General features: G+C 30.0%; 39 protein-coding genes and 1 tRNA gene. 15 read left to right on the top strand and 25 right to left on the bottom strand.

Annotated features, from left to right (window positions below; translation table 11 throughout):
- Positions 1–226 precede the first annotated feature (226 nt).
- The 9 genes from SY27_RS08390 to SY27_RS08350 all read right to left on the bottom strand — a co-directional run bounded on the left by SY27_RS08390 (position 227) and on the right by SY27_RS08350 (position 13,311).
- Positions 227–1,447, bottom strand: a complete 1,221-nt coding sequence (locus tag SY27_RS08390; RefSeq protein ID WP_045969107.1) for an NAD(P)/FAD-dependent oxidoreductase — start codon at positions 1,445–1,447, stop codon at positions 227–229.
- 35 nt (positions 1,448–1,482) lie between these two features.
- Positions 1,483–2,160 (bottom strand): glycerophosphodiester phosphodiesterase family protein, encoded by a 678-nt coding sequence (locus SY27_RS08385; protein ID WP_045969105.1) that lies wholly within the window; start codon positions 2,158–2,160, stop codon positions 1,483–1,485.
- A gap of 70 nt (positions 2,161–2,230) precedes the next feature.
- On the bottom strand, positions 2,231–3,655 hold the full coding sequence (locus tag SY27_RS08380; protein ID WP_045969103.1) for an alpha-amylase family glycosyl hydrolase: 1,425 nt from the start codon (positions 3,653–3,655) through the stop codon (positions 2,231–2,233).
- 11 nt (positions 3,656–3,666) lie between these two features.
- Positions 3,667–5,319, bottom strand: a complete 1,653-nt coding sequence (locus SY27_RS08375; protein WP_045969101.1) for an alpha-amylase family glycosyl hydrolase — start codon at positions 5,317–5,319, stop codon at positions 3,667–3,669.
- A 1-nt stretch (position 5,320) separates the two neighbouring features.
- The gene (locus tag SY27_RS08370) at positions 5,321–7,693 is read right to left on the bottom strand and encodes a TIM-barrel domain-containing protein (protein ID WP_045969099.1); all 2,373 of its coding nucleotides are present in this window, start codon (positions 7,691–7,693) and stop codon (positions 5,321–5,323) included.
- Between the two features lie 53 nt (positions 7,694–7,746).
- Complete coding sequence (locus SY27_RS08365) at positions 7,747–10,056, bottom strand: glycoside hydrolase family 65 protein (RefSeq protein WP_045969097.1); 2,310 nt, start codon at positions 10,054–10,056, stop codon at positions 7,747–7,749.
- Positions 10,057–10,058: 2 nt separating this feature from the next.
- A complete protein-coding gene (pgmB, locus tag SY27_RS08360; protein WP_045969095.1) occupies positions 10,059–10,715 on the bottom strand; it encodes a beta-phosphoglucomutase in 657 nt (218 codons plus the stop codon).
- Between the two features lie 5 nt (positions 10,716–10,720).
- The gene (locus tag SY27_RS08355; RefSeq protein ID WP_045969093.1) at positions 10,721–12,088 is read right to left on the bottom strand and encodes an MFS transporter; all 1,368 of its coding nucleotides are present in this window, start codon (positions 12,086–12,088) and stop codon (positions 10,721–10,723) included.
- Between the two features lie 203 nt (positions 12,089–12,291).
- Complete coding sequence (locus SY27_RS08350) at positions 12,292–13,311, bottom strand: LacI family DNA-binding transcriptional regulator (protein WP_045969091.1); 1,020 nt, start codon at positions 13,309–13,311, stop codon at positions 12,292–12,294.
- 226 nt (positions 13,312–13,537) lie between these two features.
- Here SY27_RS08350 and SY27_RS08345 point away from each other — a divergent pair, with 226 nt between their 5' ends.
- The 6 genes from SY27_RS08345 (at position 13,538) to SY27_RS08320 (ending at position 24,133) form a co-directional block, all read left to right on the top strand.
- Positions 13,538–16,480, top strand: a complete 2,943-nt coding sequence (locus SY27_RS08345) for a TonB-dependent receptor (RefSeq protein WP_045969089.1) — start codon at positions 13,538–13,540, stop codon at positions 16,478–16,480.
- A 10-nt stretch (positions 16,481–16,490) separates the two neighbouring features.
- Positions 16,491–18,086 (top strand): RagB/SusD family nutrient uptake outer membrane protein, encoded by a 1,596-nt coding sequence (locus tag SY27_RS08340; protein ID WP_045969325.1) that lies wholly within the window; start codon positions 16,491–16,493, stop codon positions 18,084–18,086.
- Positions 18,087–18,102: 16 nt separating this feature from the next.
- On the top strand, positions 18,103–19,188 hold the full coding sequence (locus SY27_RS08335) for a SusE domain-containing protein (protein WP_045969087.1): 1,086 nt from the start codon (positions 18,103–18,105) through the stop codon (positions 19,186–19,188).
- 20 nt (positions 19,189–19,208) lie between these two features.
- Positions 19,209–20,675, top strand: coding sequence for a SusE domain-containing protein (locus SY27_RS18190; protein ID WP_052705232.1), 1,467 nt, complete (start codon positions 19,209–19,211; stop codon positions 20,673–20,675).
- Positions 20,676–20,745: 70 nt separating this feature from the next.
- The gene (locus SY27_RS08325) at positions 20,746–23,616 is read left to right on the top strand and encodes an alpha-amylase family glycosyl hydrolase (RefSeq protein ID WP_045969085.1); all 2,871 of its coding nucleotides are present in this window, start codon (positions 20,746–20,748) and stop codon (positions 23,614–23,616) included.
- 73 nt (positions 23,617–23,689) lie between these two features.
- Positions 23,690–24,133 (top strand): hypothetical protein, encoded by a 444-nt coding sequence (locus SY27_RS08320; RefSeq protein ID WP_052705230.1) that lies wholly within the window; start codon positions 23,690–23,692, stop codon positions 24,131–24,133.
- Positions 24,134–24,363: 230 nt separating this feature from the next.
- On the opposite strand, the gene SY27_RS08315 is transcribed toward SY27_RS08320, so the two are convergent.
- The 4 genes from SY27_RS08315 to SY27_RS08300 all read right to left on the bottom strand — a co-directional run bounded on the left by SY27_RS08315 (position 24,364) and on the right by SY27_RS08300 (position 29,178).
- Positions 24,364–24,445, bottom strand: a tRNA-Leu gene (locus SY27_RS08315).
- Positions 24,446–24,587: 142 nt separating this feature from the next.
- Positions 24,588–25,442, bottom strand: a complete 855-nt coding sequence (gene accD, locus SY27_RS08310; RefSeq protein ID WP_045969083.1) for an acetyl-CoA carboxylase, carboxyltransferase subunit beta — start codon at positions 25,440–25,442, stop codon at positions 24,588–24,590.
- Between the two features lie 72 nt (positions 25,443–25,514).
- Positions 25,515–26,582 (bottom strand): class II fructose-bisphosphate aldolase, encoded by a 1,068-nt coding sequence (fbaA, locus tag SY27_RS08305; RefSeq protein WP_045969081.1) that lies wholly within the window; start codon positions 26,580–26,582, stop codon positions 25,515–25,517.
- A gap of 46 nt (positions 26,583–26,628) precedes the next feature.
- Positions 26,629–29,178 carry a BamA/TamA family outer membrane protein gene (locus tag SY27_RS08300; RefSeq protein WP_082084323.1) on the bottom strand — a complete coding sequence of 850 codons (2,550 nt, stop codon included), beginning with the start codon at positions 29,176–29,178 and terminating at the stop codon, positions 26,629–26,631.
- Between the two features lie 36 nt (positions 29,179–29,214).
- Here SY27_RS08300 and SY27_RS08295 point away from each other — a divergent pair, with 36 nt between their 5' ends.
- Positions 29,215–29,937, top strand: coding sequence for an RNA methyltransferase (locus tag SY27_RS08295; RefSeq protein WP_045969079.1), 723 nt, complete (start codon positions 29,215–29,217; stop codon positions 29,935–29,937).
- A 1-nt stretch (position 29,938) separates the two neighbouring features.
- Here SY27_RS08295 and SY27_RS08290 read toward each other — a convergent pair whose 3' ends face one another.
- From SY27_RS08290 to SY27_RS08235, 12 genes are all read right to left on the bottom strand, one after another.
- Positions 29,939–30,634 (bottom strand): porin family protein, encoded by a 696-nt coding sequence (locus SY27_RS08290; RefSeq protein WP_045969319.1) that lies wholly within the window; start codon positions 30,632–30,634, stop codon positions 29,939–29,941.
- 1 nt (position 30,635) lies between these two features.
- Entirely contained in the window at positions 30,636–31,367 is a 732-nt protein-coding gene (gene ubiE / locus SY27_RS08285) for a bifunctional demethylmenaquinone methyltransferase/2-methoxy-6-polyprenyl-1,4-benzoquinol methylase UbiE (RefSeq protein ID WP_045969077.1), read from the bottom strand.
- Between the two features lie 40 nt (positions 31,368–31,407).
- Positions 31,408–31,893 carry a dihydrofolate reductase gene (locus tag SY27_RS08280; RefSeq protein ID WP_045969075.1) on the bottom strand — a complete coding sequence of 162 codons (486 nt, stop codon included), beginning with the start codon at positions 31,891–31,893 and terminating at the stop codon, positions 31,408–31,410.
- Positions 31,894–32,105: 212 nt separating this feature from the next.
- A complete protein-coding gene (locus SY27_RS08275) occupies positions 32,106–32,804 on the bottom strand; it encodes a DUF547 domain-containing protein (protein WP_045969073.1) in 699 nt (232 codons plus the stop codon).
- Positions 32,805–33,268: 464 nt separating this feature from the next.
- The gene (locus SY27_RS08270; protein ID WP_045969071.1) at positions 33,269–35,710 is read right to left on the bottom strand and encodes a zinc-dependent metalloprotease; all 2,442 of its coding nucleotides are present in this window, start codon (positions 35,708–35,710) and stop codon (positions 33,269–33,271) included.
- Between the two features lie 104 nt (positions 35,711–35,814).
- Positions 35,815–36,579: an energy transducer TonB gene (locus SY27_RS18185; RefSeq protein WP_052705227.1), complete on the bottom strand. Its 765-nt coding sequence runs from the start codon at positions 36,577–36,579 to the stop codon at positions 35,815–35,817.
- Between the two features lie 9 nt (positions 36,580–36,588).
- Positions 36,589–37,413 carry a thymidylate synthase gene (locus tag SY27_RS08260; protein WP_045969069.1) on the bottom strand — a complete coding sequence of 275 codons (825 nt, stop codon included), beginning with the start codon at positions 37,411–37,413 and terminating at the stop codon, positions 36,589–36,591.
- Positions 37,414–37,448: 35 nt separating this feature from the next.
- The gene (locus SY27_RS08255; protein WP_045969067.1) at positions 37,449–37,793 is read right to left on the bottom strand and encodes a hypothetical protein; all 345 of its coding nucleotides are present in this window, start codon (positions 37,791–37,793) and stop codon (positions 37,449–37,451) included.
- An 18-nt stretch (positions 37,794–37,811) separates the two neighbouring features.
- The gene (locus SY27_RS08250; protein ID WP_045969065.1) at positions 37,812–39,476 is read right to left on the bottom strand and encodes a NupC/NupG family nucleoside CNT transporter; all 1,665 of its coding nucleotides are present in this window, start codon (positions 39,474–39,476) and stop codon (positions 37,812–37,814) included.
- A gap of 23 nt (positions 39,477–39,499) precedes the next feature.
- Complete coding sequence (locus SY27_RS08245; RefSeq protein WP_045969063.1) at positions 39,500–40,129, bottom strand: bifunctional nuclease family protein; 630 nt, start codon at positions 40,127–40,129, stop codon at positions 39,500–39,502.
- Positions 40,130–40,370: 241 nt separating this feature from the next.
- On the bottom strand, positions 40,371–41,339 hold the full coding sequence (locus SY27_RS08240; protein ID WP_045969061.1) for an electron transfer flavoprotein subunit alpha/FixB family protein: 969 nt from the start codon (positions 41,337–41,339) through the stop codon (positions 40,371–40,373).
- 32 nt (positions 41,340–41,371) lie between these two features.
- Positions 41,372–42,118: an electron transfer flavoprotein subunit beta/FixA family protein gene (locus tag SY27_RS08235; protein ID WP_045969059.1), complete on the bottom strand. Its 747-nt coding sequence runs from the start codon at positions 42,116–42,118 to the stop codon at positions 41,372–41,374.
- A 200-nt stretch (positions 42,119–42,318) separates the two neighbouring features.
- Here SY27_RS08235 and SY27_RS08230 point away from each other — a divergent pair, with 200 nt between their 5' ends.
- From SY27_RS08230 to SY27_RS08195, 8 genes are all read left to right on the top strand, one after another.
- The gene (locus SY27_RS08230; RefSeq protein ID WP_045969057.1) at positions 42,319–43,305 is read left to right on the top strand and encodes a PKD domain-containing protein; all 987 of its coding nucleotides are present in this window, start codon (positions 42,319–42,321) and stop codon (positions 43,303–43,305) included.
- A gap of 37 nt (positions 43,306–43,342) precedes the next feature.
- The gene (locus SY27_RS08225; protein WP_045969055.1) at positions 43,343–43,807 is read left to right on the top strand and encodes a hypothetical protein; all 465 of its coding nucleotides are present in this window, start codon (positions 43,343–43,345) and stop codon (positions 43,805–43,807) included.
- Positions 43,808–43,815: 8 nt separating this feature from the next.
- Positions 43,816–45,183, top strand: coding sequence for a DUF5458 family protein (locus SY27_RS08220; protein ID WP_045969053.1), 1,368 nt, complete (start codon positions 43,816–43,818; stop codon positions 45,181–45,183).
- Positions 45,184–45,300: 117 nt separating this feature from the next.
- The gene (gene tssD / locus SY27_RS08215; protein WP_045969051.1) at positions 45,301–45,687 is read left to right on the top strand and encodes a type VI secretion system tube protein TssD; all 387 of its coding nucleotides are present in this window, start codon (positions 45,301–45,303) and stop codon (positions 45,685–45,687) included.
- An 87-nt stretch (positions 45,688–45,774) separates the two neighbouring features.
- Positions 45,775–46,170 (top strand): type VI secretion system tube protein TssD, encoded by a 396-nt coding sequence (gene tssD, locus SY27_RS08210; protein WP_045969049.1) that lies wholly within the window; start codon positions 45,775–45,777, stop codon positions 46,168–46,170.
- A gap of 7 nt (positions 46,171–46,177) precedes the next feature.
- Positions 46,178–47,131, top strand: a complete 954-nt coding sequence (locus SY27_RS08205; RefSeq protein ID WP_045969047.1) for a polymorphic toxin type 23 domain-containing protein — start codon at positions 46,178–46,180, stop codon at positions 47,129–47,131.
- Complete coding sequence (locus SY27_RS08200; protein WP_045969045.1) at positions 47,132–47,698, top strand: hypothetical protein; 567 nt, start codon at positions 47,132–47,134, stop codon at positions 47,696–47,698.
- 109 nt (positions 47,699–47,807) lie between these two features.
- Complete coding sequence (locus tag SY27_RS08195) at positions 47,808–48,521, top strand: hypothetical protein (RefSeq protein ID WP_045969043.1); 714 nt, start codon at positions 47,808–47,810, stop codon at positions 48,519–48,521.
- Positions 48,522–48,686: the final 165 nt, after the last annotated feature.

Genomic DNA, 48,686 nt, shown 5'->3' with positions numbered 1-48,686 from the left:
GAAGAATCGTTGTATAGCTATATTAGGATTAATTTAATAACCTGTATAGTTATTTTAGTAAGGGACAAATACGGTGATACTCCCTATATACTCCCTATCAACCCCGTATATACCCCTTATCAAAGTCGTAGTTGTGGTACCCTATGGCTTATTTTCTTTTGCGGTTTTTAGTGAAAAATAAAAAAATCACAAAAATGAGATGAAAAGAATTTTACTTATGAAGAGGCTAATTTTTTTGTGAAATAGCATTGCTAACAATGAAACCACCAGTCCAAGCATTTTGAAAGTTGAAACCACCAGTAATGGCATCAATGTTTATAATTTCACCAGCAAAATAAAGATTAGGAAATAATTTGCTTTCCATTGATTTAAAATTAACTTCTTTTAAATCAATTCCTCCAGCAGTTACAAACTCTTCTTTAAAAGTACTTTTTCCATTTACTTGAAATTGACCATTAGTTAATTGCTCAGCTAAAGAGATTAATTGTTTTTTGGAAATATCAGCCCATTTTTGTTCGTTCATTATTCCAGAAGCATGGGTTAAACTATCCCACAATCGTTTTGGAAAGTCAAAAGGACAAAATTTTGAAATTAGTTTTTTATTATGGGTTTCTTTTAATCCTTTTAGATCTTCTAAACATTCTTCAAATGTTATATCGTTTAACCAATTTACCTGAAGTATAAATTGATACTTTTTATCAAATAATGTTCTGGCTCCCCATGCAGAAAGTCTTAAAATACCAGGACCACTCATGCCCCAATGTGTAATTAATAATGGGCCAGAGGATTTTAAATTAGTTCCTTTTACTTTTACAGAAGCTAGAGCAGAAACACCCATTAAATCCTTTATTCGTGAATCTTTAATGTTAAAAGTAAATAAAGAAGGTACAGGTGGAATAATAGTATGCCCCATTTGTTCTATTATGTCCCATATTTTAGGATTACTTCCAGTTGTCATCACAATTTTTTCACATAGAAATACATCATGATTCGTTTCAACGTTCCAATAATCATCATGCTTGAAAATAGATTGCATACTTTGATTTGTAAGTATATCAATGTTTAATGTTTTGGTTGCATTTAAAAAACAATCAATTATAGTCTGAGAAGAATCTGTAATAGGGAACATTCTTCCATCTTCTTCAATTTTTAATGACACTCCATGCTTTTCAAACCATTCTATTGTGTCGCCAGAACAAAATTGATGAAATGGTCCTTTTAATTCTCGCTCTCCTCTAGGGTAAAACTTTACTAACTCATTGGGAATAAAACAAGCATGGGTTACATTACATCGTCCTCCACCAGAAACGCGAACTTTAGAAAGAACCTCTTTTCCTCTTTCTAAAATGGCTATTTTTAAAAAGGGATTTTTCTCAGCAATGTTTATGGCTGTAAAGAATCCTGCTGCACCACCACCAACAATTATAATATCGTATTTTGTATTCATTTGAGCAAAAGTTATTTTGAAAAGGAAATGGTTCGTTATATTCTATCTGGAAAATCAGAAATGATACCGTCAATGTTGTATTTTTTAACATGTTCAATATCTTCAATTTCATTAACCGTCCAAGTATTAATTTTTAATCCTTTTTCTTTTGCAAAATTACAATTATCTAGGGTTAATAATGAAAAATGAGGATGAATATAATCAGCTTTAAATTCAATTGCCCAGTCTATTGCTTGCTCTACACTAGCTTGCGTTAAAATAGCAAGTGGTATATTTTTATTTTGAGTACTAAATTTTGAGAGTTCATCATATTGAAAACTTGAAATAATAAAATTCGAATAGTACCAATTTTTGTTTTTTGTATATAATTCAACTAAATTTAAAACAGCTTTAGCAGTATCGTGTCCTTTTAATTCAATATTGACATTGCATCGTCTATCTATAAAATCTAATGCCTCTATTAGCGTTGGAATTTTAAATTTTTCATTAATTCTTAGCTTTTTGAGTTCTTCTAGCGATGATTTAGAAATTTCACCTTTTCCATTTGTTAATCGTTCTAATGTAAAATCGTGAAAGACGATTAATTCTCCTGTTTTGCATACATGTACATCGAGCTCAATAGCATCAACATTTAAATCGATTGCTTTTTGAAATGATTCTAATGTGTTTTCAACAGTGTATCCTTTTGCACCTCTATGTCCTATTTTTTGCATATTCAAATGTATAAAAAAAAGCACGAAAACTATTAAATAGGATTCGTGCCTTATTAAAATAAAATAAGTTTTACTCTAAAATCAAGAATTGCCATGGCTCTAGCTTTATCTTTCCTCCCTTATTAATTGTTATTGTATTGTTGTGATATAGATCTTTAAAAGCACCATTAATATCTATTGTAAATTCCTGAATATTATTTGATAGATTACCAATAAATAGTATTTTTTCATTGTTTTTTTCGCGCTCAAAGGCTAAAATTTCTTCACTTAAAGAGGTGTTTGTTTTTTTATATGAAGCGCTCTTTTTTCCTCCATTGAGTGCTGTTTTTTCAGTTTTTATTTTCCCTAATTTCGTGAAAATGTCCCAATTTTTTCCTTTTATTTTTGGAATGGAATCTTTTTCAAAGAATTTTAAACGATGATTTAAATCATATTCGTCACCACTATAAATTAAAGGCATTCCTGGTGTTAGATAATAAAGCGCAATCATAAGTTCTGAAGCATCTCCTAATCGCTCATTTAGAGTTCCGTTCCAAGAATTTTCATCATGATTGTCTACAAAATTCATTAAAATGTCATCAGATTCATAGTCATTCACTCTTTTTTCAATATAAGCATCCCAATTTTTCACGTTGTTTTCTCCTTGCGCTATTTTATTCATAACATGATGTCCGTCCCAAGCATAACACATATCAAATAAATTGTCTTTTAATAATTCTGGTTCCCAAGCTTCGGCTAACATAAAAATTGACTTTTCTTTACGCAATTGAGGAATGGATTTTTGCCAAAAAGAGGTAGGAACCGAACCTGCAACATCGCAACGAAATCCATCTATGTTCTCATTTTTCAACCAATATTTCATGTCTTCTGTCATTGCTTTTTGTAGCCCTTCATTTGAATAATCTAAATCGGCAACATCAGTCCAATCTGTTCCTTCAGGATGTGTGATTTCACCTTTATTATTTTTGGTGTAAAATTCGGGATGCTCTTTTAACCAAATATGATCCCAACCAGTGTGATTAGGAACCCAGTCTAATATTACATAAATCCCGTTTTCATGTGCGGTTTTGACTAATTCTCTAAAATCTTCTATGGTTCCAAATTCAGGATTAATAGCTTTGAAATCGGATACGGCATAATAGCTCCCTAAATATTTTTTTTGTTCATTTTTTGGCATTTCTGATGCAAACTTGCTGTTTTCTCCACCTGTAGCTTTTCTTTTTGTTTCAGAAATTGGAAAAATAGGCATAAGCCAAATAATTTTTACACCTAATTCTTTTAATTGAGGGATGTCTTTTGTGAATTGCGTAAAAGTTCCTTCAGGAGAATATTGTCGAATATTTGCTTCATATATTATTGCATTTTCAGTTATTTCTGGCGAAAATTGAGCAAACTCTTTAACTTCTTCGATTATTGGTTTTTCAACTACTTTATTGTCTTTCTTGCAACTAAATAAAAAAGCAAGAAAGAATGTTGATACAATTATTTTTTTCATTTGGTTCTATTTTATGGTTCTATTTTTTCTAGTAATACGATATTGAAATCAGTGTTTAATAGTGCTTTTCCATTTTTTATTTTGGTAACCTTACCTGAATAGGCATCTTTTACTGTTTCTCCATTTTTAAATATTGATCCTACAGAAATTTCTTTTTCTCCTTTTGGGATATCTAAAACAATAATTACCTCATCTTTAAAATTTTCTTTAACGTAAATTCTGCTAAATGTATAAGGAATTACTGTTATTAGTTCATGTTTTCCTGCTCCAATTGATGGGTGATTCTTTCTAAATTGACCTAGTTTTTGATAATGTATTAGAATTTCTTTTGTTTTAAGATTAGTCTCAATATCATCCCAATTCATAAAAGAACGTAATGTTGCGTCTCCTGTAGTACCTAATATTTCTAGTGAGCGAGCTGTCTCATCTCCATAATAGATTTGAGAAATTCCTGGAGTTAATAAGAGTTTTGTTCCAGCTTCAATACTTTTTTCTCTTTTTTTGTCAAACGGTTCTCCATCATCATGAGAGCTGGTGTAATTCATTATACTAAACCCTTTTAAGTCAGAATGCAAAATGTTAGAATAGTTTGAAAAAATTTCTTCATAGGGTTTTTGAGCATCTGTTTTAAAATCAAAATTGATTAAACTGTTAAAACCATTCGAAAAATAATCTACTTTTTTATCTCCAAAATCATAAAGTTTTTTGCCTTTTATTCCGTAACCATATACTTCACCAACTAAAAAAAAGGAGTTATTATCTAGTACTTTTGTTGGGTTTTTTTGTTTAAATAAATCAAATTTAGATTGACATACTTTAGAAAAATCAGTCCAAACATCTTCATAAGTATGTTTTACAGTATCTACCCTGTAACCATCAATTCCAAAATCTACAATGAAATCAGAAAGCCATTTCATGATGTAATATTTTGGCGCTCTTGGATAACCTGTTTCGTTGAAAAAAGCATCTAATTCTGCCATTTCTTGCTCGTATCGTCCTTCTTTTTTCCATTTTTCCATTAATATAGAAGGCAATGCTACAGATTCGGTATTTTCTGTTAAAACATCAGGTAAGTTTTCAACCAAAGTACAATTAATATAGTTGTTATATGAATCATAAGTACATTTTGGAATTGTTCGTACCCAATCGTTCGGATAAACTTCATCTATGTCGGTTACAGGACCAGTATGGTTGATAACAGCATCTAATACTATTCGAATTCCTTTGGCGTGTGCTTTTTCTACTAATTCAGATAAATCATCTTTTGTGCCAAAATTAGGATCTAAAGCAGTCCAGTCTTTTGTCCAATAGCCATGAAACCCATAAGTATCTCCAGAACCTTCATTAACGGAACCGTGGATTTGTTCTACTATTGGAGTCATCCAAATAGCATTAATTCCTAAATCGGTAAAGTAGCCTTCTTCTATTTTTTGTATTATTCCGCGAATGTCACCTCCTTCAAAACCACGTAATTTGCTAGTAGGTTTATTTCTATTTAAAGTGTTGTCATTTAATGTATCACCGTTATTGAATCTATCTGTTAAAAGAAAATAGACATTAGCAGCTTCCCAAACAAATGGAGTTTCTGTTTTTGGAACTACTTTTTTATCAATACAGCTTAAAAAAGAGATGAATAAAGTTAATAATAGAATGTTCTTTTTCATTTTAAAATTGTATTTCAATTTGAACTTTTTTATCGTGTTTTAGTTTTGTTCTGATTTCTAAAATATCAAGAGTAGAATTCCATTTGTATTTTGCTTTTTTTCCGTTTATTCTTAAGCTTTTAGGTTTTTTGAAAATAGCATGAATTTTTAAAGAAATTTCTTTGCTTGTATTTGGAATAAACTCGTAATCCGATTCTAGTTTAATGTCTAGTTTTTCTTCTTTAAACTTACTTCTAAAGGTTGTTTTTTCAAATTCTCTATTTTCAATTGTATTTGCAGAATTGCCATTATCATTAAATAGTTTTCCCGAAGAACCTTTCATCGTGTCATCAAAATAGAAATGTAAATCAAATTGATTTAAGCTGTAATCATTTGTGGTTTGAACCAGTTTTGCCATTGGAATAAAACTACCACCGCGAACAAATGTTGGAATATTATTTTCATTCAGTTCTACGGTTTGTGTTGTTCCGCCTTCATATTTTTTTCCTGTGTAGAAATCATACCAATTAGCTGTTTTAGGAAAATAAATGTCTTTTGTTTTTTGACTTGCTTCTATGATAGGGTAAATAAGGAAGTCATTTCCCCATAGGTAACCATCAGATTTAGTTAATAAGCTAGTATTATCTTCTTCTTCAAAGAATAATGGACGCATTAAAGGTTTTCCAGTTTGTGTATTTTCAAATGCTAAATTGTAATTATAAGGAAGTAATTGATAGCGTAACTCAATAGCTTGTTTTGCTAAATTTTTTGTTTTATCACTTCTAAAAACAGGTTCAGAAGGAACATCTTCTTGTGCATGTGGACGAAAAATAGGATTGAAAACACCATATTGTAGCCAACGAATATATAATTCATCATCTAAATTAGCCCCCGCAAAACCACCTAAGTCAGAATGCATATATGCTAAACCTTGCATTCCCATTTGTAATGCAATTTCAGTTTGACCAGATAAACCGCCCCAAGTTCGATTAACGTCTCCGCTCCACGGAATCATGCCATAACGTTGAGAACCTGCTGCACCAGCTCTCATTAAAATAAAAGGTCTTTCATTAGGGAAATCTTTTTGATAACCTTCATAAATAAGTTTTGCCCATTCGTGTCCATAAATATTATGCACCTCATCTGCTTTTCCTGCAATTGTATTAGCATAAGAAGGAAAAACTTCGGGTTCACCTAAATCGCCCCAAATTCCAACTATACCTTTATGATGTAGATCTTTGTAAATATTCCAAAACCACTCTTTTCCTTCAGGTTTAAAAACATCAATAAGACTAGTATTCCCAAAATAAAAGTCCCAAATTGCTGGAGAACCATCTGAATTTATGGTTAGAATGTTTTTGTTTTTAGTCTCTTCCCATTTTTTAGAAGTTGTTAAAATAAAAGGTTCTGTTACAGTAATGGTTTTGATACCTTGTTTATGAAAATCGGCTACCATTTTTTCAAAGTTTGGGAAGCTATCTCTAAAAACTTCCAAATTTCCCATAGTTCCTTTAATTTCTTTTCCAAACCAGTATAAATCTAGTATTATAGCATCTACAGGAATTTTTTCGTCTTTGAATTTTTGAATGACTTTTTTTGCTTCTGTTTCAGAATGATAACCAAATCGTGAAGAGAAATTTCCTAATGCCCAGCGAGGTGGCAAAGGTTGTCTACCTGTCAGTAAAGTGTAATTAGAAATTAAGTCTTCCCAATTGTCGCCTACAATGATTTGATAAGTCTTTTTGCCAGAAATGGCTTCATAAGTTAAAGTGTTGTTTTTTTGACTATCTAAATCAAGATAACCAATAGGAGCATTGTCAAAATGAACCATGTATTTTTTTGATGAAATGACAATTGGTAAGGTAAAATTCATTAATTCAGACTTACTTTCATAACCATAATGAGCTCTATTGTATAATTGTAAACGATTTCCTCTTCGGTTCATGCCCAAAACACGTGCTCCACCACCATATAAAATTTCATCAGAAGTCAGGTTAAAATCGAGTGTTTCTACCGAATCTTTTTTAATGTAACCGTTTTTTTCAGAAAGGATAAGCTGTTTGTTGTTGTAATAAAAAATTTGAAAAGGTGATTTATGAACTTGAATTTGAATGTTTTTTGTAGTTAGCTCAAATGATTCTTGAGATTCGGAAACTTTTGAATGTGTATTTTCTGGTTTAAGAATTACACTATGAGAAATAGGATTGTATTTTTCGTTTTTAGGTATAAATGAGGTTTCAATTGTTGAATTGTTTAGTATGGTAATTTTATATTCTCCATCAGATACTTCAATGTCTAATCCGTTTTTTGTCCATTCATGATTTAAGTATTCTCTATTTTTATTTTGACTAAAAATGTAGGTTGTGAAAAGTAAAAATAAAACTATTTTTTTCATGGTGTTGATTTAAAAAAAAACCTGTCTGATTGCCCAATCAGACAGGTTGATTATTATATTTTAACTAAATTATTAGGCTCAACTAAAATTTCTTTGTCAAAAACAAACACTTTAATTGGAGTTTTACCTTCTAATGAAAATTGAGTTTCATGTTGAGTAACTTCAACTTTAATAATTTGGTTTCTAAAGTTAATTTTGAATGAATAGGCTTTCCATTGTGAAGGAATTCTTGGTTCAAAATGAAGCGTATTATTTTTAATTCTCATTCCTCCAAAACCTTCAACAATACTCATCCAGGTTCCAGCCATAGAAGTTATATGTAATCCTTCATGAACTTCTTTGTTATAATCATCTAAATCTAAACGTGATGTTCTTAAATAAAACGTATAGGCTTGTTCCATTCTTCCTAGAACAGCAGCTTGAATAGAGTGAACACAAGGAGAAAGTGAACTTTCATGAACAGTGAATGGTTCGTAAAAATCAAAATGCTTTTCTAATTGCTCTTTAGTAAAATGATCTTCAAAGAAATAAAATCCTTGTAAAGTATCTGCTTGTTTTATATATGGAGAACGCAAAATTCTATCCCAAGACCATTTTTGATTAATCGGTCGTTGTGTTTTGTCTAAATTAGCGACTTTAACAAGTTCTTTATCTAAGAAACCATCTTGTTGTAAAAACACATTGTGCTCCTCGGAGTATGGAAAATACATGTTGTTTGCAACTTGTTTCCAAGAGTCTAATTCGGTTTTAGTTAGATTTACTTTATTAACAATTCGATTGTAATCTGAATTGTAATCTGAATTTACTTTTTCAATTTGTTCGTAAGTATAATCAATACACCATTTTGCAATATAGTTTGTGTACCAATTATTATTTACGTTGTTTTCATATTCATTTGGTCCAGTAACACCTAAAATTACATACTGATTTTTTTGAGTTGAGAAAGTAGCTCTTTGATGCCAAAAACGAGCAATCCCAATTAGCACTTCAAGTCCTTTTTCTGGAATATAAGAGTAATCTCCTGTGAAACGATAGTAGTTGAATATTGCAAATGCAATGGCTCCATTTCTATGAATCTCTTCAAAAGTAATTTCCCATTCGTTATGACATTCTTCTCCATTCATTGTTACCATTGGATATAGAGCAGCACCGTTTTTAAAACCTAGGTTTTTTTCAGCATTTTCAATTGCTTTATCTAATTGATTGTAACGATATTCTAATAAATTTCTAGCTACGGTTTGATCTTTGGTAGCCATATAAAACGGAATACAATAAGCCTCTGTGTCCCAATAAGTAGAACCACCATATTTTTCTCCTGTGAATCCTTTTGGACCAATATTTAAACGAGAATCTTTTCCTAAATAAGTTTGATTTAATTGGAAGATATTAAAGCGAATGCCTTGTTGAGCTTTTACATCACCATCAATAGTAATGTCGCTCATTTCCCATATTTTTGACCAAGCTTCTTTTTGCAGTTCTAGTAATGCATTAAAACCTAATGTTGTTCCTTTTTCTAAAACTTGCTTTGCTGCCTTGATTAATTCGTTTTCATTATGGTTTGTTGAAACAGTATATCCTCCTAGTTTTTCAATAGCAACCGTCTGATTTTTTGGAGCAGCTATTTCGTATATAAATGAAATGTCTGATTTTCCTTTTTTAACATCAGTTGGTTCTATGTTTGCTTTTATATTGTCTATTAGGATATTATTTTTCATAAATGTAGCAACACTAAACTTTGTTTTTAGAGTTCGTGCTACAATAAAAGCTTCATTATTTTCACTCTCAATACTTAATGTTTCCCAGAATTTTTCTTCCCAGTTGGTGTCTTCATTTTCAATTCCAGCATCGAGATAAGGTTTAAATATTATTTTAGCATCTGAATTTATAGGCGTAACCTCATATTTTATAGCACCTAATTCATCAATGTCTAAAGAAAGAAAGCGAAGTGTTTTTACTTTTATTTCAGTTTTGTTTTTTAGAATTACATTGAAAGTTCTGCTATACCAACCTTCTTTCATGTTTAATTCTCTACGGAAATTTTTAATTTCGCAAGTTGCTAAATCTAAATCTTCACCATTTATTACTACATTAATTCCAATCCAGTTTGGAGCATTTAATACTTTAGCAAAATATTGAGGATATCCGTTTTTCCACCAACCTACTTTTGTTTTGTCAGGATAATATACTCCTGCAATATAACTACCTTGAAAGGTGTTACCAGAATATTGTTCTTCAAAATTGGCACGTTGTCCCATAGCACCATTACCAATACTAAATAAACTTTCTGATGATTTTACTTTATCGATTTCAAATCCTTCTTCAATAATCGACCAATTATTTGGCACAATATAATCCTGATTCATTTTTATCTATTCACTAAGTTGTCTATAAAATTTATATCTATATGAGTAAAATCGGGAAACACAAATTGTGCTTCGTGTAATACTCTTTTGTCTCCAATCCCTATGCTAATCATGTTTGCAATATTTGCAGCTTGAATTCCAGCTAAAGAATCTTCAAAGACGATGCAGTTTATAGGATTGTTATTCATTTTTTTTGCTCCTTGAAGAAAAACTTCAGGATCTGGTTTTGCATTGGAAACATCATTTCCATCTACAATAGCATCAAAATAATGAATGATGTTTGTTTTTTCTAAAATAGGTCGTGCGTTTTTGCTTGCACTTCCTAATACGATATCTTGGTTGTTTTCTTTTAAAAAATTAAGAACCGATATAACGCCGGGTAATATTTCACTTTCATCTATTTCATTGATATAGGATAGATATTCGGTGTTTTTTTGAACAAGCCAAATGTCTTTCTCTTCCTGAGATGCTTTGATGTTTCCTAAATTTAAAATCAATTCTAATGATTTTACTCGGCTTACACCTTTTAGTTCTTCGTTATGTTCGGGCGTAAATTCAATTCCTAATTGACTTGCTAATCGTTGCCAAGCTAAAAAATGATATTTTGCAGTATCAACAATAACACCATCTAGGTCGAATATGAATGTTTTTTTATTCATTTTTTTTATTCAATTTGAAAACTAATTGCTTTTTTTTCTGTAATTAAAAAGTTGCATAATCCTGCAAGTATTAATGAAGCTCCTGCTAATGTCATAGGTGCTATTGCAGTATTTCCAAATATTTTGGATACATAGTTTATTCCTCCTAAGGCTGCAATAATTTGTGGTATTACAATAAACATATTAAATAACCCCATCATCATTCCCATTTTCTTTTCATTAACAGAACTTGAAAGCATAGCGTAAGGCATGGATAAAATACTTCCCCATGAAATTCCAATAAGTATAAATGATATATTTAAGTAGAAAGGGTTTTCAATATATTTCATTATAATAAAACCAATTCCTCCAAGTATTAAGGAAAACATGTGAATGTATTTTCTGTTTATCCTAAATCTGGAAGTATAAAAAGTTAGTAATAATGCAAACCCCATAGAAGAAAGGCCATAAATTCCCATAGCAGAACCTACTGAATCAGCTGCTGTTTGATATTTGGCTCCAGCTTCATTAAATTGTGCTAATTGAGAAGAATCTTCTAAATTGTAGTTTTTTTCTATTGGTGCTGGTGCTTTAAAAACATGTTCTGTTAATGAAGGAGTAGCTAAACTCCACATTGTAAAGAAAGCAAACCAACTGAAGAATTGTATGATGCCTAGTTTCTTCATTGTAGATGGCATTTCTTTAATGGAGACGAACAAATCTTTAATAAAACGAGAATCTTCTTTTTCTTTTTTAAATTCTTCTAAGTCTTCGGGAGGATATTCTTTGGTGGTAAAAATAGTGTACAAAATACTGACCAAAAAAACAAAACCTCCAATGGCAAATGCAATTTTAACGGACATAGGAATAATTCCTGGAGCAGCTTCATTGCTAATACCTAATGTTGTCATTAACCAAGGTAGATTACTTGCAATCCATGTTCCAATTCCTATAATTAAGGTTTGCATTACAAAACCATAAGATCTTTGAGAATCGGGAAGTTTATCAGCGACTAAAGCTCTAAATGGTTCCATACTTATATTGATAGAAGCATCTAAAATCCATAGAAAGCCTGCTGCAATCCATAGTGCGGGAGAATAGGGAACAAAAAATAGTGTTATGGAAGATAAAATTGCCCCTAGCAAAAAATAAGGTTTTCTTCTTCCTAATCTAGAATGCCAAGTATTATCACTTAAATAGCCAATGATTGGTTGAACAATTAGCCCTGTTAAAGGTGCAGCAATCCATAAAAGAGGAATTGCATCTTTCTCAGCTCCAAGTGTTTGAAAAATTCTAGACATAAACCCTCCTTGAAGGGCAAAACCAAATTGTATTCCTAAAAAACCGAAACTCATGTTCCAAATTTCCCAGAAACTTAATTTACGCTTTTCCATGTATCGTAATGTGTTAATTTAGTACTTACGATAAGCGTTTAGCTTATCAAAACTTTGTTTTTTAGAAGTGAAATACAAGCTTTGATATAGTACAAATATAGTTTTTATTTTAAATTAAAAATTTTTTATTCCACTTTTTTTATGTTGAAATATATTTTTTTAAAATTTTAAAATATTGATTTTAAGGTATTTATAGGAAACTATTACGTTTTCGTAGATTCTCTTTTTATAAGATTAGTTTCTATTACTTCAGTACGATAACGCTCGTCTTCTTCCTCATTTTCTAATCTTTCAATAAGCATTTCTGCTGCTTTTCTTCCCATTTTAACACCGTTTTGACTAACTGTTGTTATGGTTGGAGTTGAAAATTTAGAAATAATTCCATCTGTAAATGCAATAACCGACATGTCTTCAGGAATTTTAATTCCTTTTTTCAAAGCTGCTTTTATAGCAACTACAGCAAACAATTCATTTACTGCAAAAATGGCATCTATTTTATTTTCATTAAGTAATGGGTCAATTATATTGGAACAGTTTTCTATATCTTCAATTTTTACAATTAAATCATTATTAATTTCAATTGCATTATCTTCTAGAGCCTTTAAATAGCCATCTGTTCTTAATTTTCCAACACTTACATAATCTACAGTAGTAATTAAGGCTATTTTTTTTCTCTTTTCTTCAATTAAGAAACTTACAGCTTGATAAGCAGCAAGTGAATCATCAATAATAACTTTGTCTGTAAGTATTTCGTTTGCAATTCTATCAAACATAACAATAGGCATTCCTTGGTTGATTACCTCTTGTAAGTGATGAAAATCTTTTTTTTGTTGCGTTTCTTTTGATAAAGACATAATAAAGCCATCAGTACTTCCATTTGCTAGCATTTCTAAATTGATAACTTCCTTGTCAAAAGACTCATCAGATAAGCAAACAATTACATTGTATCCTTGTTCGTTTGCGACTTGTTCAATTCCACTAATAACAGTAGCAAAAAAATGATGTACAATTTCAGGAATTATAATTCCAATAGTTTTTGTTTTTCTATTTTTTAAACTTAATGCAATATTATTGGGTTTGTAATTATATAATTTTGCAAATGCTTGAACTTTTAACCTTGTGTCTTCACTTATTTCAGAGCTGTTTTTCAAAGATTTAGAGACTGTTGAAATGGAAACATCTAATTCTTTTGCTATTTGTTTTAAGGTTACTTTTCGTTTCATGCAATTTTAACTAAAATTCAATATTTTTAATAAAAGTACTTTTATTTTTCTAGTATCGCAATTTTAATACTAATTTCTGCTTGTTTTAATAAAGTTTTCAACACGAAAACGTTTTCGGTAAGTGTTTGGGAAAGGTTTATTTTTTTAAACCACTTTTTTACATAAATTTAACATTAGAAGTGATTTATAAGCATAATAATTTTAAAGTTTAACCTAAATAAAATGTATGAAAACATTACAAAAAAAGTTATTATTTTTCATGCTTATCTTACCCATAGGAATGTTTGCACAAAACATTTTAAAAGGAACTGTAATAGAAAGTACGACACAGCAGCCATTGCCTAGTGTGAATATAGCAGTAGAAGGTAATAGTACTGGAACGGCTACAGATTTTGACGGAAATTTTACACTATCTAATCTAAACAAAGGAGATAAAATAATTTTTACTTATCTCGGTTTTGTAAAACAGACTATACTATATAACGGACAAAAAGAGATTACAGTATATTTAGTTGAGGATACAAATCAACTAGAAGGGATAGTAGTAATTGGTTATGGAACTGTTAAGAAAAAAGATGCTACAGGAGCTGTAACTACATTAAAAGCCAGTGAGTTTAATAAAGGAACAGTAGTTACTGCTGAAAATTTATTAAATGGTCGTGTAGCTGGTTTAACGGTGAATACAAGTGGTGCACCAGGATCAGGTTCGGAAATTAGAATTAGAGGAGGATCTTCTTTATTTGCTTCAAATGATCCATTAATTGTGATAGACGGATTGCCAATTGAGAATAGTTCAAATACAGGTTCTACATCAATATTAGCAGGATTAAATCCAAGCGATATTGAATCGTTTACCGTTTTAAAAGATGCTTCTGCAACTGCCATATACGGATCAAGAGCGTCGAATGGAGTCATTATTATTACAACTAAAAAAGGAGGAAAAGAACTGAATGTTGATTATAATGTTCAATATGCCACAGGAAAATTAGTGAAAAAAGTAAGTGTTTTTTCTGCTGATGAGTTTAGAGATGTTGTAACTGCTCAATTTCCAGAAGGAGTAGGACTATTAGGAAATGCAAATACAGATTGGCAGGAAGAGATTTATAGAAAGACAGATTTTATAGATAATAATATTTCTGTGAGAGGAAACCTTTTTAATAGAATTCCTTCAAGATTATCATTGGGAAATACATATCAAGAAGGATTAAGGCTTACAAATGAGTTTAATAGAAATACCATAGGAATTGCTTTAAACCCAAGCTTTTTAGATAATCATTTAAAAATTAATGTTTCTGCAAATTATGCAAATGAAAGAAATCGATTTGCTGAGGGTGTTGAGGGTGCAGCATTACGATTTGATCCTACACAGCCAGTATATGATGCTAATTCGTATTATGGTGGTTTTTTTGAATATTGGAATCAGGCAACCAATCCTTCTAATGCTGAATTAACACCAAGTGTAGTAAGAAATCCAGTTTCTCAATTGCTGCAAACAAATGATAGAGGAATTAATAATAGATTATTCGGAAATTTTGAAATAGATTATAAATTTCATTTTCTACCAGATTTAAGAGCTGTAATAAATCTTGGATTTGATGAATCAAAAGGAGAGAGAACTAAAATTGTTTCCCGTTTCACAGGATCATCACCAAATAATGATAATAGAACATATGGTGCAAATGAGTTTACTGACGAAAACAGAAAAAATAAATCTTTAGATACTTATTTTAATTATAAAAAACAGTTTAATTCATTGGAAGTTGATGCTACTGCGGGATATTCATATCAAAAATTTGAAGGAAGTAAGTTTACAACTGGAAACATTAATCAACCTAATTATACTAGTGCAATTGCAGATGTTGATACTTTTGCTGATATCGTTTTAATAGGCTTTTTTGGAAGAACAAACTTTACATATAATGATAAATATATTTTAACACTATCTTATAGAAGAGATGGATCTTCTCGTTTCTCTAAAGAAAATAGATGGGGTAATTTTCCAGCCGCAGCTTTTGCATGGAAGTTAAAAGAAGAATTTTTACAAAATTCTAAGTTTGTAACCGATTTAAAATTAAGGTTAGGGTATGGAATTACAGGCCAACAAGATATTAATGACAGGCTTTCTTACCTGCAACAATATGTGACAGGAAATAATCAATCTCAATATTTCTTTGGTAATCTTCCAAATCCAATAGCTGTTTCAACGCCATATAATCCTAATTTAAAATGGGAAGAAACCACAACATATAATGTTGGGTTTGATTATGGATTATTTAATAATAGAATCACAGGAACAATAGATGCTTTTTATAAAAAATCAGAAGACTTATTAGTAAGATCGGCTTTGCCAGATGGAGGAAATTTTTCAAATAGAGGATTCCAAAATATAGGAGATATGACTATAAAAGGAATTGAATTTGCGATAAACGCTGTTGTTGTTGAAAAAGATAATTTTAAGTGGGATGTTAATTTCAATGCTACAAAATTCGAAAGAAGAATTGATGAATTAGCATTAGATGCAGATATATTTATTGGAGGTATAGGTTCAGGTACTGGTGGAACAGCACAAATATATAGAGAAGGGTTTACTCCATATTCTTATTATGTGTATAAACAATTATATAACACAAATGGACAACCAATTGAAGGAGCTTATGCTGATTTAAATGGAGATGGTATTGTAAATGGAGACGATAGATATATCTATAAAAATCCAGATCCAGATGCTACTTTTGGTTTCGCTTCTTATTTAAATTATAAAAATTTAGATTTCTCATTTAATATGAGAGCAAGTGTAGGAAATAGGATCTATAATGCAGTTAATGCAGGAAGAGCTCAATATGATTTGTTAAACCAACAATCATCTGCATTAGGAAATATTCCTACATCAGTTTACGATACAGGATTTAATACATCAGCCGATGTTATTTTATCAGATATATATATTGAAAACGCATCATTTTTAAGATTAGACAACGTTACAATAGGCTATACTTTTCCTAAATGGTTAGAAGGAAAAGCATCATTAAGATTTTTCACAGGTGTTCAAAATGCATTTGTGATAACGAAATATTCAGGACTAGATCCTGAAATAACGAATAACGGAATAGATAATACCATTTATCCTAGACAAAGATCTTTCTTATTTGGTGCAAACATTAAGTTTTAAAAAAATGATTATGAAAAATAGTAAGTATAATTTAATAACATTAATCTGTTTTTTGTTCCTGTTTATTTCATGTACAAACGACTTAAATGTTACTCCAGAAGATGATGATGTATTTACTGCTGACGAATTTTATTCTCAGCCAGGAGCTTATAAGCAAGCATTAGCAGGTGTTTATGGGAATTTATCTTTAACAGGAACCGGTGGCGCAGAATCTTCTTTTCTAGAAGGGGTTGATGCAGGAACAAGTCAGTATGGAAGATGTCTTTGGTATATGCAAGACTTAACAGCCGATCAAATAATTTGGAGCTATGAAAATGATCCAGGTACAAGAGAACTACAACGAAATATATGGTCTGCGGATAATCCTATTATTTTAGGAATGTTTAGTAGAACAATGGTTGAAGTAGCAATTGCAAATGAGTTTTTAAGACAATCATCTTCAGAAAAATTAAATTCAAGAGGTATAACTGACGGTGTTGAGGTTGCTAATATTAATTTATATAGAAATGAAGTTAGAGTGTTAAGAGCTTTAGCATATTATAATTTAATGGATCTATATGGAAAAGCACCTTTTATTACAGAAGACGATCCTATTAATTTTCAAGGACCAGAATATAATAGACAGCAACTTTTTGATTTTATTGAATCTGAAATTAATGCTGTTTTACCAAATCTAAAAGATCCAAGAACTAATGAATATGGAAGACTAGATAAAGCAGTCGCAAACATGATTTTGGCAAAAATGTATCTTAATGCAGAAGTATATATAGGGCAAAATAGATATGTAGATTGTGTCACAAAATGTAATGACATTATAAACGGAGGATATACCTTAAATACAAATTATTTAAATAATTTTAAAAAAGATAATGATACTTCTCCAGAATTAATTTTTACACTTCAATCTGATGCTATAAATACTCAAAACTATGGGCCAACTACTGTTTTGTGTAATGGACAAGTAGGTTCTATTGAATCAAATGGAGACGACTTCGGAGTAGGTGGTTGGGGAGGAGCAATACGATTAAGAAAACAATTTTCCTTAATTTTTAGTGATCCAATTTTTGATAATGATACTAGAAACACAATTATTTCTGCTAATAGAAGTATTGAAATAACAAATATTGCAGATAAAGACCAAGGATTTGTATTTGGGAAATATTCGAATATTTCGTCAACAGGTGTGTCAGGATCAAATACAACTTTTGTAGATACCGATTTTCCTTTATTTAGATTAGCAGATGTATATTTAATGTATGCTGAATGTGCTGTTAGAGGAGCTTCAAATGCAACAATGACAGATGCAGTTACTTATGTGAATTTGTTAAGAGAAAGAGCAAATAACGGTGCAACTAATGCTAATATTACCAATGCAGATTTGAATTTAGACTTTATTATTGATGAAAGAGCCAGAGAATTATATATGGAATCTCACAGAAGACAAGATTTAATCCGATTTGGAAAATATACAGGAGGAAGTTATAACTGGGTGTGGAAAGGAAATGGTTCTAATGGAATTGCACTTCCAACTCATTTAAAAGTTTTTCCAATTCCTACTGCTTCTTTAGCTTCAAATCCTAATTTGACTCAGAATACAGGGTATTAATTAAATGTAAAAGAAAATGAAAAAAATATCAATTTTTATACAAACTGCATGTGCGATTTTTTTTATGAGTTCATGTGAAGATACAATGGATGATTTAAAGGTTGCAGAGACTAATCCAGTAGTTCTATCAGAATTAACAATCTCTAATGTTGAATTAGATCCTGTAAATAACAATAACCCAGCGGTTACTTTTAATTGGACAATAGCTAATTACGGACAACAAACAGATGTAAACTATAGTTTAGAACTTTCCTCAGATGCTGCTTTTGCAAACCCTGTAGCAACAGGTACAGTAAATGGAAACAATACGATAACGCTTTCTGTAGCAGAATTAAATACTGCAGTTGGTAATGTAGGTTTGCCTCCATTTGAGTGGAACGCAGTTTATGCTAGGATTGTCTCGTCTGTAGGAACTCAGTCTAGTTTGCCAGTAGCATCAAATAGTATTTTATTTAATGTGTATCCGTATTTTAATTATCCGTTTATGGATTATTATTTGGTAGGAAATGCAACTGCTTCAGATTGGAACAATAACAATAATAATAACCCTTTGTTTAGAGATGCATCTAATTCAAAAATCTATCATTATACAGGCTTTTTTGGAGCAGGTGAATTTAAGGTGTTAGAAACAAAAGGGCTTTGGCAACCACAATGGGGTACTAATGATGGTTCTAGTATTGATGTAAATACAGGAACAGGATCAGATCCTGGTTCTTTTCCAAGTAATAACAATCCAATTGCAACTGCAGGATATTATTCGTTTACAATTAATTATGCTACGAATACATATTCTTTTACTCCTTTCGATATTACGGCTTTACCAAGTTATACAACAATGTCTTTGCAAGGGACAGCAAGTACAACAACAGCAATGAATCAATCTAGTTTTGATAATCATATTTGGTATGTGAATGGCTTGCATTTAACGCCTGGGGATTTGCAGTTTTTAACGAGTGCAGGTTCTGTTTGGGGCGGTTCAACTTCTTTTTCAGGAATAGCTACTTTAAATGGTGAGAGTGTTCCAGTAGTTGTTGAAGATGATTATGATGTCTGGTATAATGATTTAACGGGGCATTATATATTAATTCCGTTGAATTTATAATTCTTTAAAAAAATAAAAATATGAGTTTATATATAAAAAAAATAACTAGCCTTTTGCTATTATCATTAGTTTTTATTTTTACAGCTTGTGATGATGAAGAAAGTCTAGAAATAAAAACGCCTGATGTAGTATTTGTTTTGCAAGAACCAGGAATTAATAATGTTTTTTTAAATTTTGGACTTCCACAAAATTCAGCATTTACAGTTACATGGAATGATAACTTAACAGGAGCGTCTAGTTATGGAGTTGAAATGTCTTTAAATGCAGAATTTACGAATGTAGTAAATTTAGGAAACTCAAATTCAAACACGTTTTCTATATCAGTTGAAGATTTAAATACAGCAATTCATGATGCGGGCGCAACTACATTTAGAGATATAGCAATCTATTTAAGAGTTAATTCAGGAAGTGTTTTAAGTAATTCAGTTCTTTTTCTAGTGACTACATATCCAACAGATCCAGCAGTATTTACAAGTCCAGCAGCAAACGATAGCTTTGTGTTGTCTATTGGCTCAACATCAAGTGTTGCAATTACAACAACATGGACAGATGCTGTTTTGGGATCTAATTTAGATATAGATGTAAGCTATACAATAGAAGCAGCATTGTCTGGATCTGGTTTTACTTCTCCTGTTGCAGTTGGTAGTGTCGAAAATTTAACGACTTTAACTTCAACTCATGGCGATTTTAATTCTGTGGCTTTAGGAATAGGTTTGGTTGCTGGTGTTGCCGGAGATATGGACTTAAGAATTGTAGCAAGAACAACGAATGAAAATGGTAGTGTTTTGGAAAGAATTTCTAATCTGCTTACTATATCTGTAACTCCCTTTAGTGTTGTATTTCCAAATTTATACTTTGTTGGTAATGCAACTTCTTCGGATTGGAATAATAATAACAATAATACACCTGTTTTTAGAAACCAAAATGTACCTAATAATTATGTTTATACTGGCTATTTTGGTGCAGGAGCATTCAAAATGCTAGAAGTAAAAGGACAATGGGCTCCGCAATGGGGAACTAATGATGGAAGTACGCTTGCAGTTAATCCAGGAGGTGGTTCAGATCCAGGTACATTTAATGTCTCTACGGCTGGATATTATACTTATAACTTTACAACTGTTGGTCAATCTGGAACTTTTACTGTTGCTCCATATGATGCTTCAGCAGCACCTGTCTATACAAGTATGGGGATTATTGGTGCAGCTATTGGTGGTTGGGGTGATTCTGATGAAGTTAATTTTACTCAGGATGCTAATAACCCTCATCTATGGTATGCTTTGGGAGTGGTTTTTACTTCTGGAAATGAGTTTTTAATTAGAGCAGATGATGCTTGGGCAAATGTATGGAGGTATAATGGTTCTCAGAATCAATATGGGACAGCAATTTTAGCAGGAACTGGAAGTAATTTTCCTTTCACTGAGGCTTCTGGTAATTACGATGTTTGGTTTAATGATTTAGATGGAAAATATATAATTATTCCTCAATAAAAAAAAGGTTGTCTAAGAATTTAGGCAACCTTTTTTTATAGATTTAAGTGATAATAAATAAAATATAAATATGAAAAAAATTACTGTAATATTAACTTTTTTAATTTCTGTGTTTGTTTTTTCGCAACAGCAAACAATTACATATTCTGTTACTCCCGCTTCTTTTGATGAGAATCAAAATATTACAATTACCATAAATGGTAGTTCTGTAAATGAAGCTACTTGGGGTGTTGTAGGGAATGCATTGTATTTGTGGACTTGGTCATTTGATAGTAATGATGTAAATATTTTAGATTGTCCAACGAATGGTTCTTGGACTAACTCTAATGAAGCAAATCGATTGACTTATAATTCAGGAAACGATACTTATACAATGTCATTTGTGCCTTCAAGTTTCTATGCAAGAACTAACATGGGAAGAATTGGTTTTTTGGTTAAGGCAAAAGATGGTACTGGAGATAAAAAATCACAAGATGTTTTAGTAGAAGTAGGTTTGTTTCAATCTACATTAACATCACCAGTTGTAAGTTCAACAACAATTATAAATTCAGGAGAAAGCTTATTTATAGAAGCTAATAATAATAACGGGAATGCTAATTATAACTTAAAAGCGAATGGTATTTCTATAGATATGGTTAATAATGTTGCGACCTATTCATTTAATCACATTAATATCTTAGAAAATCAAAGTTATGACTTAGAAATTACACAAGGAGCTATTACACAAACAAAATCATTTTCTGTCATCGTAAATCCTTCAACGATTACTGAAGCAATGGCATCTGGATTAGAAAATGGGATTAATTATAATATAACAGACTTTACAAAGGCGACTTTAGTGTTAGAAGCACCAGGAAAAGATTTTATTTATGTAGCAGGAAGTTTTAATAATTGGCAGCCTGATGCATCTTATGCAATGAAAAAAGATCCTGTTTCAGAGAAGTTTTGGTTAGAAATAACAGGATTAATTTCAGAACAAATAGAGACATATCAATATTGGGTAGTAGATGAAACTCCTATTGCGAATTCTCCTGCTTTGGTTAAAGTTGCGGATCCATGTTCAACATTAGTACTATCACCTTATGATGATCCTTGGATTTCATCAACTTCTTTTCCTAATTTACCAACATATCCAGTTGGGCAAGAACGAGAAGTAACAGTTCTTCAAACAGGACAAACTCCTTATAATTGGCAAGTAACAAACTTCAATAAACCAAATAAAGATAATTTGGTAGTTTATGAATTATTGGTTCGTGATTTTGATGCAAATAGAAACTTTCAAGATGTAATCGATAGGATAGATTATCTTAAAAATCTAGGTATTAATGCCATTGAATTAATGCCTGTGATGGAATTTGAAGGTAATGAAAGTTGGGGATACAATACTTCTTTTCATATGGCATTAGATAAATTTTATGGAACAAAAGATAAATTAAAAGAATTAATTGATTTATGCCATCAAAATGATATTGCCGTTATTCTAGATATTGCTTTTAATCATGCATTTGGAAGAAATCCTATGGTTAGAATGTGGATGAATGATCCAGATGGTGATGGTTGGGGAAATCCAAGCACAGAAAATCCTTATTTTAATACAATTGCAACACATAGTTATAGTGTAGGTGAAGACTTTGATCATTCCTCTACATTTACTAGGGATTATGTAAAACAAACACTTAAATATTGGATAAATGAATTTAAAATTGATGGTTTTAGATGGGATTTAACTAAAGGGTTTACTCAGAATGCTACAGGAAGTGATGCTTTAACAAATCAATTTCAACAAGATAGAGTAGATGTATTGAAAGAGTATGTAGATTATTCTTGGAGTATAGATGATACTCATTATGCTATTTTTGAACATTTAGGGTCAGATGGAGAAGAACAAGAATGGGCAAACTATAGAATAGCAGAAGACAAAGGTATTATGATGTGGGGAGAACTATTTAGTTCTTATAAACAATTAGCAATGGGATATGCTTCAAATGCAAGTATTTCTAGAATGGGACATGTGAGTAGAGGATTCACAGGAAAAAGATTAATCGGATACTCAGAAAGTCACGACAAAGATAGATTAATGTATGAAGCTGTTACTTATGGTGAAGCAAGCGGAAATGCTCCTGTAAATGGGAATCTAAATAATACATTAAATAGAATGGGAGCAATAGGAGCTACTAGTATTTTAATTCCTGGGCCAAAAATGCTTTGGCATTTTCAAGAATTAGGAATGGATGATTCTATTTATACTTGTTCAAATGGTAGTGTTAATTCCGAATCCGATGCTATTTCAGGAAATTGTAAATTGGATACAAAACCACAACCACAATGGGCGGAAGATTGGTTAGCAGATCCAATTAGGAGTACTATTTATCAAAAATATGCTAGATTAATTAATTTGAAAAAAAGTGAAGCTGTGTTTAATGGGGAATATGCTATAAGTCCTGAAGCGGGTGATAATTTAAAACAACGAATTTATATTTATGACAATTCAATTCCTGCAACTGAATTAAAAAATGTTGTTATTTTGGCTAATTTTTCAGTATCAGACGCTAGTATAATTCCAGACTTTCCTTTTACAGGGACTTGGTATGATTTAATGGATGATACTCCTTATGTTGTAACAAATGCAACAACTCCAATTACAATTCCTGCGGGACAGTTTCGAATATTTGGGAATCAGTCTAGCGTTTTGTCATCAAGCAATTTCGAAGTAGAACAAAGTTTAGTGATTTATCCTAATCCTACTAAAAACACAGTTTCAGTATCATCTGAAATTGAGAAAATGGAAGTTTATACTCTTTCAGGACAATTAATAAAACGTTTTGAAAATATTTCGGTAAATAAAGAGTTGAATATCCAAGAATTACAACAAGGAATGTATTTAATAAAAGCTTTTTATAATGCCACTAATTTTGTAACAAGAAAAATAGTAAAAGAATAAACTTAAGCTTAGTACTTTTAAAAAAAAGTAGAGTTCTGTTATACTATAAAAGCTTTTTTAAAGTTATAATAAAATGAAGAAGTATATTTTAATTTTAATAAGTATAGCCTTTGTAGCTTGTAAATCAGGGGTAAATACAGACTTTAGAGATGACTTTAGAGGAGTAAATGATGCAGAAAAAAAAGAATTCTTAAAAAAGAATAACGGATTATCGGAAGAGAGAAGTATTCTCTTATTGACTCAAGGATTTAAAGGTGAAAAGATTATAGTAAAACAAAAAGATAAAAACATTTATTCATCTTATCCTATAACAAACCTTAATACTCGAATTGCTGATTATCTTAGTTTTAATAATCAAAGCGATATAATAGTTTATGATAACTATACGAAACAGGAAATAGTAATAGGAACTAAAAATGCAAAAAAATATAAATTTATCTATTTAAAAAAAGAGTATAAAGGAGAAGTAGTAAAATTTAAAATTACATTTAGTAATACATTACGTCCTCTAGAGTAAGTGTTTATTTTGTAAATAAGTACTATCTTTTTATAAAAAACGATTTCAATTTAGAAATGCGTAAAAAAAACAGACAGTTACAGAATCTCTAGGATTATTTCTTAGAGATTTTTTTATGGCTCAAAAAATCATATTTCTGAACTATAAAAGATTAATGACTAGAATTTGACTAAGTTTTTTCTTAAAAACTAGAAAACCTCTTTATTTAAAAGAGGTTTTGAAGATTTACGTGCGGGTAAAAGGACTCGAACCTTCACACCTTGCGGCACCAGATCCTAAGTCTGGCGTGTCTACCAATTTCACCATACCCGCATGGGTTATAATGTGGGTGCAAATATAATTATTTTTTAATACAATCAAAAAGGTTAGAAGTAATTTATTTATTTTTTTTGAAAGATTTTTTCTGGTATTACAGATAAATAAAAAGAGCTAGTAATTTACTAGCTCTTTTTATTTATCTAACGTCTTGATTAAGAATTAAATCTAAATATAAATTGATCTTGTTTTTAAGTTCTTTTCTATGTGAAATAAAATCTAAGAATCCATGTTCTAAAAGAAATTCAGATGTTTGAAAACCATCTGGCAGGTCTTTTCCTGTTGTGTCTTTTACAACACGTGGTCCAGCAAATCCAATAAGGGCTCCTGGTTCTGCAATATTGATGTCGCCTAACATTGCATAAGATGCAGTTGTTCCTCCTGTTGTAGGATCAGTACATAAAGAAATGTAAGGAATTTGTGCATCTGCTAATTGTGCTAGTTTTACAGATGTTTTGGCTAATTGCATTAATGAATATGCAGCTTCCATCATACGTGCTCCACCAGATTTTGAAATCATTACAAAAGGTATCTTATTTTGAATAGCATAATCAACACCTCTAGCTATTTTTTCACCAACAACAGCTCCCATTGAACCACCAATAAAGGCAAAATCCATACAAGAAACAACTAAGTCTTTTCCTTTTGATTTTCCAACAGCAGTTCTAACAGCATCTTTTAATTTCGTTTTTTCCATAGCATCTTTTAAACGATCGCTATATTTTTTAGTATCTTGAAATTTAAGAGGGTCTTTAGATGTCATTTTTGCATCTAGTTCTTTGAATTCATTATTGTCAAACAAAATTTCGAAGTACTCTGCACTACCAATTCTTACATGGAAATCATCTTCAGGACTTACCCAAAGATTTTTAGCTAATTCTTCAGTGTCAATAATTTTCCCAGTTGGAGATTTATACCATAATCCTTTTGGTACATCTTTTTTATCTTCCGTTGGGGTTTGTATCCCTTTTTCTTTTCTTTTAAACCAAGCCATATTTTTAATGTTAGCAGTAAAAAAACCAGAAATTAAATTTAATTCTAAATTTAATTTCTGGTTTTTAAATTATTATAAAGTATTTACGTTATTTAGGTCTTCGAATGCTTTTTCTAAGCGTTTATTGAAAGTCATTTCACCTTCTCTAATCCATTTTCTAGGATCATAATATTTTTTATTAGGTATTTCAGATCCTTCTGGATTTCCTATTTGGGTTTTTAAATAATCAACTTTTGATACTACATATTCTCTAACTCCTTCTGTAAATGCAAATTGTAAATCAGTGTCGATGTTCATTTTTATTACACCATAAGTAATAGCTTCTCTTATTTCTTCAATTGTAGAACCACTTCCTCCATGAAAAACAAAATCAACTGGGTTGGCTTCTGTTTTGTATTTATTTTGAACAAACTCTTGTGAGTTTTTTAATATTTTTGGAGTTAATTTTACATTTCCTGGCTTGTATACACCATGAACATTTCCGAATGCAGCGGCTATGGTGAAACGAGGACTAACTTTCATTAATTCTTCATAAGCATAAGCTACTTCTTCAGGTTGGGTATATAATTTTGAACTATCTACATCAGAATTATCTACACCATCTTCTTCTCCACCAGTAATTCCTAATTCTATTTCTAATGTCATACCCATTCTACTCATTCGCTCTAGGTATTTCTTAGAAATTTCTATGTTTTCTTCAATTGGTTCTTCAGATAAATCAATCATGTGAGAACTGAATAAAGGTTTTCCAGTTTCTGCAAAATGTTTTTCAGAGGCATCTAATAATCCATCAATCCACGGTAATAGATTTTTTGCACAATGATCAGTATGAAGTATTACAGTTGCTCCATAAGCTTCTGCTAATTCGTGTATGTGTTTTGCTCCAGCTACGCCTCCTAAAATAGCCGCTTTTTGATTTTCGTTCGAAAGTCCTTTTCCTGCATTGAATAATGCACCTCCGTTAGAAAACTGGATAATTACAGGTGCTTTTAATTTTGCAGCGGTTTCAAGAACACCGTTAATGGTACTTGATCCTGTAACGTTTACAGCAGGTAGTGCAAATCCTTTTTCTTTCGCAAAACGAAATATTTCTTGTACCTGATCTCCAGTTGCGACACCAGGTTTTATGTTGTGGCTCATAGTTGGTTATTTTTTAATAATGCTACAAAAATAATAATTTAAAAAATTAGAATGGATAATTAATTCCAAAATTTAAAACTGTTCTGCTAAAGTTGATGTCTCTAAACCATCTTTGACTCATTTCTTTTGCAGGATTGTATGTTTTATAGCCTAAGTCAATTCTAAAAACAAAAAAATCAAAATCATAACGAAACCCGATTCCTGTGCCTAAAGCTATGTCTTGAAGTGATTTTATCCCATTAAATGTGTATGATTTATCTTCTACGTTGTCAAAAATGTTCCAAATATTACCAGCATCAGCAAATAAAGCACCATTTACTTTTCCAAAGATATTAAAACGATATTCTACACTTGCTGCAATTTTTAGGTTAGCTTCATTGAAATCATTTATACCACCACTGCTTCCAGGACCAAGGCTGTAAGCTTGCCAACCTCTATTGTCATTTGAACCTCCAGCAAAATAACTTCTTGAGAAAGGAATTGAGTTTGCATTTCCATAAGGAACAGCTAGTCCACCAAAAGTTCTAAAAGCAATAATATTTTTTTTGCCTAAGCTCCAGTGTTTTATAAGATCAAATTCTCCTTTTACATATTGAGCATATTCAATTCCAAAAACAGTATTATTTCCATTATCATTTAAAGGCTCATTTTTCCTTTTTGCTAATAATGATATAGCATTTCCAGCGGTTTCTAATTTTGCTTTGAATGCATAAAATGTGTTGTCTAGAAATCCTTTTCGAGTATTTTTACTAAAAGTGAAAGCACTTGAAACAATAAGGTTGTTTTCAATTAAACGTTTTCTTCTTTCTCCAATACTTCTTATAGATTGATAATCTTGTTGGTCACTCGTTAATGCTGTTTGGTTGTTAACTACTTCATCGATAAATGTAATGGCTCCTGGGAAAGTAAGATCGCCATATTCATCTAAGTTATTAGGATTAGTATTGTAGATTTGAGCTAGATTATTTAATCGATTGTAAGAAGAGTTGTAAACATTAAAATAATTGTCGATATTTAAATTTCGTACAAATTGTATATTGATTAAATCAAAACGAATAGTTGTGTTGTCTTTTGGTAGCCAATTATAATTGATTATACCTGTGAAATTTTCTTTGTCTAAACCGATATTTTTCTGATTTGTTAATCCAAAACTCATTTGAGTAGTAGGTAACATTTCCTTTTTTATCAGTCTTGTGGTGTTTATAGGAAAGAAAATTCTAGGAAAAGTAAGTTTAGCATCTACACCGTATTCAGAGATGTTGAAAAAAGTATCGTTAGGATTTGCTAAATCTTTTGAAGATCCAATGTTTCCACGTGTTGTAATTTCAAGTGTTTCTGCTCTTCTGAATAAATTTCTGAATGTAAGTGAAAGATTTCCTGTAATACCAAAATCTTGTATGTTTGAATGAGTAAAATCTATAGATGCATTTAAGTTTTTCTTTTTTAAAGGAGATAAATAAATGTTAGCAATTAGGTTGTTTGAACCACCAGATAAAGTATCTTCTATGTATTCAATATTAGGAAAGTTAAATACTTTTAAGTTACTTAATGATCGTGATGTTAATGATCGGTCAAGATCACTAAAAAGTTTTCCTTTTTCAATGAAAATAGCATCAGTAATCGCTTTTGGTTTATAGTTTAGTTTGCCGTTACTATAAATGTTGTAATTGTTATAAGAAACACTATCGGTTATTTTATTAGTTTCTCTGGAATTGTTATTAGTGTATATATTAACCTGATTTATTTTGTAAATTTTAAAAGGTGTTTTAGCAAGCGTGTCTTCTCTTTTTATTTTTCTATCTTCAATATCATATACAACATCTACTTTTTTATCTCTTTCATTTGTAATAATGTCATATCTTACATGATTAATTTGAAAATGATAAACACCATTATTTCTGAAATAGTTAGTAAGTCTTGCTCTTTCTAGATCAAAGTTATTTCCGTTAAATTTATCTCCAGATTTTAAAAAAGAACTAGACTGAATATTAGTAAATAAACTGTCGATTTCAGGAGTTTCTATTCGTCTTGAAATGCTATCTATATATGATGGTTCTCCAGTGATAATATTATAGGTTACTTTTGCCTTTTTTACACCAACAGAATCAATTTTTGCACTTATTTCGGTATTAAAAAAACCTTGATTTTCATAGTATCCTTTGAGTTTGTTTTTTGTGCTATTGATTTTTATTTTATTTATAATTACTGGGGCTTCACCTGTTTTTTTTAAAAATCTACTTAATCCAGAAACAAGAAATGATTGACTTAGTCGATCTACTTGTTTGTTTGAGATAAGTTTGGCTAAATTTTCTCTACGATTGGGTTTTCGGTTTAACCAGTCGTAGTATAAAGAGTCAGGATTGTCTTTCGCTAAATTGTAAAGGCCAAGTCTAAGTGGAAAACCAAGAAGCTTCCCATTTGGTTTTTGACTTAAAAGATTTTCTATTCTTTCATTTTTTACAATTGTATCATTGGCTAAAATGATGTTTTTAGTCAATAATTGTCCATCTTCAGGAACTTTTTTTACTATAGAACAAGAGTAAAAAATGGTTCCAGTTAAGAATATTAGTGTTATTTTTGGAAAAAGTTTTTTCAAGGTAATAAAAAATAGTTAGTCAAAAATACAATTTTTATGGTTAGTAAAAACCAAATTAAACTTATTACAAGTTTACAGCAAAAAAAATATAGAAAACAGCATCAATTATTCTTTGCAGAAGGTAAAAAAGTAATTCAAGAACTACTAGAAGCTAATTATGAATTGGAAGCTTTGTTTTCTACAGATGGTATATTTTCATACGTTGATAAAAGCAAAAGTCATACCATTACAGATGCTGAATTAAAAAAAATTAGTGCATTAACAACTCCAAATAATTGTTTGGCACTTTTCAGAATTCCATTAGAGAAAAAAGGTACACTTTCAGGATTAATTGTTGCATTAGATGATATTCGAGATCCAGGTAATTTAGGTACAATCATTAGGCTTTGTGATTGGTTTGGAATTGAAACTTTAATTTGTTCTGAAGAAACAGTAGATATTTATAATCCTAAAGTTGTACAGGCTACTATGGGCTCTATAAGTAGAGTTAAAGTTGTTTATGCTGATTTAGAGAGTGTTTTGAAAACAACGGAACTTCCTGTTTTTGGAACTTTTATGGATGGAGATGTTATTTATAATGAACAATTGCCTAATGAAGGTATTATTGTTATGGGTAATGAAGCTAATGGAATAAGTGATTCGATTGAAAAGTTAATAAGCAAAAGAATATCTATTCCAAGATTTGGAAAACTGAAACAAACAGAAAGCTTAAATGTTGCTACCGCTACTGGAATAATTTTAAGCGAATTTAAAAGATGATTTAATGGAAAGTGAAATTAATAAAAATACCTCTTGTTTTCATTTCTTGAATGTTTCCTGTCCACGGACTATCTGGTGTATTGTCTCTTATTAATTCATCATTCATACTAAATACACCTCTTATTGAAGGTGAAAACTTAAAATATTCAAGATAAAGGTCGATTCCAAAGCCTATTTCATAGTTATTAGTCCATTTTTTAACTCTAAAACGGTCATTGAAATTATCATCAGGAGCTTTTGAATTACTACTTAAATTTAAAGAGGCAGAAACACCTCCTAATAAATATGGTCTGATGTTTCCAGTGCGTTTTGAAGAAAATTTTAAAAGTAAAGGGAAATGGATATAAGTAGATTTTACTTCTCTTAATCGGTCAACTGGGTCTTCAATATTTGGATATATTAAATTTCTTTGAGTGATGTTTAACCCTGGTTCAAAACGTAAATCAATATATTCCATTAAACGAAGGTTTCCTACAAGGCCAACATTGAATCCAATAGTCGTTTCAGATTCAATATCCTTAGTAGGACTTAAATAATCAAATTTGTAATCAAGACTATTGAAACCTAAGTAATATCCCCAATGGATTTTTTGTTTGTCAAAATTTTCAAGATTTATGATCGGATCTTTTCCAAACAAGCCTCCTTGGGCATAACCTAATGTTGTGGTTATTAAGAATAAAATTATATTTTTCTTCATACTATTTTTTAGTGGCATGATAAATTGTTGCAACACCTAATGTTTGAGGTAAGTGTGTTACTTCTATAAACCCAATTTTTCTTAAAATATTGTTTAAAGCTTCTCCAAAAGGAAAAATATTTGCAGAATCAGATAAATATCTATAAGCGGATTTGTCTTTAGAGAAGAGTTTACCTACAAGGGGTAATATGAATTTTGAGTGAAAGGCATATCCCTGTTTGTAAGGAAATTTTGTAGGAACAGAAGTTTCAAGTATTACAAAAATACCATTAGGTTTTAAGACTCTTAAAATTTCAGCTAATCCTTTTTCTAAATTTTCAAAATTTCGAATACCAAAAGCAACAGTGATAGCATCAAAATAATTATCTTCATAAGGAATAGTTTCGCTATCTCCTAAAATCATCTCTATTTTATGATTTAATTTTTTTGCGTCTATTTTCTTTTTTCCTACTTCAAGCATTCCTGCTGAAATATCTAAACCGATAATTTTTTCAGCAGTAGTTTCTGTCATTAAGATCGCTAAGTCACCTGTTCCTGTCGCTATGTCTAAAACAGTTTTTGGGTTTTTATTAGAAACTAGTTTTAAAACTTTTTTGCGCCATTTAATATCTATTCCAAATGAAATTACACGATTCAATCCATCATAATTTTCAGAAATAGAGTCAAACATTTGAGCTACTTGTTCTTTTTTTCCTAGTTCTGAGTCTTTGTATGGAGTTATATTTTTTGGCATTTTTTTTATTTTATGAAGTGCAAAAATACGAATAAAATTCTCATTTTTTAATATACGTTAAATATGTAAAATCAAATGCATGTTTTTCATCTTTTGGATGGGATTCTGTAGCAATAAGATTCCATTCGTTTTTGTCAATTTCTGGAAAGAAAGTATCAGCATCTACTTTGGTGTGAACTCTTGTTAGTTCTATTTTGTCAGCTATTTCCATTGATTGCTTGTAAATCTCTCCACCACCAATTATGAAATTCTCTTGATTTTTTGGGCAGAGATTGATTGCTTTTTTTAGACTATCAACAATTATACATCCTTCTGGAGCGCTATAGTTTTTTTGTCTAGTTATAATAATATGTGTTCTGTTTGGTAATGGTTTAGGGAAACTTTCAAAAGTTTTTCTACCCATAATAATATAATGATTTGTTGTTAAGGCTTTAAATCGTTTGAAATCGTTTGGTAAGTGCCAAACTAATTCATTGTTTTTACCTAAAGCATTATTTTCAGAAGCAGCTGCTATAATAGTGAACATTTTTCTTTGTAATAAATTATGGCTAAAATAGGTTTTTTATTGATATAAGGAAATCTTTATCGTTAAAAAGTGATTCTTTTAAGGGTTTAGTGTTTGATGAATTTTTAAAGATGAGATTTACTGTTTTTATATGATTGAATAAATAATAATGCCTATTTGATTTTCAAAATCAAATAGGCATTATTTATAATTTAGTATAATCTTTTGCTTGATTAACGGTGAAGATTCCAGTTGTATTCTAAAAACGTTAATTTTGTAGAAGAGCTAATATGTGTTGTTGAGTACTTATTTATAAAATCAACAATTGTTACATTTCCAATAAAATCAGTAAAGTACCATTCAAATACTTTAGATAATTGAGAAGTTGCAGTTCCTAAAATGTTTTTAGATTGATCGTTTATAAAAAGACTAGTAGCAACGTCTAAATCATATTCAATACTATTCGAAGAATAAGCGCTATTTTTTAAAACTGGAGAAGATATCGCAGTTGAGTATAAAGAAAAATGAATTCTAGGGTCGTTTAAAGGTCTTAATATTTCGTGTTCTATATGATCTAGAGAAATTTTTTCGCCATCAAAGTCAATGAAATCCATTTTAAAAGGATCTCTAATGTAATTTATACTTTTAATAGGATAATTTTCGGCTAACAATTTTATAACATTTGCATTGTAAACGTTAATCCAGTATGTTTTTACTTCTGCTTCTGACCAACTTTTATTTGGAGAAATTTTAGAAAAATTATAGGTAATATTATTTATGTCTTTAATGTTTTTTAATACTTTGTCGTAGTCTACAACACCTTTAGTAGATACATGTTTTTTTAGGAATTCATCATACTCTGAAAAAGTAATAATTTGACTAAATGCTGTTGAGTTGATAATCAGTAATAACAATAAAATAATTTTCTTCATGGGATTTCTTTAAATATTTTTTTTAATTTAGAAAAACGATTGCAAAAATAGTAAAACTATTTTAGTTTCTACATATCTTTCAATTAAAAATGATTTTCTTTTTTTTAATAAAAGCTTGAAAACCATTTGAGTAAAGTTTTTTTGGCAATCAATAAATAGATTAATCAAAAAACGAGCCAGATTTTTTTTAAAGAATAAAAGTATTTTTAAATACTGGAATTTTAAATTTATGTGTATATAGAGAAGTGGTTGTTTTTTTTACGTATGTATTTTTATCTTTTGCTTTAAATCAATAATTGATAATTTTTTAACTTTAAAATCATATGTTTTTAAAATAATGATTTTGTTTTTTATTTGATAATTTAGAAGAGAAATATTTTTTAAACAAAACACACAATAGTACTTACTATAAAATACTATTGTGTGAATTAAAAAAGTAGATGTTTAAAAAAGATGCTTTTAATTTATTTGTTTTCAAAGCATTTTTCAATTCTGCTTATACATTCTAGATAGTGATACTTGGTTTCGGTATCTCTTGTTAGGTTTTTTTCAATAGTTAAGTCTGATTTTAGCTGTAATAACTCTCCATATATTAATGATTTTATATCAGATGAAGAAACATTGTAGCTGTGTTTAGCATCATTATTGTATAATGAAATCATTCTTTCTAAATGTAATTTTTGGATGTTTCTTTCTGTGATTGATACTGTTTTTGCGTTGTTTTTCCAAATTCCTTTTCTTATATCAGATAATAAATCTAAGGCTTTATAATTTTCTTTATTAATAAATTCGGCATCCAATAATCTTCCAAGTCTTTCAATGCTAATTAGATTGAATAAATGTCTTGATTGGTAAGAAAGTAATTTTTGATGATATCCGTCAGGAGTAATCTTATTTAAGATAGTAGAGTCAACTAACCAACCTTGGTCTGAAAAAGCATTTTTTAACAACCAATTGACAGCTTCTTTTTGTTTTGCTTTAGGTGTTATTGTGTATACATTTCCATTCTGATTTGGTTTTTTTTCTGTTTCGTTAACTCCTCCAACATAGGTAACAACATGGCCTATATATCTACTCCAAGCAGATAATAATTCTCCGTAAAGTTCCTCTAAGTCTTCATAATTATTTGATATGTCACTAGTCCATTCAGGTAATTTTTTTGCAACAATTTTTAAGTTTTTAATAGCATAATTACTTGCTAACATAGCATTGTTTCCAATATCCTCTGTTTGAGAATAAGGATCAAAATTACTAGATTGTTTCCCAAACTCATATATTGGATTTCCTGCTTTTTCAAGAATCCATTTGTCTAATGTTTTGATTTCATCTTCTGGTGTTTTTGCATTTGGAATAATTCGATATCCCCAATTTACAGCATAGGTATCATAAGGTCCCATTTGTCTTATATAGCGAACATCTTTGTCACCAGGCTGTGCGATATAATTGAATCTTGCATAATCCATTATACTAGCAGAAATTCCATTGAATTTTGTAAAAGCAGGTTTTCTGTAATCTTCAACATTATATGCGCAACTTGCACTCATATTATGAGGAAACCCTAAAGCATGACCAACTTCATGAGCAATTACCATTTGCATCATTTCGCCCATTTCTTCTTCACTTGTGTGTAATGTTCGTGCAGTTGGGTTTGCGGCACCAGTTTCAATTAAATATCGATTTCTGTATGAACGTAAATGATTGTGATACCAAATAATATCACTTTCTATTATTTCACCAGTTCTTGGGTCTGAAATACTAGGTCCAACAGCATTTCTTGTTGTACTAGCTACATATCGTATTACAGAGTATCTAATATCTTCGGGACTAAAATCAGGATCTTCTTCTTTTGTAGGAGGATCTTTTGCAATAATTGCATTTTTGAAACCAGCAGCTTCAAAAGATTTTTGCCATTCTTCAACTCCTTTTTTTATGTAAGGTCTCAGCTTTTCAGGAGTTGCAGGATCTAAATAATAAATTATGGGTTTAATAGGTTCAACTAATTCTCCTCTTGCATAGGCTTCAGCGTCTTTTGGTTCCAATCTCCATCTTCTAATATATGTTTTTTTGTCTGATTTTAATTCTTCACTACTATAATCGTATTTGTTTAAAGTGAACCAGCCAACTCGTGAATCAAATAATCGAGGGCGCATAGGTTCTTCTGGTAATAGAATCATAGATTGACTCATTTGAACACTAATGGTTTCTGTATTTGCTAATGTTGAAGGTTTTGAAGCGTTATAAGTAAAGTCTTGTAGAATCTCTATGTTTAAAGGAAATGCTTTAATGTAATTGATAAAACTTCTACTCTCATCTAAATTTTTTACTTTATATGCTTCTCTTATTCCTGAAGATAATCCACTAATGGCTTTTACATCGCTTGAGAAAAATTTAGTTACATCAATTACTATTGCCGTTGAGTCTTTAGAAAAAGACGCAATGTCAAAAGCATATAAAGTGGCGTCGTTATTGTTTGCTTTTACTGAGATATTTATTGGAAGACTATCGTTTGCAATGCTATTTGTTGATTTTACTTTGATTAAAAGTTTATCTTCAAATTTATCCCAAACAATCATTTGAGTGTTCATCTCTGTTCCAGCATTTACATATCCACCACCTAGACCACTAGGAACTTTAGCAAACTTACTGACTAAAAGCATGTCTTTATTTAGTAGGTTATTTGGGATTTCAAAATAATATTTGTCGGTTACTTTGTGAACTTTGAATAGACCGGAAGTGGTTTTAGCCTCTTTTGTGATAATGCTGTTATAGTCTTTTATTTTTCCTTCTTTCTTCTTTTCAACAGGAACAATCGTTTCTGTTTTTTTGGCTTTTTTCTTTTTCCAAAATTGAGAATAACTGTTATTAAAGGATAATACTATTAAAATTAGAAGTGTAATTTTTTTCATTATAAATAAATAGGTTGTTGATTAGACAGATTTTAGCTAAAAATAGTGTAATTACAAATAATGAGAAAAAGGTTTTACTTTTTTTAAGAAAATAATAACAAGATTTATTGAAGTTTGAAAGTTAAAGGAAGGCTAAATGATACTTGAACAGGTTCATTGTTTATATAGCCAGGGTTAAATTGTGGTAGTTTTTTAATTATAGAGATGCTCTCTAATTGTAAAGAAGGATGAGAATCATAGCAAATGATTGTTTTAATGTTTCCTTCTTTTTCAATGATAAAATAAATAGTTACTTGTCCAGATATATTGTTTTTTAAAGCATAAGATGGATATCTGAAGTTTTTTTTAATATGAGTTAAGATATTTGTATTGAAGTTTTTTATTGGATCAGTTTCTTGAATAGTGGAATTTTTGAAACTGGGTATTTTTTCAAGACTATTAAAATTGTTAATATTATTTTCTTTTTTGCTAAATAAATCTTCTCTCCATTTAGGAATATCTATATTGTTTTCTAATGTTAAATATGATGTGAATGTTTGATTTTGCATTCCTTCAATAAAAAATGGAGGAATTTTTTTGTAAAGAGCAATAATAGACTTTTTTATATCTTTATTCTGAGTGCTTTCTTTGGTGTGTACTAAGTTCAGTTTTCCTAATGAATCTATTTTTGTGATTATTAAAATTTCACTAGATTTCTCCTTTTTTTGTTTAGCATAGTCATAAATAATTAAATTTACTATTCGATTTATGTGTGATTGAAAACTTCCTTTTTGAATACTATCAAAATTTGAAAATATTTTTGAATAATCGTCTTCTTGTGAAAATCCAAATGTTGAAACTAATAAAAATAAAAATACAATTTTCTTCATGTTATTAATTTAAATGGCAACAGCTCCTTTGATATGCGGATGCGGATCGTAGCCTTCTAAAGTAAAATCTTCAAAGTTGAAATCGAAAATGTTTTTAATTTCTGGATTTAATTTCATTGTTGGTAAAGGACGACAATCACGAGATAATTGTAATTCTAATTGCTCGATGTGATTGTTGTAAATATGAGCATCTCCAAATGTATGAATGAAATCACCAACTTGTAAGTCGCAAACTTGTGCAACCATCATAGTGAATAAAGCATAAGAAGCAATATTGAAAGGAACTCCTAAGAATATATCAGCACTTCTTTGATATAATTGACAGCTTAATTTTCCATCAGCAACATAAAATTGGAAAAAGGCATGACAAGGTGGTAAGGCTGCTTTTCCATTAGCAACATTTTCTGAGAAAGAGACGGAAGTATTTGGTAAAACACTAGGATTCCATGCAGAAACTAACATTCTTCTGCTGTTTGGATTGTTTTTTAAGGTTTCGATTAATTCGGTAATTTGATCAATTTCTTCACTGTTCCAATTTCTCCATTGATGACCATAAACAGGTCCTAAATCTCCATTTTCATCAGCCCATTCGTCCCAAATTTTAACTCCATTTTCTTTAAGGTAAGAAATGTTAGTGTCTCCTTTTAAAAACCACAATAATTCGTAAATAATTGATTTTAAGTGTAGTTTTTTAGTGGTAACCATTGGAAAACCTTTACTTAAATCGAAACGCATTTGATAACCAAAAACACTAATAGTTCCAGTTCCTGTGCGATCACCTTTTTGATTGCCATTTGTTAATACATGCTTTACTAGGTCGTGATATTGTTGCATTTGAAATTTATAATTTTTTAGAAAGATTACTTTTTCTACTTTGTTTTTATCCTGTATGAATTAAAGTGTTTTGCTTGTCCTTGTTGAAATAGATAAAATAACATTGGTAAGCCAAATAAAAGTGTTGCAAGTAAACCAAAAAATAGAATCAATACAATTGATATTAAAATACTTATTAATGAAACAAAAGCAAAGACAGTTATTGAAGGTATTGCTCTTATTTTATTGATATGTATTTTGTCTTTTTTGTGGCATTCCAAACAAGAATAAGGAATTTCATCTCCTTTTTTCATTTGTAAAGCTCCTCTATCATCTTCCGCTATTTTAATTTTGTTTTCTTTATTGCAGAAATTGCATTTGAAATAATGAATTATAAGCATAATGAAACATTTTATATTTTATCCAATAATCATTCCTGCAATAGTTGCTGATAATAGTGACGCTATACTTCCACCAATTACAGCTTTTAAGCCAAATTCGGATAAAGTTTTTCTTTGGTTAGGAGCTAGCGAACCAATTCCTCCAATTTGAATTCCAATTGAAGCAAAGTTAGCAAAACCGCATAACATATATGTTGCCATGATTACAGATTTTTGATAGGTGAAATGGATGTCATTTGCCACATTTTTTAGTTCTGCTAGTTGAATATATCCTACAAATTCTGAAGCTGCTAATTTAATACCTAATAATTGTCCCATTAACATCATATCTTCTTTTGCGACACCAATTAGCCACATTAAAGGTGAAAAAATTAATCCTAGGATAGTTTCAAGTGAAAATTTAGAATATGGAGTGTTATCAGCAATAACGTTGTTTAGACCAGACCAATCTCCAATCCAGCCAAGCGTATGGTTAATCATAGCAATAAAAGCAATGAAGACTAAGAGCATTGCGGCTACATTTGCAGCTAGTTTTAATCCTTCAGTTGTCCCTGTTGAAATAGCATCTAATATGTTTGAACCAATTTTTTCTTTAGAAACTTCTACATTTGTATTTATACTTTCTGTTTGTGGGTATAATATTTTTGAAATTACTATTGCTCCTGGGGCAGCCATTACAGAAGCGGCAAGTAGGTGTTTTGCAAATTCTAAACGAAGCACAGGATCATTTCCTCCTAAAAATCCAATATATGCAGCTAAAACACCACCAGCAACTGTTGCCATTCCGCCAACCATTACTAATAATATTTCACTTTTATTCATTTTTTCTAAGTAAGCTTTAATCATTAAAGGAGCTTCTGTTTGTCCTAAAAAGATGTTTCCTGCTACCGATAAACTTTCTGCACCTGAAATGTGAAGTAATTTTGTTAGTATTTTAGCTAGTCCTTTTACAACAATTTGAATTATTCCTAGATAAAATAATAAAGATGTTAATGCAGAGAAGAAAATAATTGTCGGTAATACTTGAAATAAGAAGATGAAACCGAAACTTTCAACGTTCATCATTCCTCCCAATAAAAACTCACTACCAGCTCTAGTAAAATCTAGTACTAGTACAAACAAATTTCCGACAAATTCAAAGGCAGATTTAACAAAAGAAACTTTTAATACACCAATTGCTAATATTAATTGTGCAGCTAAGCCTAGACCAACAGTTCTCCAGTTTATAGCTTTTCTGTTTGCACTAAACAATGCTGCAATACCTAATAATGCTAGCATTCCTAAGACTCCTCTTCCAATACCTGTAGCAGTTAATCCGCTACTTTCAATTAAAGTAGTGCTATTGTTTACAATAGGTGTTTTTACTTTGTTTGATGAAAAGAACGAATAGGCTTTTTCTCCTTTTTTAAGAATAAGAGTAGAGTCGGTTTTTGTATCAATAAGAAATCTCTTCGTTGGTGAATCGGATCCGTTTTCGAAAAGAAATAAAAATTTATCTTGTACTAAATAATCTCCTTTTTGATTAATACTATCAGTAGATAAGTTGAAGTTGTATGTTCCGTTTTTTAATTCAAGGAAATCATTTTTAGAGGTATTTAATTGCCATTTTTTTTCAATTTCTTGAGCATTAACTGTTGAAAATGAAAAAGCAAGTGCAATTAATAAAAATATTCTTTTTAACATTTTTTGCGTGATTAGTTTAAGTTTTAGGATTCTTTCTTAGAGATTTCATCTCTTATTTTAGCTGCTTTTTCATAGTCTTCGTTTTGTACAGCTTCTTCTAATTTGTTGTATAATTCTTGTAAAGAGTAATCAGAATAACTTTCAGTTATAGGCAATGATTGTTCTACGTTTCCAAAAGTTTCTGGAGTTGAAAGAACATCGTCATTAGAATCTTTATTGTCTTCTGTTTCTGCAGGATTGATTTTAAGATATATTCCAGCCTTGTCTAAAATATTTTTATAAGTAAAAATAGGAGCGCTAAATCTTAGAGCTAAAGCTATTGCATCAGATGTTCTAGCGTCAATTATTTCTTCAATTTTGTCTCTCTCGCATATTATACTAGAGAAAAATACGCCATCAACAAGTTTGTGAATGATTACTTGTTTTACTATAATATCAAATCGATCTGCAAAATTTTTGAATAAATCATGAGTTAGCGGACGTGGTGGTTTAATTTCTTTTTCAAGAGCAATAGCTATTGATTGCGCTTCAAATGCACCAATTACTATAGGAAGTTTCCTTTCTCCATCAACCTCGTTTAATATTAGAGCATAAGCTCCATTTTGTGTTTGGCTATATGAAATGCCCTTTATTGTTAATTTTACTAAACTCATTATCTAATTTATATTAAATATCGAGTAAAAAACTCAATACTTAAAGATTATTGTTATATATGGGTCTTTTCTATCTAACCTGATGAAATTAAAATCTAAACAGGAACATCAGATTATACTGAACAACAGGGAAATGGATAGTAGAAAAGTACAATCCATATCGCCCCAAAAATAAAAAAAAGAGCCATCTTAACAAAGATAACTCTAATTTAAATATAATATATTTTTAAACCACTAAAAATTAAGCATTATTTGCTTTGAATTCTTTTAGTTTTTCGATTAGTTTTGGTACAACTTCAAATGCATCACCAACTACTCCGTAATCTGCTACTTTAAAGAAAGGAGCCTCTGCATCAGTATTGATAACTACTTTTACTTTTGAAGAGTTTATTCCAGCGATATGTTGAATAGCTCCAGAAATACCAACTGCAATATATAAATTTGCGGCTACTGGTTTTCCAGTTTGTCCTACGTGTTCACTATGAGGTCTCCATCCAATATCTGAAACAGGTTTAGAACAAGCAGTTGCTGCTCCTAAAACTGAAGCTAATTCTTCAATCATTCCCCAGTTTTCAGGTCCTTTCATTCCGCGACCAGCAGAAACTACAATTTCAGCATCTGCAATTGTTACCTTGCCAGTAACTTTTTCAATATTTTCTACTTTAATATTAAAATCAGTATCATTTAATGTAGGAGTGAAATCTTCTTCAGAAAGAGATGTTTCAGATTCTACTAGTCCAAAAGAATTTTTTGCAATAGCAATTACTTTAACGTCTGTTGTGATTTCTGTTATATTGAATGCTTTGTTTGAGAAAGCTGTTCTTTTAACTTGAAAAGGTGCTGTATTTAAAGGTAATGCAACAACATTTGATGCGTAACCTGCATCTAATGCTACTGAAACTAGTGGGGCTAAATATAAACTATCTGTTGTAGAACTTAAGATGATTAATTTTGAAGCTTCTTTTTCAGCGGCTTGTTTTATAGTGTCTGAATATGCTTTTGCATTAAATTTTGATAAATTATCATTTGTAACTTTTAACACTTTTGAGACACCGTATTTAGCTAGCTCAGAAGTATTGTTATTATTTATAGTTACTGCTGTTACTGTTGTTCCTAATGAATCTGCTACTTTCTTTGCGTATGAAGCAGCTTCGTATGCTACTTTTTTGAATTTTCCTTCTGCTGATTCAGCATATATTAAAATTGACATTTCTTTAAATTTAAGAGTTAATGATTAAGCTATTAGATTACCTTAGCTTCGTTATGAAGTAAATTTACTAATTCGTCTAAATTATCAGCGCTAACTAGTTTTACTGCCGATTTTGGAGCAGGCTTTTCAAATTTTACAGCTTTAGTTGCGTTGTTGTCATTTGTTGGCTCATTTACTGTTAATGCTTTTGAACGAGCCATCATAATTCCTCTCATGTTAGGAATTCGTAAATCTTTTTCTTCGACTAATCCTTTTTGTCCACCTATAATTAATGGTAGAGAAGTTGAAAGAGTTTCTTTTCCGCCATCAATTTCTCTAATTACCTTAGCATTTGAACCATCAATCTCAAGTCCAGTGCAAGAATTCACAAAATTGTAATTAAGAATTCCTGCCAACATACCTGGAACCATTCCTCCGTTATAGTCTAAAGACTCTTTTCCTGCAATGATAAGATCATAACCTCCTTGCTTTACAACTTCTGCAAGTTGTTTTGCTACAAACATACCGTCTGTTGGGTTTGCGTTTATTCTTATCGCTTCGTCAGCACCTATTGCAAGAGCTTTTCTTAATGTGGCTTCAGCGTCTGTTCCTCCTACATTAACTACGGTTACACTTGCTCCTTGTTGTTCTTTTAACATAACAGCTTTTGTTAAACCGAATTCATCATTAGGATTTATAACGAATTGAACACCATTAGTATCAAATTCTGTATCGTTATTTGTGAAGTTAATTTTTGATGTAGTATCAGGTACATGACTGATGCAAACTAATATTTTCATTATTTATAAATTAAATAGGGTTTATAATTCAAGGTTACGAATTTACTAAAAAAAAAGAATAAATTACTATGCATGCATAATAAATTTAATTTTTTTGTAAATTATGATAAATTGTTAATTTTTATGATTATGAACTAATTATTTTTTTTATATATTTGGAGAGTTCTTAATTAAGAAATTTAGATAACTATAATTTACAAATGAATACTCAAAGCCAAATAAAAACACATTTTGATTTTAAGGTAATCGTCTTTTTTATATTAATTTTTATTTTTTCTTGCGCTCTTTTAGCTTTTCAGAAAGCTAATGAGGTGACTTGTGAAATAACAGATTTTAAAATTGATGCGAATGAATATACTGTAGGAGAATTGATAACTTTTTCTGATGATTCTAAAGGTTCGTTTTCTTGGAGATGGTATTTTGGAGACGGAACAGAGATATCCTATAAATCTAAAATAGGACATGTGTTTACAAAAGCAGGAGCTTATAAAGTGAAGTTGTTAGTTAATAATGTGTGTACTGTTGAGAAAACAATAAAAATTTCTCCAAAAGTTTTAGTTGTAAAAGAAAAATTAGAAGTTGATTTTGAAGTGCCAAGTAGAGTGAAGCAAGGAGATGTTGTTCAGTTTTCAGATAAAACAATGAATTCGAATAGTTGGGAATGGAGATTTGGAGAAACTGAAACGGTTGATAGTAGAGAAAAAAATCCTAAATATACATTTAATACTATAGGAGTAAAAACAGTATCACTTGTTGTTAATGATGATAAGAAAAATATTGTATTTAAAGATGTTGTTGTAGTTTCTAGAGATATTAAAAAAACAGAAAAGAAAACAAAAAGGACTGAAGTTAAAAAAATAGATAATTTAGTTAAGCCTTTTACAGAAATAGAAGATGTAAAACCTATTCCTGTAGTTATAAAAACAGTAACAGAAAGTGAATTTACAGAGTTGATGTATTCGATTTCAGAAGATAAAATTTCATTAAGTAATTTTAAAAATAATTTTTGTTTTGATTCACCTCCTTTAATTAAAGTGAATAGTGACAAGAGGTATATGTCTTTAGATCAGTTGTATAAGATGATAAAAAGCAAAGGAATAAAAGTGAGAAAAGTAGTAATAAATAAAGAGAAAGATAAATGTATTGAAACAATACATGTGAGTTTCAAGTTTAGAACATTCTTTTAAAAATAAATAAATAAATCTATATCATAAAAATTATATTATGGCAAACACATTTTCAAATAGCTACGGAATCGGTGGGAACGAGGTAAAAGTAGAAGGACAAGAAAGTATTCTTGAAATTCCACAAAATAGAACATTAATAGCTCAGAAATTAACATTAAATACTCCTGTTAAACCAGAAGTAGTTACAGGGTTAAAAAATATGGATGAAGTTTTTGAACATTTTGACCCAAAAGTAAAAGTTGGATTTGAGGACGAAAACGGACAAACTATAAGAGAAGAATTGAAATTTAGAAATGTGGGGGATTTTTCAATTAATGGAATTTCACAACAAAGTTCAATTTTGACTGATTTAAAAACAAAGAACGAACAGTATAAAAAAATGATCAAACAATTGAAAACAAATAAAGTTCTAAAATTAGCATTGCAAGATCCAGATGCGAAGAAAGCTATAATAGATACTTTAGAAAATTTAATTTCAGAAATTGATCAATCAGACAAATAAGAAAAGCTATGGCAAATAATGAAAACAATAGTGCTGCATCAAGCATAAATCAAGAGCATAAGGAATTAGAATTACGTTCATTAGAACAGAACCTTGAATCATTTATTCAGTTTGGAGGATTTGATTTATTAGAAGGTTCAATTGAAGGTGTTCAAAATTTAAATCCAGATAGAAAAGCAAGAAAAAATATATTTCTTACAGAGTCAAATAAAAAAGGAGAGCGAGAAACATTAAAAAAGATTTTAAGATTGTGGGCGGATTCTCTAAAAACTTCAGATAATCTAGTAGATTTAGTAAATGATTGTACTGAAAAAGCAGAAGAAGCTGAAAAAACATTAAAGAAAAACCTTAAAATAGCAATTGAAGAAACAAAAGAACTTGAGGAAAACTATAGAAGTATAGCTTTATTTTATAAGAATACAGAAGAAACCAAGTTGAAAAATATTTCAATTGTTAATGCTGAATTAGATCAATTAAGCGATTTAGATAACACAAGATTTATTGATAATATACAAGAAGAATTAGTAAATGGATTTGATCGTTTAGATTTAAGACAAAATTATTCTTTATTAGTAATTCCAGGGTACTTAGGTTCAAATAAAGTAATTGAAAAGTGGGCTAAGATAGCTTATGATAATAAAGTAATGTTAATTACTGATTTTCAACACTTAGATGAACCGGATGATGTTATGGAAATGTTTGAATCGGCAAATCTATCAGGAGGTGACACGTATCGTTCAAATGTTATGATGGCATGTAACTGGTTAGTAGGTAGAGGAAAACATGATGAAATTGAAGAAGAGGAGAACTTATATATTCCACCTTCAATGGCATTAGCAGGAAAGGTATATAATACATTAATGTCTCAAATTACTGCGGGTAAGAAATTTGGAGGTATAAATGAAGTTGATGGTGTTAAATTCGACTTAAAGAAAAGTGAAATTGCTAATTTGGAAAACTTAGGACTTATTCCTATGGTTAATGAATATGGCAAAGTCATGGCATTCTCAGGTAAAACATTATTTAATGGCGATAATTTAGGACTTCAGACTTATTCGGTTGTTCGTGTATTCGATTACATAACGAAGGTTTTAATGGACTTCTTAAATAGAAGAGCTTTTGAAAACTTTAACGCAAAAACAAGAAAAGAAATTTTAAATCAAATTGTGAAATTTCTAGATAATGTTGCTGGTCCAGATAAATTAATTGAAGATTTCGATATTAAAAGATTTGAACAAGATCCAAATCAAAAAGATAGAATTTTCTTAGATATTCGATTAAAACCATACTTTCCTGCTAAGAACTTTTTGATTAAAATGGATGGTCAAAAAGGAGATGAAGGTAATGATTGGGATACTGATTATGCGGAATCTTAAAAAAATCTTAAAAAAATCTTAAAAAATATATATTTACAAAAGTTTTTTTGATATATTTGAAAAAACAAAACAAATAAACATAATAAACATTAATTTTTAATCTTTAAATATTACACTATGTCATTTAAATCAAAACTAAAAGTTGGCGGAAAAGAATTAAACATTTTAGACGCGTCTTATGACTTATTCCAAGAAGTTGATGCTAGCGGAAGACCATCTTCTGTTACTCGTGGAGGAACAATCAATTTAACAGTTGAATCAACAGGTGATTCATTCTTCTTTGAATGGATGACAAATAACTTCGAAAGAAAAGATGGTTCAATTCAGTATGTAAAACGTGATACTGATGCTAAGTTAAAAGAATTAAACTTCAAAGAAGGTTATTTAATTAAATATAAAGAATCTTTTGATGCTACAGGTACTAATCCATTAGTGGAAACTTTCACAATTTCTGCAAAAGAAATTTCTATGGGTGGTGGTGAGCATATTAACGAGTGGGTATAATCCTTTCTTTATAATAATGTAATTTAAAGGGTTAGTAATGCTAACCCTTTATTGTCATTTTTTTTTAATTAATCAAACTTAATAGATATGTCTTTTTTAGCAAAACTTGAGATTGACGGAGAGGTAATGAATGTCTTAGAGTTTCAATTTACTATCGGTCAAGAAATCGATAAAAGTGGGAAACCGTCTGCAGACCCTAATGGAGGAAGATTTAGGGTTATTATAGAATCTACCAAAAGTACAATGTTATTTGATTGGATGGTTAGTAATAATCAAACAAAAAACGGTAAAGTAACTTTTTTTAGAAGAGATGCAGTTTCTAAGATGAGAGAACTTCAATTTAATGATGGATATTGTATAGGTTATGATGAGGTGTTTTTATCTCAAAGTAATTCATCAATGAGCGTTGAAATAATTGTTTCTGCAAAAGAAATAATTATGAACGGATCTAAATTTAGTCGTAATTGGCCATTAAAATTCTAACTGTATAATGGACGAATTAGAAGCTAACTTTTTTTTAGGATTAAGTATCCACTTTGGAGGACCTAAAACTTATATGTCTGGAACAGCTGGAGTAGGAGTAAGTAAGAAATTCGATTTTGTAACACCAGGGATAAATTTAGGGGTTAATTTTTATAATGGCGGTTTAGGTTCTTTACCTAATAGTTCAAATTTTAATATTGATACCGTTATTACTGCTAAACTTACTGCTGGAGGCGGAAAAGGTAATCCAATGACAATTTATCCACTACATCTAAATAGTGGTTCAGGTCTAGAAGATCATTATAAATATTCTGCTACTTTAGGAACTAATTTTATATTTAATAATAATAATAGAAATCAACAAGTAGGTTTTTTACAAGTTAGAGCATATGATTTTAGCTTTCAAACTTATAACGATTTTCAAGGATTCAAAAAAATAGGAATTAGTGATGGGTATGACAGATGGTGGACAGGAGGAGGAAATCTTACTTTTGGAGCAAAAAACAGTGATTATCAATTTGTTATTGCTAGTGATGTTTTTACTGCTGACACTGATGTTGAACCACGCTCAAAATTTATGAGAGATGGTAAATTAGTTAATTCTGATGAGATGAAATTAGATGTGTTTGATAAAAATGTTGCAGCACCTGAAGGTAGTAGTTTTTATCATAAATATTTTGTGCACAAACCTAATATTGCTTCAGAGTTAACACAAGACTATCTAAATGATTATAGAGATGGGGTTACATGGAATAACCAAATGCATGACTTTGAATTGAATCAAGGGAGAACATCATTTAAATTAAGAACACCTCAAGGAGAGTTCGGAGTTAATGGTCTTGGATCAAGTCACATGTGGTCTCAAAATAGTATTCATAACAAGATAAATTTCCATGTTATACCTTCTAGCGCACCAAATTATTGGGAATTTCAATACACACCATTAAATCAACAATTTTAATTGAAAAAATATTCATTCTTACTTTTTCTTATTTTATTGAGTTGTGAGAAGTCATTTTATAACTCTAAAAAGGTAATACCCAAAGAAGAATATAAATATTATAATAAAGATTTTGTTTTACCAAAGTCATCATTGTTGAAAACGAATGGAATTTATATTTCTATTTCAGAAGAAAAATTTGAATATAAAGTTGATAGTTATAAAATAAATTATCCAGATAGGGATCATCCAGCATTAAAAGGAAATATTCCAAATAAGGATACAATAATTTTTTTTAACAGATATTTCTATTACCAATTTACAGATAATGGCTTGTGGAAAGAGTCAGGGGGATATTATAATTTAGAAGATTTAACCGAAAGCATTAAAAAAATAAACACAAGTTTAGACTATAGTGTTTATAAAGTTAAAGGGGATAGTTTATTCTTAGAATCCTATAATTGGTATAGGAAAAAATTCACTTATAGAGATGCAGTAATTATTGCAGATACAATTTTTTCAAGAGATAGAGAGAGTAATAATAAAGAAAATACTGTAAAGTATATTTACTATCCTATTAATCTTTAATGTCTTACTTAGAATATTTTAAAATATTCTGTTTAATCGTTATTAGGTATTTTAAAATAGGTCTTAGTGTTAGAATTACACTGAATGATATTATTAAAATTAATACCAAATGAAAAAAAATGGTTTACAATATTTAATAGTTTTTTTACTTTTTCTTAATTCACATAACTTATCAAGTCAATCTTTAAATGATACATTTGATAATATTTATTTAAAAGAATTGAATTTTGAAAATATAGCACTGAAAGAAAGAATAAAAAACTTTCCTGATGATGCTAAAATGCTTAACTCCAGAATTGCTCAGGAACTTAGAGATAAAGATTACACTTCTGCGTTGCAGCTAACAATCACTTTGGATAGTATTCTTCCAAATAATGCAGATGTTAAAAATTTTAAAGGGAAGATGTATTATAAACTAAATAATATAGATTCAGCACTAACATCTTTTGATGAAGCAATACAATTAGATGGAACAAATAAGTGGTTTTATTTAAATAAAGCAGGTTTGTTATCTGATACAAATATGTATTATAAAGCATTGCAAACTATTGAAGATTTATTAAAAATTGCTCCAAACTGGGGCATTGCATATAATTCAAAGGCTATTTTGTTGTTGTCTTTTAACCAAGATGAAGAAGCAATGTTAAATTATAATATTGCTTTAGAGAAAGAGCCTAAAAGCGCTCAAATTTTAACAAATAGAGGTGATTTATTTCTTAAAATGAGAAATAAAAAACAAGCAATTTTAGATTATAAAAAGGCATTAGAAGTTCAACCAGATTATATACATGCAAAAGAACAGTTAGAGTTACTTTCAAAATAGTTATTACATAAAAGCCTATTCCCTAAAATTTATTAATACATAATTGAATATTATTAACAAAAAATAAGTTAAATCATGGCAATAAGTACACGAATAGTCATCCAAATAGGAGGAGAAACCCTTACGCGATTTTCAAAATTAGTTATTCATCAAAAAGTACATACG

The sequence above is a fragment of the Flavobacterium sp. 316 genome, assembly GCF_000967805.1.
Classification (GTDB): Bacteria; Bacteroidota; Bacteroidia; order Flavobacteriales; family Flavobacteriaceae; genus Flavobacterium; species Flavobacterium sediminilitoris.
The sequence above is the reverse complement of the archived record's forward strand: the minus strand, read 5'-3'. Positions and strand labels throughout refer to the sequence as shown.

Bases quoted from the DNA above. Each gene is read 5' to 3' on its own strand.
- SY27_RS08240 (WP_045969061.1), bottom strand. From the start codon at position 41,339: ATGTCAATTTTAATATATGCTGAATCAGCAGAAGGAAAATTCAAAAAA.
- SY27_RS08340 (WP_045969325.1), top strand. From the start codon at position 16,491: ATGAAAAATAGTAAGTATAATTTAATAACATTAATCTGTTTTTTGTTC.
- SY27_RS08230 (WP_045969057.1), top strand. From the start codon at position 42,319: ATGAATACTCAAAGCCAAATAAAAACACATTTTGATTTTAAGGTAATC.
- SY27_RS08370 (WP_045969099.1), bottom strand. From the start codon at position 7,693: ATGAAAAAAATAGTTTTATTTTTACTTTTCACAACCTACATTTTTAGT.
- SY27_RS08205 (WP_045969047.1), top strand. From the start codon at position 46,178: ATGGACGAATTAGAAGCTAACTTTTTTTTAGGATTAAGTATCCACTTT.
- SY27_RS08245 (WP_045969063.1), bottom strand. From the start codon at position 40,129: ATGAGTTTAGTAAAATTAACAATAAAGGGCATTTCATATAGCCAAACA.
- SY27_RS08250 (WP_045969065.1), bottom strand. From the start codon at position 39,476: ATGTTAAAAAGAATATTTTTATTAATTGCACTTGCTTTTTCATTTTCA.
- SY27_RS08270 (WP_045969071.1), bottom strand. From the start codon at position 35,710: ATGAAAAAAATTACACTTCTAATTTTAATAGTATTATCCTTTAATAAC.
- SY27_RS08350 (WP_045969091.1), bottom strand. From the start codon at position 13,311: ATGAAACGAAAAGTAACCTTAAAACAAATAGCAAAAGAATTAGATGTT.
- SY27_RS08375 (WP_045969101.1), bottom strand. From the start codon at position 5,319: ATGAAAAAGAACATTCTATTATTAACTTTATTCATCTCTTTTTTAAGC.
- SY27_RS08260 (WP_045969069.1), bottom strand. From the start codon at position 37,413: ATGCAACAATATCACGACCTAGTAAAGCATGTATTAACAAATGGCAAT.
- SY27_RS08325 (WP_045969085.1), top strand. From the start codon at position 20,746: ATGAAAAAAATTACTGTAATATTAACTTTTTTAATTTCTGTGTTTGTT.
- SY27_RS08220 (WP_045969053.1), top strand. From the start codon at position 43,816: ATGGCAAATAATGAAAACAATAGTGCTGCATCAAGCATAAATCAAGAG.
- SY27_RS08295 (WP_045969079.1), top strand. From the start codon at position 29,215: ATGGTTAGTAAAAACCAAATTAAACTTATTACAAGTTTACAGCAAAAA.
- fbaA (WP_045969081.1), bottom strand. From the start codon at position 26,582: ATGAGCCACAACATAAAACCTGGTGTCGCAACTGGAGATCAGGTACAA.
- tssD (WP_045969049.1), top strand. From the start codon at position 45,775: ATGTCTTTTTTAGCAAAACTTGAGATTGACGGAGAGGTAATGAATGTC.
- SY27_RS08365 (WP_045969097.1), bottom strand. From the start codon at position 10,056: ATGAATCAGGATTATATTGTGCCAAATAATTGGTCGATTATTGAAGAA.
- SY27_RS08355 (WP_045969093.1), bottom strand. From the start codon at position 12,088: ATGGAAAAGCGTAAATTAAGTTTCTGGGAAATTTGGAACATGAGTTTC.
- SY27_RS08225 (WP_045969055.1), top strand. From the start codon at position 43,343: ATGGCAAACACATTTTCAAATAGCTACGGAATCGGTGGGAACGAGGTA.
- SY27_RS08275 (WP_045969073.1), bottom strand. From the start codon at position 32,804: ATGAAGAAAATTATTTTATTGTTATTACTGATTATCAACTCAACAGCA.
- SY27_RS08380 (WP_045969103.1), bottom strand. From the start codon at position 3,655: ATGAAAAAAATAATTGTATCAACATTCTTTCTTGCTTTTTTATTTAGT.
- SY27_RS18190 (WP_052705232.1), top strand. From the start codon at position 19,209: ATGAGTTTATATATAAAAAAAATAACTAGCCTTTTGCTATTATCATTA.
- SY27_RS08195 (WP_045969043.1), top strand. From the start codon at position 47,808: ATGAAAAAAAATGGTTTACAATATTTAATAGTTTTTTTACTTTTTCTT.
- pgmB (WP_045969095.1), bottom strand. From the start codon at position 10,715: ATGAATAAAAAAACATTCATATTCGACCTAGATGGTGTTATTGTTGAT.
- accD (WP_045969083.1), bottom strand. From the start codon at position 25,442: ATGGCTTGGTTTAAAAGAAAAGAAAAAGGGATACAAACCCCAACGGAA.
- SY27_RS08235 (WP_045969059.1), bottom strand. From the start codon at position 42,118: ATGAAAATATTAGTTTGCATCAGTCATGTACCTGATACTACATCAAAA.
- SY27_RS08290 (WP_045969319.1), bottom strand. From the start codon at position 30,634: ATGAAGAAAAATATAATTTTATTCTTAATAACCACAACATTAGGTTAT.
- SY27_RS08385 (WP_045969105.1), bottom strand. From the start codon at position 2,160: ATGCAAAAAATAGGACATAGAGGTGCAAAAGGATACACTGTTGAAAAC.
- ubiE (WP_045969077.1), bottom strand. From the start codon at position 31,367: ATGCCAAAAAATATAACTCCATACAAAGACTCAGAACTAGGAAAAAAA.
- SY27_RS08255 (WP_045969067.1), bottom strand. From the start codon at position 37,793: ATGCTTATAATTCATTATTTCAAATGCAATTTCTGCAATAAAGAAAAC.
- SY27_RS18185 (WP_052705227.1), bottom strand. From the start codon at position 36,579: ATGAAGAAAATTGTATTTTTATTTTTATTAGTTTCAACATTTGGATTT.
- tssD (WP_045969051.1), top strand. From the start codon at position 45,301: ATGTCATTTAAATCAAAACTAAAAGTTGGCGGAAAAGAATTAAACATT.
- SY27_RS08280 (WP_045969075.1), bottom strand. From the start codon at position 31,893: ATGTTCACTATTATAGCAGCTGCTTCTGAAAATAATGCTTTAGGTAAA.
- SY27_RS08335 (WP_045969087.1), top strand. From the start codon at position 18,103: ATGAAAAAAATATCAATTTTTATACAAACTGCATGTGCGATTTTTTTT.
- SY27_RS08390 (WP_045969107.1), bottom strand. From the start codon at position 1,447: ATGAATACAAAATACGATATTATAATTGTTGGTGGTGGTGCAGCAGGA.
- SY27_RS08320 (WP_052705230.1), top strand. From the start codon at position 23,690: ATGAAGAAGTATATTTTAATTTTAATAAGTATAGCCTTTGTAGCTTGT.
- SY27_RS08345 (WP_045969089.1), top strand. From the start codon at position 13,538: ATGAAAACATTACAAAAAAAGTTATTATTTTTCATGCTTATCTTACCC.